59 protein-coding genes and 1 riboswitch (2 of these 60 cut by a window edge) are annotated in these 54,130 nt (G+C 71.4%); of the genes, 31 read left to right on the top strand and 28 right to left on the bottom strand.

From position 1 onward, the window contains the following. From AOM46_RS29675 to AOM46_RS29655, 5 genes are all read right to left on the bottom strand, one after another. Window positions 1-1,050, bottom strand: partial view of a hypothetical protein gene (locus tag AOM46_RS29675; protein ID WP_158920765.1) — the 5' portion only. It extends 195 nt beyond the left edge of the window; 1,050 of the gene's 1,245 nt are visible here — the first part of the coding sequence; it begins with the start codon at window positions 1,048-1,050; its stop codon lies off the left edge, out of view. 10 nt (window positions 1,051-1,060) lie between these two features. Continuing rightward, on the bottom strand, window positions 1,061-2,470 hold the full coding sequence (locus AOM46_RS29670; RefSeq protein ID WP_062217374.1) for an ATP-binding protein: 1,410 nt from the start codon (window positions 2,468-2,470) through the stop codon (window positions 1,061-1,063). A gap of 109 nt (window positions 2,471-2,579) precedes the next feature. Then, a complete protein-coding gene (locus AOM46_RS29665; protein ID WP_062217372.1) occupies window positions 2,580-4,133 on the bottom strand; it encodes an SCO6880 family protein in 1,554 nt (517 codons plus the stop codon). Continuing rightward, on the bottom strand, window positions 4,130-5,416 hold the full coding sequence (locus tag AOM46_RS29660; protein ID WP_062217370.1) for a hypothetical protein: 1,287 nt from the start codon (window positions 5,414-5,416) through the stop codon (window positions 4,130-4,132). The genes AOM46_RS29665 and AOM46_RS29660 overlap by 4 nt, the downstream gene beginning before the upstream one ends. Then, complete coding sequence (locus tag AOM46_RS29655) at window positions 5,406-6,230, bottom strand: hypothetical protein (protein WP_062217368.1); 825 nt, start codon at window positions 6,228-6,230, stop codon at window positions 5,406-5,408. The genes AOM46_RS29660 and AOM46_RS29655 overlap by 11 nt, the downstream gene beginning before the upstream one ends. Before the next feature lie 290 nt (window positions 6,231-6,520). On the opposite strand from AOM46_RS29655, the gene AOM46_RS29650 reads away from it, so the two are divergent. Beyond that, window positions 6,521-7,036: a GNAT family N-acetyltransferase gene (locus tag AOM46_RS29650; protein WP_078857331.1), complete on the top strand. Its 516-nt coding sequence runs from the start codon at window positions 6,521-6,523 to the stop codon at window positions 7,034-7,036. A gap of 97 nt (window positions 7,037-7,133) precedes the next feature. Then, window positions 7,134-7,475 carry an STAS domain-containing protein gene (locus AOM46_RS32660; protein ID WP_078857319.1) on the top strand — a complete coding sequence of 114 codons (342 nt, stop codon included), beginning with the start codon at window positions 7,134-7,136 and terminating at the stop codon, window positions 7,473-7,475. Here AOM46_RS32660 and AOM46_RS29645 read toward each other — a convergent pair. Further along, on the bottom strand, window positions 7,362-8,378 hold the full coding sequence (locus tag AOM46_RS29645; protein WP_062217363.1) for a sigma-70 family RNA polymerase sigma factor: 1,017 nt from the start codon (window positions 8,376-8,378) through the stop codon (window positions 7,362-7,364). The genes AOM46_RS32660 and AOM46_RS29645 overlap by 114 nt on opposite strands. A 302-nt stretch (window positions 8,379-8,680) precedes the next feature. On the opposite strand from AOM46_RS29645, the gene AOM46_RS29640 reads away from it, so the two are divergent. Next, window positions 8,681-10,207: a protein kinase gene (locus AOM46_RS29640; RefSeq protein WP_062217360.1), complete on the top strand. Its 1,527-nt coding sequence runs from the start codon at window positions 8,681-8,683 to the stop codon at window positions 10,205-10,207. 20 nt (window positions 10,208-10,227) lie between these two features. Here AOM46_RS29640 and AOM46_RS29635 read toward each other — a convergent pair whose 3' ends face one another. From AOM46_RS29635 to AOM46_RS29625, 3 genes are read right to left on the bottom strand one after another with little or no spacing between them, the layout of a single operon-like run. Beyond that, entirely contained in the window at window positions 10,228-11,091 is an 864-nt protein-coding gene (locus AOM46_RS29635) for an Fpg/Nei family DNA glycosylase (RefSeq protein ID WP_062217356.1), read from the bottom strand. A 48-nt stretch (window positions 11,092-11,139) separates the two neighbouring features. Further along, window positions 11,140-11,793, bottom strand: a complete 654-nt coding sequence (locus AOM46_RS29630; protein ID WP_062217352.1) for an O-methyltransferase — start codon at window positions 11,791-11,793, stop codon at window positions 11,140-11,142. 34 nt (window positions 11,794-11,827) lie between these two features. Beyond that, window positions 11,828-13,075, bottom strand: a complete 1,248-nt coding sequence (locus AOM46_RS29625; protein ID WP_062217349.1) for a hypothetical protein — start codon at window positions 13,073-13,075, stop codon at window positions 11,828-11,830. 181 nt (window positions 13,076-13,256) lie between these two features. On the opposite strand from AOM46_RS29625, the gene AOM46_RS29620 reads away from it, so the two are divergent. The 7 genes from AOM46_RS29620 (at window position 13,257) to AOM46_RS29590 (ending at window position 19,379) form a co-directional block, all read left to right on the top strand. After that, on the top strand, window positions 13,257-13,949 hold the full coding sequence (locus tag AOM46_RS29620) for a UbiX family flavin prenyltransferase (RefSeq protein ID WP_062217346.1): 693 nt from the start codon (window positions 13,257-13,259) through the stop codon (window positions 13,947-13,949). A gap of 68 nt (window positions 13,950-14,017) precedes the next feature. Beyond that, the gene (locus AOM46_RS29615; protein ID WP_062217344.1) at window positions 14,018-14,479 is read left to right on the top strand and encodes an Lrp/AsnC family transcriptional regulator; all 462 of its coding nucleotides are present in this window, start codon (window positions 14,018-14,020) and stop codon (window positions 14,477-14,479) included. Window positions 14,480-14,532: 53 nt separating this feature from the next. Continuing rightward, the gene (gene mqnE, locus AOM46_RS29610; RefSeq protein ID WP_062217341.1) at window positions 14,533-15,699 is read left to right on the top strand and encodes an aminofutalosine synthase MqnE; all 1,167 of its coding nucleotides are present in this window, start codon (window positions 14,533-14,535) and stop codon (window positions 15,697-15,699) included. Window positions 15,700-15,703: 4 nt separating this feature from the next. Next, a complete protein-coding gene (locus tag AOM46_RS29605) occupies window positions 15,704-16,285 on the top strand; it encodes a GNAT family N-acetyltransferase (protein ID WP_078857318.1) in 582 nt (193 codons plus the stop codon). A gap of 53 nt (window positions 16,286-16,338) precedes the next feature. Further along, complete coding sequence (locus AOM46_RS29600; RefSeq protein ID WP_370592777.1) at window positions 16,339-16,725, top strand: DUF4229 domain-containing protein; 387 nt, start codon at window positions 16,339-16,341, stop codon at window positions 16,723-16,725. 420 nt (window positions 16,726-17,145) lie between these two features. Further along, complete coding sequence (locus AOM46_RS29595; protein ID WP_078857317.1) at window positions 17,146-18,525, top strand: dicarboxylate/amino acid:cation symporter; 1,380 nt, start codon at window positions 17,146-17,148, stop codon at window positions 18,523-18,525. A gap of 314 nt (window positions 18,526-18,839) precedes the next feature. Further along, complete coding sequence (locus AOM46_RS29590; protein ID WP_234314111.1) at window positions 18,840-19,379, top strand: ATP-binding protein; 540 nt, start codon at window positions 18,840-18,842, stop codon at window positions 19,377-19,379. A gap of 668 nt (window positions 19,380-20,047) precedes the next feature. Here AOM46_RS29590 and AOM46_RS29585 read toward each other — a convergent pair. Further along, complete coding sequence (locus AOM46_RS29585; RefSeq protein ID WP_062217329.1) at window positions 20,048-20,251, bottom strand: cold-shock protein; 204 nt, start codon at window positions 20,249-20,251, stop codon at window positions 20,048-20,050. A gap of 232 nt (window positions 20,252-20,483) precedes the next feature. Here AOM46_RS29585 and AOM46_RS29580 point away from each other — a divergent pair, with 232 nt between their 5' ends. Genes AOM46_RS29580 through AOM46_RS29570 form a run of 3 tightly spaced genes read left to right on the top strand, consistent with a single transcriptional unit; the run spans window position 20,484 to window position 22,872 of the window. Continuing rightward, complete coding sequence (locus AOM46_RS29580) at window positions 20,484-21,335, top strand: menaquinone biosynthetic enzyme MqnA/MqnD family protein (protein WP_062217326.1); 852 nt, start codon at window positions 20,484-20,486, stop codon at window positions 21,333-21,335. Then, window positions 21,335-22,564 (top strand): serine/threonine-protein kinase, encoded by a 1,230-nt coding sequence (locus AOM46_RS29575; protein ID WP_062217323.1) that lies wholly within the window; start codon window positions 21,335-21,337, stop codon window positions 22,562-22,564. Before AOM46_RS29580 ends, AOM46_RS29575 begins: the two co-directional genes overlap by 1 nt. Next, on the top strand, window positions 22,519-22,872 hold the full coding sequence (locus tag AOM46_RS29570) for a hypothetical protein (RefSeq protein ID WP_062217320.1): 354 nt from the start codon (window positions 22,519-22,521) through the stop codon (window positions 22,870-22,872). Before AOM46_RS29575 ends, AOM46_RS29570 begins: the two co-directional genes overlap by 46 nt. Window positions 22,873-22,890: 18 nt before the next feature. On the opposite strand, the gene AOM46_RS29565 is transcribed toward AOM46_RS29570, so the two are convergent. Beyond that, the gene (locus AOM46_RS29565; RefSeq protein WP_062217317.1) at window positions 22,891-23,568 is read right to left on the bottom strand and encodes a DUF4232 domain-containing protein; all 678 of its coding nucleotides are present in this window, start codon (window positions 23,566-23,568) and stop codon (window positions 22,891-22,893) included. 246 nt (window positions 23,569-23,814) lie between these two features. On the opposite strand from AOM46_RS29565, the gene AOM46_RS29560 reads away from it, so the two are divergent. After that, window positions 23,815-24,939 carry a helix-turn-helix transcriptional regulator gene (locus AOM46_RS29560; RefSeq protein ID WP_062217313.1) on the top strand — a complete coding sequence of 375 codons (1,125 nt, stop codon included), beginning with the start codon at window positions 23,815-23,817 and terminating at the stop codon, window positions 24,937-24,939. 112 nt (window positions 24,940-25,051) lie between these two features. After that, window positions 25,052-26,242: a cyclic dehypoxanthinyl futalosine synthase gene (gene mqnC, locus AOM46_RS29555; RefSeq protein ID WP_062217310.1), complete on the top strand. Its 1,191-nt coding sequence runs from the start codon at window positions 25,052-25,054 to the stop codon at window positions 26,240-26,242. A 24-nt stretch (window positions 26,243-26,266) separates the two neighbouring features. Here mqnC and AOM46_RS29550 read toward each other — a convergent pair whose 3' ends face one another. Next, window positions 26,267-26,785, bottom strand: coding sequence for a hypothetical protein (locus tag AOM46_RS29550; RefSeq protein WP_062217307.1), 519 nt, complete (start codon window positions 26,783-26,785; stop codon window positions 26,267-26,269). A 198-nt stretch (window positions 26,786-26,983) separates the two neighbouring features. Next, the gene (locus tag AOM46_RS29545; protein WP_062217304.1) at window positions 26,984-27,559 is read right to left on the bottom strand and encodes a TerD family protein; all 576 of its coding nucleotides are present in this window, start codon (window positions 27,557-27,559) and stop codon (window positions 26,984-26,986) included. Between the two features lie 172 nt (window positions 27,560-27,731). Here AOM46_RS29545 and arfB point away from each other — a divergent pair, with 172 nt between their 5' ends. Continuing rightward, window positions 27,732-28,166 carry an alternative ribosome rescue aminoacyl-tRNA hydrolase ArfB gene (gene arfB / locus AOM46_RS29540; RefSeq protein WP_199824085.1) on the top strand — a complete coding sequence of 145 codons (435 nt, stop codon included), beginning with the start codon at window positions 27,732-27,734 and terminating at the stop codon, window positions 28,164-28,166. Window positions 28,167-28,177: 11 nt separating this feature from the next. On the opposite strand, the gene AOM46_RS29535 is transcribed toward arfB, so the two are convergent. Next, window positions 28,178-28,678, bottom strand: coding sequence for a flavin reductase family protein (locus tag AOM46_RS29535; protein ID WP_062217299.1), 501 nt, complete (start codon window positions 28,676-28,678; stop codon window positions 28,178-28,180). Between the two features lie 303 nt (window positions 28,679-28,981). On the opposite strand from AOM46_RS29535, the gene cdgB reads away from it, so the two are divergent. Both cdgB and AOM46_RS29525 read left to right on the top strand, forming a co-directional pair. Continuing rightward, window positions 28,982-30,607 (top strand): diguanylate cyclase CdgB, encoded by a 1,626-nt coding sequence (gene cdgB, locus AOM46_RS29530; RefSeq protein WP_062217297.1) that lies wholly within the window; start codon window positions 28,982-28,984, stop codon window positions 30,605-30,607. Between the two features lie 263 nt (window positions 30,608-30,870). Continuing rightward, window positions 30,871-31,776, top strand: coding sequence for a hypothetical protein (locus tag AOM46_RS29525; protein WP_062217295.1), 906 nt, complete (start codon window positions 30,871-30,873; stop codon window positions 31,774-31,776). On the opposite strand, the gene AOM46_RS29520 is transcribed toward AOM46_RS29525, so the two are convergent. Genes AOM46_RS29520 through AOM46_RS29505 form a run of 4 tightly spaced genes read right to left on the bottom strand, consistent with a single transcriptional unit; the run spans window position 31,757 to window position 35,786 of the window. Next, window positions 31,757-32,647, bottom strand: coding sequence for a ketose-bisphosphate aldolase (locus tag AOM46_RS29520; protein WP_062217293.1), 891 nt, complete (start codon window positions 32,645-32,647; stop codon window positions 31,757-31,759). The genes AOM46_RS29525 and AOM46_RS29520 overlap by 20 nt on opposite strands. Continuing rightward, on the bottom strand, window positions 32,644-33,861 hold the full coding sequence (nagA, locus tag AOM46_RS29515; RefSeq protein ID WP_234314110.1) for an N-acetylglucosamine-6-phosphate deacetylase: 1,218 nt from the start codon (window positions 33,859-33,861) through the stop codon (window positions 32,644-32,646). The genes AOM46_RS29520 and nagA overlap by 4 nt, the downstream gene beginning before the upstream one ends. Continuing rightward, window positions 33,858-34,820 carry an ROK family protein gene (locus tag AOM46_RS29510; protein WP_062217290.1) on the bottom strand — a complete coding sequence of 321 codons (963 nt, stop codon included), beginning with the start codon at window positions 34,818-34,820 and terminating at the stop codon, window positions 33,858-33,860. Before AOM46_RS29510 ends, nagA begins: the two co-directional genes overlap by 4 nt. A 42-nt stretch (window positions 34,821-34,862) precedes the next feature. Beyond that, window positions 34,863-35,786, bottom strand: coding sequence for an SIS domain-containing protein (locus tag AOM46_RS29505; RefSeq protein WP_062217287.1), 924 nt, complete (start codon window positions 35,784-35,786; stop codon window positions 34,863-34,865). A gap of 98 nt (window positions 35,787-35,884) precedes the next feature. Here AOM46_RS29505 and AOM46_RS29500 point away from each other — a divergent pair, with 98 nt between their 5' ends. Together AOM46_RS29500 and otsB are read left to right on the top strand one after the other, a co-directional pair. After that, window positions 35,885-36,145 (top strand): DUF3263 domain-containing protein, encoded by a 261-nt coding sequence (locus tag AOM46_RS29500; RefSeq protein ID WP_062217284.1) that lies wholly within the window; start codon window positions 35,885-35,887, stop codon window positions 36,143-36,145. A gap of 10 nt (window positions 36,146-36,155) precedes the next feature. After that, on the top strand, window positions 36,156-36,977 hold the full coding sequence (gene otsB / locus AOM46_RS29495) for a trehalose-phosphatase (RefSeq protein WP_078857329.1): 822 nt from the start codon (window positions 36,156-36,158) through the stop codon (window positions 36,975-36,977). Between the two features lie 848 nt (window positions 36,978-37,825). Here otsB and AOM46_RS29490 read toward each other — a convergent pair. Both AOM46_RS29490 and AOM46_RS29485 read right to left on the bottom strand, forming a co-directional pair. After that, on the bottom strand, window positions 37,826-39,274 hold the full coding sequence (locus AOM46_RS29490) for a trehalose-6-phosphate synthase (protein WP_062217276.1): 1,449 nt from the start codon (window positions 39,272-39,274) through the stop codon (window positions 37,826-37,828). A gap of 126 nt (window positions 39,275-39,400) precedes the next feature. Next, a complete protein-coding gene (locus AOM46_RS29485) occupies window positions 39,401-40,366 on the bottom strand; it encodes a glucosyl-3-phosphoglycerate synthase (RefSeq protein WP_062217273.1) in 966 nt (321 codons plus the stop codon). Window positions 40,367-40,644: 278 nt separating this feature from the next. Beyond that, window positions 40,645-40,785, top strand: a riboswitch (SAM riboswitch). 16 nt (window positions 40,786-40,801) lie between these two features. Here AOM46_RS29485 and thrC point away from each other — a divergent pair. The 4 genes from thrC (at window position 40,802) to groL (ending at window position 44,963) form a co-directional block, all read left to right on the top strand. Next, a complete protein-coding gene (gene thrC, locus AOM46_RS29480) occupies window positions 40,802-42,103 on the top strand; it encodes a threonine synthase (RefSeq protein WP_062217270.1) in 1,302 nt (433 codons plus the stop codon). After that, entirely contained in the window at window positions 42,100-42,375 is a 276-nt protein-coding gene (locus tag AOM46_RS29475) for a MoaD/ThiS family protein (protein WP_062217267.1), read from the top strand. Before thrC ends, AOM46_RS29475 begins: the two co-directional genes overlap by 4 nt. 430 nt (window positions 42,376-42,805) lie before the next feature. Beyond that, window positions 42,806-43,009: a cold-shock protein gene (locus AOM46_RS29470; RefSeq protein WP_004986573.1), complete on the top strand. Its 204-nt coding sequence runs from the start codon at window positions 42,806-42,808 to the stop codon at window positions 43,007-43,009. A 325-nt stretch (window positions 43,010-43,334) separates the two neighbouring features. After that, window positions 43,335-44,963, top strand: coding sequence for a chaperonin GroEL (groL, locus tag AOM46_RS29465; RefSeq protein WP_062217263.1), 1,629 nt, complete (start codon window positions 43,335-43,337; stop codon window positions 44,961-44,963). Window positions 44,964-45,112: 149 nt separating this feature from the next. Here groL and AOM46_RS29460 read toward each other — a convergent pair whose 3' ends face one another. The 6 genes from AOM46_RS29460 to AOM46_RS34310 form a co-directional block, all read right to left on the bottom strand. Continuing rightward, window positions 45,113-45,829, bottom strand: a complete 717-nt coding sequence (locus tag AOM46_RS29460; RefSeq protein ID WP_062217260.1) for a hypothetical protein — start codon at window positions 45,827-45,829, stop codon at window positions 45,113-45,115. Between the two features lie 149 nt (window positions 45,830-45,978). Continuing rightward, window positions 45,979-46,440 carry an NUDIX domain-containing protein gene (locus AOM46_RS29455; RefSeq protein ID WP_062217257.1) on the bottom strand — a complete coding sequence of 154 codons (462 nt, stop codon included), beginning with the start codon at window positions 46,438-46,440 and terminating at the stop codon, window positions 45,979-45,981. 37 nt (window positions 46,441-46,477) lie between these two features. Continuing rightward, window positions 46,478-46,888, bottom strand: a complete 411-nt coding sequence (locus tag AOM46_RS29450) for a hypothetical protein (RefSeq protein ID WP_234314109.1) — start codon at window positions 46,886-46,888, stop codon at window positions 46,478-46,480. Further along, window positions 46,879-47,121 (bottom strand): hypothetical protein, encoded by a 243-nt coding sequence (locus AOM46_RS29445; protein ID WP_234314108.1) that lies wholly within the window; start codon window positions 47,119-47,121, stop codon window positions 46,879-46,881. The genes AOM46_RS29450 and AOM46_RS29445 overlap by 10 nt, the downstream gene beginning before the upstream one ends. Then, on the bottom strand, window positions 47,115-47,279 hold the full coding sequence (locus AOM46_RS34315) for a hypothetical protein (protein ID WP_158920760.1): 165 nt from the start codon (window positions 47,277-47,279) through the stop codon (window positions 47,115-47,117). Before AOM46_RS34315 ends, AOM46_RS29445 begins: the two co-directional genes overlap by 7 nt. A 17-nt stretch (window positions 47,280-47,296) precedes the next feature. After that, window positions 47,297-47,728: an NUDIX hydrolase gene (locus AOM46_RS34310; protein WP_062217250.1), complete on the bottom strand. Its 432-nt coding sequence runs from the start codon at window positions 47,726-47,728 to the stop codon at window positions 47,297-47,299. A gap of 307 nt (window positions 47,729-48,035) precedes the next feature. Between AOM46_RS34310 and AOM46_RS29435 the strand changes: the two genes are divergently transcribed. The 3 genes from AOM46_RS29435 to AOM46_RS29425 all read left to right on the top strand — a co-directional run bounded on the left by AOM46_RS29435 (window position 48,036) and on the right by AOM46_RS29425 (window position 49,394). Then, entirely contained in the window at window positions 48,036-48,899 is an 864-nt protein-coding gene (locus AOM46_RS29435; protein WP_062217246.1) for a helix-turn-helix transcriptional regulator, read from the top strand. An 11-nt stretch (window positions 48,900-48,910) separates the two neighbouring features. Continuing rightward, on the top strand, window positions 48,911-49,111 hold the full coding sequence (locus tag AOM46_RS29430) for a DUF397 domain-containing protein (RefSeq protein WP_062217243.1): 201 nt from the start codon (window positions 48,911-48,913) through the stop codon (window positions 49,109-49,111). An 82-nt stretch (window positions 49,112-49,193) separates the two neighbouring features. Further along, entirely contained in the window at window positions 49,194-49,394 is a 201-nt protein-coding gene (locus tag AOM46_RS29425) for a DUF397 domain-containing protein (RefSeq protein WP_062217239.1), read from the top strand. Here AOM46_RS29425 and AOM46_RS29420 read toward each other — a convergent pair. Further along, complete coding sequence (locus AOM46_RS29420) at window positions 49,375-50,667, bottom strand: helix-turn-helix transcriptional regulator (protein WP_062217235.1); 1,293 nt, start codon at window positions 50,665-50,667, stop codon at window positions 49,375-49,377. The genes AOM46_RS29425 and AOM46_RS29420 overlap by 20 nt on opposite strands. 187 nt (window positions 50,668-50,854) lie before the next feature. Here AOM46_RS29420 and AOM46_RS29415 point away from each other — a divergent pair, with 187 nt between their 5' ends. The 4 genes from AOM46_RS29415 to AOM46_RS29400 all read left to right on the top strand — a co-directional run bounded on the left by AOM46_RS29415 (window position 50,855) and on the right by AOM46_RS29400 (window position 53,963). Next, entirely contained in the window at window positions 50,855-51,316 is a 462-nt protein-coding gene (locus AOM46_RS29415) for a hypothetical protein (protein ID WP_062217232.1), read from the top strand. 106 nt (window positions 51,317-51,422) lie between these two features. Further along, window positions 51,423-52,202, top strand: a complete 780-nt coding sequence (locus AOM46_RS29410) for a class I SAM-dependent methyltransferase (protein ID WP_078857313.1) — start codon at window positions 51,423-51,425, stop codon at window positions 52,200-52,202. 153 nt (window positions 52,203-52,355) lie between these two features. Further along, the gene (locus AOM46_RS29405) at window positions 52,356-53,012 is read left to right on the top strand and encodes a protein kinase (RefSeq protein ID WP_234314107.1); all 657 of its coding nucleotides are present in this window, start codon (window positions 52,356-52,358) and stop codon (window positions 53,010-53,012) included. 204 nt (window positions 53,013-53,216) lie between these two features. Beyond that, window positions 53,217-53,963 carry a methyltransferase domain-containing protein gene (locus tag AOM46_RS29400; RefSeq protein WP_062217229.1) on the top strand — a complete coding sequence of 249 codons (747 nt, stop codon included), beginning with the start codon at window positions 53,217-53,219 and terminating at the stop codon, window positions 53,961-53,963. A gap of 61 nt (window positions 53,964-54,024) precedes the next feature. Here the strand turns inward: AOM46_RS29400 and AOM46_RS29395 are convergent, their stop codons facing one another. Beyond that, window positions 54,025-54,130, bottom strand: partial view of a phosphotransferase family protein gene (locus AOM46_RS29395; RefSeq protein ID WP_062217226.1) — the 3' end only. The gene runs 866 nt beyond the window's last position; 106 of the gene's 972 nt are visible here — the last part of the coding sequence; the start codon falls outside the window, past its right edge — the gene reads right to left on this strand; the stop codon is at window positions 54,025-54,027.

The raw sequence follows: 54,130 nt of genomic DNA, 5'->3' as shown, positions 1-54,130 counted from the left end.
GCGGATATGCACCTGGTCCAGCGGGCGCAGCGCCTCGCTGATCAGCCGGAGAGCCGCGTCGCGGCGACCCGGATGGACGGTGAGGGCGCTCTCCAGCTCCATGGCCGCGCCGCCGGCGGCGCCGGGATGGGTGCGCAGGATCTTGCCCGGCTCCCCCGCCGAGCGGCCGCTCGCCCAGCGTGGGATCTGCTGGAAGGACTCGCCGGCCAGCGCGGCGGCGTGCAGAAAGCAGCGCAGCAGCGTCTCGGCGGTGTCCGCGTCCAGTTGGAAGACGGGCTCCCGGGGGCGGACCGGGGCGAGCAGCCGGGTCGCTCGTTCCCTGGCGTGCGACATCTCGGCGCAGTCCCGCTGCGGTGCCCAGCGCAGGCGGACGGGGGCCTCCGTGAGATGCCCCGGGTCGTAGACATGCACCGGGCCGCGTCGGCCGCGCTGCTTCGCGGTCTTCGCCCAGAGCGTGCCCTCGGGATCGACCACGACCAGGCCCTCGGGGGCGTCCAGCACCGCGCCCACCGGATCGACCATGGGCGGCGGCGTCGACCGGGCACGCGGGACCTGGGGCCGGCTGAACTCCCCGACCGCCGGGGGCTGTTCGGTTGACGAGGTCGGCGCGGTCGGCCGGTCCGCCGGCTCCGGCTCGGGTGGGAAGGTCCGGACGATCCTGCGCGCGTCGCGCCGGGCACGCCAGCGGGCCCAGCGCACGGAGAACCAGAGCACCAGCGAGAAGAGCAGCACCACCTGGGCGAAGAAGAGCAGCCAGAGCAGGCGCGCGCTGGGCAGGGCGGCGGGTTCGGCCGCGGGCCAGGCGCCGGGGATGTCACCTGGCGCGGTGAGAAAGCTTTTCAACGCCTGACCGGTGCGGAGGAAGGAGACGCCGTCGGGCCAACCGCCGTGGCGCAGCCAGCCGCCGATGCCCGTCGCCGACCAGGTGAGCGCGGCAAGGCTGACCAGCAGGCCGAGCCCGGCGAGCAGCAGGGTGTCGGGCACCCCGCCCCCGCGCCGCTGCGGGCCCGAAGGCGGCGGGGGAGCGGACGACTGCTCGTGCTGGGACATGGCGGCCGCCCTACCCCACGCCCTGGCGCTTCTCGAAGGACATCACCCGGGCCTCCGTCTCGGCCTCGAAGGGGTCGTCGTCCTCGGCGATCTCCGCGACCTCCAGCGCGGAGGAGGACTCCGTCATGGCCCGGTCGGTGAAGACCAGCGGCCGTTCCGCCTCTGTGACCAGGTGTTTCACCACCTGGACATTGCCGTTGACGTCCCAGACGGCCATGCCGGGGGTGAGGGTGGGGATGATCTCGACGGCCCAACGGGGGAGGCCGAGGACCTGGCCCGTGGCTCTCGCCTCGTCGGACTTCTGGGCGTAGACGGTGCGGGTGGAGGCCATCTTGAGGATGGCCGCGGCCTCCTTGGCGGCGGCGCCGTCCACCACGTCGGAGAGATGGTGGACCACCGCGACAAAGGAAAGGCCGAGCCGGCGGCCGAACTTGAGCAGCCGTTGGAAGAGCTGCGCGACCGACGGCGAGTTGATGATGTGCCACGCCTCCTCGACCAGGAAGATGCGCTTTCTGCGGTCGGGCCTGATCCAGGTGTGCTCCAGCCAGATGCCGACGATCGCCATCAGGATCGGCATCGCGATGGAGTTGCGGTCGATATGGGAGAGGTCGAAGACGATCAGCGGCGCGTCGAGATCGATGCCGACCGTGGTGGGGCCGTCGAACATGCCGCGCAGGTCGCCGTCGACCAGTCGGTCGAGCACCAGGGCGACATCGAGCCCCCAGGCCCGGACGTCTTCGAGGGCCACGTTCATCGCGTCCGCGGCTTCGGGCAGCGGGTGGCGGAGGCGTTCGACGATATCGGTCAGGATGGGTTGGCGGTCCACCATGGTCTGGTTGACATAGGCGTGGGCCACCTTGAGGGCGAAGCCGGCGCGTTCGTCGAGGGAGCGGCCGAGGGCCACCTCGATGATGGTGCGGAGCAGGGCGAGTTGGCCGGTGGTGGTGATCGCGGGGTCGAGCGGGTTGAGCCGGATATCGCCGTCGAGGGCGGCCATCGGGTCCAGCCGGATGGGGGTGATGCCCAACTCCTGGGCGATCAGGTTCCATTCGCCGACGCCGTCCTCGCCCTGTGCGTCGAGGACCACCACCTGTCGGTCGCGGAAGCGGAGTTGGCGCAGCACATAGGTCTTCTCCAGCGCCGACTTGCCGTTGCCCGACTCGCCGAGCACCAGCCAGTGCGGGGCGGGGAGCTGCTGGCCGTAGAGCTGGAAGGGGTCGTAGATATAGCCCTTGCCGGAGTACACCTCGCGGCCGATGATCACGCCGGAGTCGCCGAGACCGGGGGCGGCGGTGGGGAGATAGACGGCCTGGGCCTGTCCGGTGGAGGTGCGTACCGGTAGCCGGGTGCTTTCGGTCCTGCCGAAGAGCAGGCTGGTGAATGCCTCGGTGATGGCGTTCAGTGGGTCGCGGGGCGGCATGGCGGCACCTCCTTCACCGTGCGGACCGGCCGTGGTCGGGCGGCGGGTTCGTCGGGTCCAACGGGTGGGTCGGGGACTGGGGTGAGGCGTTCGGGGACTCGGCCATGGGTCACCGTCTGATGCCGGTGGCGAAGGGCAGGGTGTTGACGAAGGCGCGGTGGTGCTCGCGGTCGCACCACTCCAGCTTGAGATAGGACTTGCCGGCCGAGGCACGGATGGTCCGCTTGTCGCGGGCCAGCGACTCGGGGTTGGGGGAGGAGACCGTCAGATAGCCGACGAGGTTGACGCCGGCGGCGCCGGAGGCGAGGTCGTCGCCGCGCTGGTCGACCCGGTTGTGTGCCGCGACATCGCGGGGGTCGACCGTGCGGTTCATCTTGGCGGCGCGGGACGCCTCGGCCTCGTCGTTGGTCTTCTCGGTGAGCATCCGCTCGATGGCCAGCTCGGTCGGTTCCAGATCCATGCAGACGGCGACCGTGCGGATGACATCGGGGGTGTGGACCAGCAGCGGGGCGAGGAAGTTGACGCCGACGGGGGTCAGTGGCCACTCCTTGACCCAGGCCGTGGCGTGGCACCAGGGCTCGCGGGTGCCGGACTCGCGGGTCTTCGCCTGGAGGAAGGTGGGCTCGCGGGCGTCCAACTCGGCGGGCCAGGCGTTGCGCTTGGACATCGCCTGGAGATGGTCGATGGGGTGGTCGGGGTCGTACATCGAGTGGATCAGGGAGGCGAGCCTGGCCTCGCCGAGCGGCTGCCGTACCCGGATGTCGGCCTCGGTCAACCGTGCGCAGATATCGGTCAGTTCGCGGGCCATGACGATCGCCAGGGCCTCATCCCTGGAGAGGCGGCGCTGTCCGCGTTGCGCCCTGGACGCCTTGGCGATGGTGCTGGCCTCGTTGCTCAGCTCGCGCGAGTGGTTCATACAGGCGACCAGATAGGCGCGGTGCTGCTCGCTCGAAGTGGACACCATGGACTGGAGCTGGTCGTAGGAGTCCTGGATCCAGGCCGGCGCGGCCTGGTCGCCGCGCTCCCGCACGTCGTTGGCGTGGGCGTCGGGGTCGGCGGGCAGGGTGCGGGCGAGCATCTGCAGCCGGGTGACATGGCCGTCGCCGTTGGCCACATGCTTCAGCAGCGTGCCGAAACGTTCGACCAGGGCCTCCTGGTCCTCGCTGTCCCTGAGGCCGACGCCCGGGCCCTCGATCTCGATCGCCGTGGTGATGGTGCGGCGGTCGGTGTGGAGCAGCACGGCCAGCTCGTCGGGGCCGAACGGGGCGGCCACCCACTGGATCCGGCCCACGCCGGGCGGCGTGCCGATCTCGATCTCGCGACCGTTGATGAGGGTGCCCGCCTCGGGGGCGGCGGACCGGTATGTGGCGCCGCGCCGCAGGAGGCGGCGGAAGGAGCGGTTGATCTCGAACCACCTGTAGAACGTGCGGCCGTTGTAGGGGACGTAGACGGCCGCCAGGGCGAGCATGGGGAAGCCGACCAGGCCGACGATCCTGGCGGTGAGGGCAGGGATGAGGATGCCGCTCATCATCCCGAAGAACGCGCCCACGACGATCAGCGCGATCTCGCCGGTCTCGCGGTTGCGGCCGACGATGGCCTGCGGGCGGGCGCGCCCGATGAGATAGGTGCGGCGACGGGTCAACGTCTGCGGTGGGGCGGTCACCGGCTATCCCTTCGATTCCCCGGATTTCCCCGGCGGTTGCCTGCTTCCGAGGACGATGACGAACCGCTCTGGCCCGAACGGGTACTGTGCGCCGCGACTCCACCGGCCACCGGGTTGGTGGGGCGGGCGCCGCCTCCGCCTCCGCCGCCCCCGGAGGCGCCTCCTCCACCGCCGCCCTCCCGGGTGCCATGGGTGCTCATGCCCTGGCGGAGCATGGTGGCGGGGCTGGAGATGGCGGCCTTCGCGGCGCGGCTTGAGGTGTCCTGACGCATCTGGCGGTGGTTCACGATCTCGTCGCCGAAGCCGGGGACGAAGCGGTAGATCATGGCGGAGGCGAAGATGGCCAGCAGGATGATGGCCAGCCCGGAGATGATCGACGAGGTGGCGGTGGGGCCTTCGGCGGTGGTGAGGGCCGCGGCCAGGCCGAGGACGATCACGATGACCGGTTTGATCATGATGATCGCGATCATGATGCCGGCCCAACGTCGGACATGGCTCCAGAGGTTCTTGTCGACCAGGCCCGCGTAGACGGCGGTGCCCAGCAGTGCGCCGACGTACAACATGGCGGCTCTGATGACCAGTTCGAGCGCGAGCACGCCGGCGGCCAGGATGGAGATCAGCGAGACCACGATCAGCATGATGGGGCCGCCGCCGATGCTCTCCCCGGACTCCAGGGCGGCGGCGAAGTCGCCGAAGAAGGCGTCGGAGTTGTCCCCGGTGCCGGCGACGATGGCGTCGGTGACGCCGTCCGTGGCGGAGACCACGGCGTAGAGGATCAACGGGGTGAAGGCGGAGGCCATCACGGTGAGCCAGAGGAATCCGATGGCCTCGGAGACGGCGGTGGTCAGGGGGACGCCGCGGATGGCGCGTTTGACGATGGCCAGCAGCCAGAGGATCAGGGTCAGGACGGTGGAGGCGGCGAAGACCACGGCGTACTGGCGGAGGAACGACGCGTTGGTGAAGTCGACGTTGGTGGTGGCGGCGACCAGATCGGAGAGCTCGTTGACGATCCAGGCGGCGGCGTCGGCGCAGCCGCGCGCCAGGGAGGACAGCGGGTCGAGCGAGTCGTTGAGCGACGCCCCCCCTCCACCGCCCTCACCACCGCCGCCACCACCGTCACCATCCCCCTCGCAGTAGTCCCTGGCGGGGCCGGGGATCCGCGCGCACTCGGGGTTCTCCTCCTCGTCGGCGTGCGCGGCCGGGGCGGTGGCGACGCCGGCGGCGAGCAGGCCCACCGGGGCGAGGGTGAGGGCGGTGAGTCGCCTCCGGGTCTCAGCGCGCATAGGTGAACCCCCCGTATTCCTCTACCGCTTCGGCGATTTCCTCCGCGCCGGAGACGCGGTTGTCCCCGTTGACGGGGGTGGGGCCCTCGGTCTGTTCGGTGTCGACGACCTTCCAGTCGGAGCCCTCCCAGACCAGTGTGAAGTGCATGGTGAACCAGCTGGTGCGGACCGGGTTGAGCGAGTCGAGACCGGCCACGCCGAAGAGGCCGGAGCACCAGACGGAGACCTCGGCGGTGGTCGTGCTGTAGGTCTCGACGCTGCTGCCGATGGGCAGCGTGCGGTTGACGAAGGTGCTGCCCTCGGGGGCGATGCCCTCGCTGTCCAGGCCGATATCGGTGTTCAGGGCCTCGCTGTAGTCCGCGCCATAGGAGGCGAGGAGCTGCTCCACCGTCTCAGCGGAGCTGATCGTGCCGACGATCGCCTCGCGTTCCGTCGGGTTGAACATGCCGGTGCCGCCGAGGGCTACGGCGTAGTTGGCGGCTGCGCTCTGGGCGCCCTGTTCTGTTTGGGGGAAGCCGGAGGGGATGCCGTTGGTGCTGCCTTCGACGGGGAGTTCGCCGGTGGGGGAGGTGGGTTGGGACCGGCTGCCCTGGTCGTTGTCGGCGGACTGGCCGTCGTTGTCGTCTCTGGCCTGGTTGGCGAAGACGATCGCGGCGACGAGGAGGACGATCACTCCCACGATGGTGACCGTGTTCCGGCCCGGGGACGAGGAGGTCCGGCGGATGGAGGGTTCCGGCTGGTCGGGGAGGCGTGTTCTGGTCTGGGCGGGGGTGCGGCGGGCGTGTGTGTCCTCGTAGTCGTCGCCGTAACTCATGTTCGCGCCCCCTCAACAGCAGCGAGTCTATTACCTCCTCACATGACGTTAGCGCCCTCCACTGACGTTCCGCCCCTCCACAGCGGAGTTGATCTCCGCTGGTTCGGCCGTGCTTCGTGTGCCGGCGTGCCGGGGGGCGCCCGGCGGCTGGTGGTTGCTGACGGCGTGGCCTGCTCGGACGTGATCCTCCGTTGGTCTTCCGGGAGTTGGGAATCGTCCCCGGGCCCGCCGGTGGTCTCGGGGTGATATCCGTTGGCCGCCGGCGCGGACCCGGTGCTGGGATGGCGACCATGGCTGAGAGCAACGGGACCGGTGGGACCAGCGAGAGCAGTGAGAGAAAGGAGACCGGTGGGGCGAGCGCGGCTCCGGGCGTCGGCGCGGCCGGCGGGGTGGGGATTCGTGCGGCCGGGGTGGCGGAGGTGGAGCGGGTGCTGGAGTTCTGGCGCACGGCGGCCGAGGGCACCAGCGTCAGTGATGACGTGGCCGGGGTGGCCGGGTTGGTGGCGCGGGATCCGGAGGCGTTGTTGCTGGCGGAGTGCGGTGGCGAGTTGGTGGGTACGGTGATCGCCGGGTTCGACGGGTGGCGCTGTCATCTCTATCGGCTGGCGGTGGCTCCCGGCTGGCGCCGGCGTGGGGTGGCCTCGGCGTTGTTGGCGGCTGCCGAGGCGCGGTTCGCCGCCCTGGGGGGTCGGCGGGCGGACGCGATGGTGCTGCTCCGGAACGAGTCGGCGCGGGCCGCCTGGTCGGCCAACGGGTATGGCCCCGAGGCTCATTGGCAGCGGTGGGTGAAGCCGTTGCCGCGCTGAGCCGGGGGGCGGGCTGCGTCCGTTGCCGGGCGGCGCGCCGGGGCGCGATGAGTTCCGCCCGTCGGGCCGGTCTGTGTCTGCGGAAGGGAGACCGGCGATGGGCGAAGTGGTGTTCGTGGTGCGGGGGCCCGTGCGGGGCGCGGATGTGCCGGGGTTGTGCGATCGGCTGGCGGCGGTGGTGCGTGCCAGTGGTGCGCTCCGGGTCACGGTGGACGCCTCGGCGCTGGGCGGTGTCGGGCCCGAAGCGGTGGGCGCGCTGGCGCGGTTGCGGTTGACCGCGAAGCGGCTCGGCTGCGGGGTGCGGTTTGTCGGGGTTGACGAGCGGTTAGTCGGCCTCCTGGGTTGGCTCGGTCTGGGGCAGGTGGTCGGGGAGCCCGAAGAGGGGGAAGAGGCGCGCGGTGTCGAGGAAGCTGTTGATGCCCGTGATCCGCCCGGCTGACGTCTCGATGACCTGGAGCGCCCAGGGGCGGTAGCCGCCGTCGGGGTCGGTGCGGTACTGGCCGAAGGCGCCGCAGCCGTTGGCCTGGGTGGGGATCAGACGGGAGTCTCGGCAGTCGGCGCCGTGGCCCAGCATCCAGGCGGATATGTCGGCGGGGCCGCGCATCCACAGGTCGTAGGGCGGCATGGAGAGCGTGGCGTCCTCGTGCAGCAGGCTGGTCAGCGACTCCATGTCGTAGCGCTCGAAGGCGTCGAGGTAGCGGGCGAGCAGCGCGCGGTTCTCCTCGGAGAGCGGTTCGCTGGGCGCGGATTCGGAGACGCCGCTCTTCGCGAGGGTGGCTCGGGCGCGCTGGAGGGCGCTGTTGACGGAGGCGACGGAGGTGTCGAGCAGTTCGGCGACCTCGCTGGCGCGCCAGCTGAGCACCTCGCGCAGGATCAGCACGGCGCGTTGACGGGGTGCCAGGTGTTGGAGCGCGGCGACGAAGGCCAGCCGGATGGACTCCCTGGTCTCGGCGTGTTCGTCGGGGCTCGGCATGGCACGGGCGTCGGGCATGGGTTCGATCCAGGCGGTCTCGGGGAGGGGCGGGCTCAGGGTGGCGGTGGCGGTGGGGGTGGATTCGGTGAGGTCCATGGGGCGGGCCCGGCGGCCGGCGCCGCTGAGCGCGGTGAGGCAGACGTTGGTGGCGATGCGGTAGAGCCAGGAGCGGAGGGAGGAGCGGCCCTCGAAGCGGTCCAGGGAGCGCCAGGCGCGGATCATGGTGTCCTGGACGGCGTCCTCGGCCTCGAAGGCGGAGCCCAGCATGCGGTAGCAGTAGCCCGTCAACTCCCTGCGGTACTCCTCCAGTTCCTGGGGGGAGGGGGGTTGGGCGGCGGGGTTCGGTGCGGTGGCGGGTGGGGTGCTCATCGGGGGCTCCTGGCCTGTCCTGGGGTGGTTCGCGCAGGTCGGCCGGGGTTCCGGGAGCCGCGCAGGGGGCGGCCCGGGGGCCTCGGCCGGTCCGTCGGTGACGGGGTTGGGTCAAGCTGCGGTCAGCGTAGCCAGGGGCACTGACAACGGCGGTTCGACGTGGCGGTGAGCCCGTCGGGTGGCGGCCGTTGTCTCGGTTCGGGGGCGGGTTCACCGTCCATGGGCTTTGATCGCCGGCGCCGAATAAAGTAGCCGTAGCGGTGTGTGGGCCGGGCCGACCGGGTGAACGGGCAGGGGGGTGCGTGGTGACGCGGGAGCGGATCATCGACGGGCGGTATCGGCTGGGCCGGCAGCTGGGCGAGGGCGCCATGGGGACGGTCTGGGAGGCGCTGGATCTGCGGCTTGAGCGGCATGTCGCGATCAAGCTGGTGGGGTCGATCGCGGTGGGGCGTGATCCTCGGGCGAGGGAGCGGTTCGAGCGCGAGGCGAAGCTGCTGGCCGGCCTCTCAAGTCCGTTTATCGTCACGGTGCACGATGTGGGGGAGACGGTCTTCGAGGGCGATCAACTGGGCCAGTCGGTGCTCTATCTGGTGATGGAGCGGTTGCACGGCCGGTCGTTGGACGAGGTGTTGGCGCAGGAGCTGCCGCCGCTCGCCGAGGTGGCGCGGTGGGGGGAGCAGATCTGTCGGGCGCTCGCGGTGGCCCATGAGTCGGGGGTGGTGCACCGCGATCTCAAGCCCGCCAATGTGATGGTCGGTCCTGACGGGCTGGCGCGGGTGTTGGACTTCGGGATCGCCGCCGTGTTGGCGGAGTCGACGGATCATGCGCGGTTGACGTCGACGGGTGTGGTAGTGGGCACGCCCTCGTATATGTCGCCCGAGCAGATCGAGGGCGGCACCGTGGAGTTCCGCAGCGATCTGTACTCGACGGGCTGTGTGCTCTACGCGCTGGTCACCGGCCGGGCGCCGTTCGGGGGTCCGTCGTTGTACCAGCTGTTGCGGCAGCAGATGGAGAGCGATCCGCTGCCGCCGAGCGAGCGGCGGGCCGGGGTGTCGGCGGAGTGGGATCGGCTGATCCTGTCGCTGTTGGCGAAGCGTCCCGAGGAGCGGCCTGCCAGTGCGACGGAGGTGGCGGAGCGGCTGCGGGCGCTGTCGTTGACGGCCGTCGCCTCGGTCGCGGTGCCGGCGTCCCCGGTGGCGGGGGCGCTGGGGTACGAGCCGACGCGGGTGGATCCCCGGTCGGTGCTGTTGGCGAGTTGTCCGCATCCGGACGGGGGCCGGCTGCCGTTGGCGACCGGGCAGCGGATGCGGCTGGGCGATGTGCTGCCCGGTGCGGTGGAGTTCACGGTGGGGGTGGACTGGCGGGTGGTGGACGGTCTCGATGTGGATGCCAGCGCGTTGGTGGTGGACGAGGAGGGGCGGGTGTTGTCGGACGATCATTTCGTCTTCTACAACAATCCGGAGCCCTCGGGGGTGGGTGTCAGGTTGGCGGGTGACGGTTCGGAGGCGCTGTTCTCGGTGCGGTTGCCCGAGTTGCCGGAGGGGGCGCGGCGGGTGGTGTTCGCGCTGTCGCTCGACGAGGAGTCGGCCGGCGGCGGGGATCTGTCCCGGGTGGAGCTGCCGCATCTGCGGCTGCTGGACGCCGGCGCCGAGACGGAGCTGCTGTGCTACGGCTTTCCGCGTGGGCCGGTCGGGGTGTTGGGCGCCACGGTGGGCGAGTTGGTGCGGGACGAGGAGGGGTGGCTCTTCTCGGCGAGCAGCGGTGGCTTCCCCGGCGGGCTGGCGGAGATCGCCGAGTCGCACGGGGTGCTGGTGGAGGGCGAGGGCTGAGGCCGGCCGGCCGGGCGGGGCTACTTCAGCAGCCGGGACATGCGCCGGTCGGCCAGTTGCTTGCCGCCGGTCTGGCAGTGCGGGCAGTACTGCGTCGAGGAGTCGTGGTAGGCGACCTCGCGGATGGTGTCGCCGCAGACCGGGCACGGTTCGCCCGTTCTGCCGTGCACCCGCAGGTTGGTCTTCTTCTCGGCCTTCAGCCGACCGGCCGCCACGCCCTCGGCGCGTTCGACGGCGTTGGCCAGGGTGGCGCGCAGCGCCTCGTACAGCCGGGTGACTTCCGCCTCGTCGAGGCGGGCGGCGATCAGGAACGGGGACATGCGGGCGGCGTGCAGGATCTCGTCCGAGTAGGCGTTGCCGATGCCGGCCAGCACGCCCTGGTCGCGCAGCACGCCCTTGATCCGGCGGTTCTCGCCGCGCAGCAGCTCGGCGAGGTCGGCGGCGGTGAACGAGGGCTCGAGCGGGTCGGGGCCGAGGCGGGCGACGCCCGGCACCTCGGCGGGGTCCCTCACGCAGGAGACCGCCAGGCGTTTCTGGGTGCCGGCCTCGGTGAGGTCGAAGCCGGCACCGTCGGTGAGGACGACGCGGAGCGCCAGCGGGCCCTTGCCGCGCTTGGGCGGCGCGGTGGGCTGGACGTCCCGCCAGCGCAGCCAGCCGGCCCTGGCCAGATGGGTCAGCAGATGGTGGCCGTTGTCGAAGGCGAGATCGAGGAACTTGCCATGGCGTTCGACCGCGGTGACGGTCCGCCCCTCGATGCTGGTCAGCGGCGGGTCGTAGGTCTTCAGGCTGTGGAATGCGACGGGGACGGCGCTGGCGACGGTTCGTCCCACGAGGTGCTCGGAGAGGAAGGCGCGCAGTGCCTCGACTTCGGGTAGCTCGGGCATGAACTCCAGGATATGCCCGGTTTGTCGTAACGGTGAGTAAGCATACGATCATTCGGTGCGCTTGCGGATCAGGGTGACGCCGTCCCGCACCGAGAGCAGCACCGAGTCGACCCGCTGGTCGGCGGCGACGGTGTCGTTGATCTCACGGATCGCCCGGTCGGCCGGGTCCTGGGCCTCGGGGTCGACGACGCGGCCGGAGCGGAGCGTGTTGTCCAGCACGATCAGCCCGCCGGGGCGCAGCCGGCGCAGCGTCTCCTCGTAGTAGACGGGGTAGCTCACCTTGTCGGCGTCGATGAAGGCGAAGTCGAAGGTCTCCGTCTCGGGCAGCGCCCGGAGGCTGTCGGCGGCCGGGCCGAGCCGGAGCTCGATGCGGTCGGCGACGCCGGCGCGCTCCCAGTAGCGGCGCGCGACGGAGGTCCACTCGTCGCTGACGTCCAGGGCCAGCAGGGTGCCGCCGGGGGCCAGGCCGCGGGCGATGGAGATCGACGAGTAGCCGGTGAAGGTGCCGATCTCCAGGGCCCTGCGGGTGCCGGTGAGGCGGGTCAGCAGGGTGAGCAGGGTGCCCTCGTCCTGGGTGATCTGCATGCTCAGATGGTCGGGCAGGGCGGCGGCGGTCTCGGCGGCCAGATCGCGCAGCACGTCGTCGGCCGGGGTGGCATGGGCCAACAGGTAGGCGTTCAGGGCTGGGTTGACGATGTCCATGCCGGGCACCCTACGCCGCGCCCCCGGCCGGGTGTCAGGGCTGCATCGGCCCCGGCAGATCGGCGCGGTTCTCGTCCTCGGCGCGCTGCTGCTCGCGAAGCTGCAGGTAGAGCAGGGCGACGGTGAGGTCGTCCGGGGACACGGGGCCCGCGGATTCGGGGGCGGTCAGGGCGAGGGCGGCGCCGCCGGCCAGGGAGAGCCGCAGCGGGAGCGAGCCGGCGTCCGGCCCGCCGAACTGGCCCAGGTCGAAGGTGGCCTCGGCGAGCACCCCGTTGCGGATGGCCAGCGCGGCGGTCACCTCGGCGTCGGGGTCGGTCGGCTCGCCGACCACGGGCGGCAGGCCGAAGCGCCGGGTCTGCTCGTTGAGCAGATCGGTCAGCGGGGCCAGCGCGCGGTGCGCCTGCTCGGCCGACATGTGCAGGGTGACGCGTTCGGCGCCGCGCGCCTCGCCCTCGTGCCGGGTGGTGGCGCCCTCGCTGAGCGCGCTCTCCAGCTGGTCGGCCAGCTCCCACTGGGTCTCGGGCCGGAGCAGGACGCTGCCGTCCTCGATCGATCCGGCGAGGTCGAAGGCGATCTCGGGGGAGACGCCGCCCTGGTCGCCGAGGGTTTCCGCGTAGGCGGGGTACTGGAAGGGGTCGACCTCGACCCAGTCGCCGTGCAGCGCGCGGGCGGCGGCGGCGAGCGGCTCCGGGAGCCGTCGGGCGTCCTGTGCGAAACGTTCCGCCCGGGCGACGGTGGCCTCGTCCCCGCCGTAGACGTCCTCGACCAGGGCCTCGGCGCCGACCCGCAGATAGGTGAGATCCTCGACCCGCTTGAGCCCGACCACGTCCCGGCCGCCGAAGTTGACCGTCAGGGAGCTGTTCAGGGGGTCGCCCGGAGTGAGGTCCCGCATCCGGGTCTCCTCCTCCGGGTCGCCGACCGAGAGGGTCAGCTCCAGATCGGCGAGGAGTCTGGCCTCGTGCTCCGAGGGCTCGCCGCCGCCCGTCTCCTCTGACTCCTCTGTCTCGCCCGTCTCGTCCGCCTCACCCGCCAGCTCCGCCGAGCGGGCCAGATAGGCGCGGACCTCTTCTGGGGTGGCGTCCAGGGAGGCGGTGAGGGTGACGGCCTCGCGGGAGAGGAGTTCGTCCTTGGCGTCGGAGACGGCGAAGCCGGCGCCTGCGCTCTCGGCCACCTGGCAGGCCGCGGTCCCGGTGGCGAGCAGCGCTACGCCGCCCAGGGCGGCCAGTCGCCGCAGGCTGTCACGGGTGCGGGTGCGGGTACTGATGTCGGCACTCCTGTCCACGGGGGCAAGGACGAGACCAACCGGGGTGGCCTTGGGATCCAGTGTCCATGCCGCGTTTCCCGAACGATCAGCGGGGCGCCGTCTGTGGCCGATGCGTCACCGTCTGGTAAGCAGCCCGTTGCCTGTAGGACAAGATGCCCCAACTCGGGCGACTGTCAGAGGGGCCGGTTAGCCTCGGGGCATGAATGAGGGAGAGTCGCCCGACGGCGGGCGTCGGCCCTGGGTCGTGGGGGTGTCGGGAGCCTCGGGCACGCCGTATGCGGCGGCCGTGCTGCGGGGGCTGCTGGCCGCGGGGGAGTCCGTCGATCTGGTGGTCAGCCGTGCGGCGCGGCTGACGCTGCGGGACGAGACGGGCATCTCGTTCCGCGACGGGCACTGGGAGGAGGATCTGGCGGACTGGCTCTCCCGAGGCGCCGGGGGCGAACGCGACCGCTACGCCCCGGAGTTGGGGCGGGTGCGGTACTGGCCGGCCGGGGATCTGGCGGCCGGGCCCTCGTCGGGTTCCTATCCGGCGCGGGGGATGCTGATCGTGCCGGCGTCCACGGCGGCGGTGGCCGGGGTGGCGCTCGGCCTCTCCAAGGACCTGCTGCAGCGTGCCGCCGCGGTGACGCTCAAGGAGCGCCGACCGCTGGTGGTGGTGGTGCGGGAGACGCCGCTGAACGGGCCGACGCTGCGCCAGCTGGTGGCGCTGGACGAGGCGGGCGCGGTGGTCCTGCCCGCGTCGCCGGCTTTCTACGCGGGCGCGGTGGTGCTGCAGGATCTGGTGGACTTTGTCGCCGGGCGGGCGCTGGACGCGGCAGGAGTGGAGCACCGGCTGTATCGGCGCTGGCGGGGCGAGCTGGGCGGCGCGGCCCGCGCAGCCGACCACTCGTAGGTGACGGGGTGCGTATGCCTTAGATTCATCTGTGCAATCGACCAGGGGACGAGGAAGGCTCTGCGACGATGGACGCGGTGGACAGGCAGCTGATTCAGGCGCTGCGCGAGAACGGTCGAGCCTCGTACGCCGAGTTGGGCCGTCTGGTCGGCCTCTCCGGCCCGAGCGTCACCGACCGGATCAACCGGCTGGAGGCGGCCGGGGTGATCACGGGCTATCGGGCCACGGTCGACGCGGCGTCGCTCGGCCTCGGCGTCACGGCGCTGATCGGCATCCAGCTCTCCGACGCGGTCGACCACGAGGAGGTCGCCGGCCGGCTGCGGGAGCTGGCGGAGATCGAGGACTGCTGGTTCATCGCCGGTGACGACTCCTTCATGCTGAAGGTCAGGGCCCCCGACGTGGCCGGTCTCGAACGCACCATCCGGCGGCTCTCCCGCACCAGGGGCCTCTCCCGCACCCGCTCCACCATCGTGCTCTCCACCAAATGGGAGAACAGGGTCGGCGAGCTGCCGCAGGACGGGGAGGCGTAGCCTCTGTAAAACGGGGCAAGCACACACGAGACCGCACCCAGGAGGCGCAGGGCATGGACGTGGGGCTCAAGCGGGAGCTGGAGGAGAAGGTCCGGTCCGGGGAGCGGCTGTCCCGCGAGGACGGCATCGCCCTCTACGAGGCCGACGACCTGGCCTGGCTCGGCGGGCTGGCCCATGAGGTGCGCACCCGGAAGAACGGCGACGTCGTCTACTTCAACGTCAACCGCCATCTGAACATGACCAATGTGTGCACCGCCTCCTGCGCCTACTGCTCGTTCCAGCGCAAGCCGGGCGAGCAGGACGCCTACACCATGCGCATCGAGGAGGCCGTCCGGCTGGCCAAGGAGATGGAGGGCGACGGGCTGACGGAGCTGCATATCGTCAACGGCCTGCACCCCACCCTGCCCTGGCGCTACTACCCGAGGTCGCTGCGCGCGCTGAAGGAGACGCTGCCGGCCGAGGTCTCCCTCAAGGCCTTCACCGCGACCGAGATCCACCACTTCGAGACGATCTCCGGGCTGTCCGCCTCCGAGATCCTCGACGAGCTGATCGATGCCGGCCTTGAGTCGTTGACCGGCGGCGGCGCCGAGATCTTCGACTGGGAGGTCAGACAGCACATCGTCGACCACCGGACGCACTGGGAGGACTGGTCGCGCATCCACCGGCTGGCGCACTCCAAGGGCCTCAAGACCCCGTGCACCATGCTCTACGGGCATATCGAGGAGCCCAGGCACCGCGTCGACCATGTGCTGCGGCTGCGTGAGCTGCAGGACGAGACCGGCGGCTTCCAGGTCTTCATCCCGCTGCGCTACCAGCACGACTTCGTGGACATGAAGGACGGCAAGATCCGCAACCGGCTCCAGGCCAGGACCACCATGGCCTCGGGCGCCGAGGCGCTGCGCACGTTCGCCGTCTCCCGGCTGCTCTTCGACAACGTTCCGCATGTCAAGGTCTTCTGGGTGATGCACGGCGTGCAGACCGCCCAACTCGCCCTGCAGCACGGGGCGGACGACATGGACGGCTCGGTCGTCGAGTACAAGATCACCCATGACGCCGACAACTTCGGCACCCCAGACAAGCTCACCAGGGACGATCTGCTGGAGCTGATCAGGGACGCCGGGTTCCGCCCGCTGGAGCGCAACACCCGCTACGAGGTGGTGCGCGAGTACGACGGGCCCGACCCGGGGCGGCGCGAGGCCCCCCAGCCGATGCGGGTGTGAGGTCATGACCGAGGCAGCTACCCGGCCCCGTCCGCCCGCGCGCGGTGGTCCGCGCGAGGGCTGGCCGCGCTATGTGCTGGATCCGGCCCCCACCGCCGCGCTCTCCGAGGCCATCGCCGTGCTCTGGGCGGACGTGGTCAACGCCGGCGGCGCGGTCGGCTTCGTGCCGACGGTCACCCCGGAGGACGTCCGCCCCGCGCTGCGCCAGCACCTGGTGGGGATGGCCGAGGGCACCACGCGGCTGCTGATCGGCGTCACCGACCGGGGCACCCCCGTCGCCACCGCCTTTCTGCGCCGCAACAGCCACCGGCTGATGGGCCACTGGCAGTGGCTGAGCACCGTGATGGTGCATCCGGACTGGCAGGGCCGGGGCGCCGGGCGGGAGTTGATGGCCGCGGCCGCCTCGGCGGCCAGGGCGATCGACCCCGAGGTCGCCGGGATCCGGCTGACCTGCCGCTCCGGGCTCGGCCTGGAGAAGTTCTACGCCTCCTGCGGCTATCAGGAGGTCGGCCGCGTGCCGGGCGCGATCAGGGTCGGCGAGAACGACTACCGGGACGATGTCACGCTGTGGCTCCCCCTGGGATGACGGCGACGACGACGTGACGGTGACGACGACGTGACGGCGACGGCGGGGGCCCGGTGACCGGGACGGACGGGGCGCGGCTGCCGGCCGCGCGGACGCACAAGGACGACAGGGACAGGGGACAGGACATGACCGGCGACACCACGACGACCAGCGACCACTCCTGGTCGGCGACCCTGCGCTACACCGGGCTGCGGCTGGCCGTCTTCGCCGGCTGCTTCGCGGTGCTCGCGGTGCTCGCCTATGTCGGGGTGGTGCCCGAGTCCATCGGCAAGGCGAACCCGCTGTGGCTGGTGCTGCTCGCGCTGATCGTCTCGGCGCCGCTCAGCCTGGTGCTGCTGCGCGGCCAGCGGGACGAGATGTCGAGCCAGTTGGTGCCCAAGGTGGAGCGGGCCAAGGCCCGGCTCAACGCCAACCGGGACATGGAGGACGACGTCGCCTGACCCGGCGGGCGTGATCCCGCTCACCCGCTCGAACCCCCCTTCTCATGACGCCCGACCAGGGAATTCCCATCCCCGGTTGGGCGTTGCCACATGCCGGCACCGGACGCTCGTCGATCGGGTGAGAAGTCCGGAGTGTGCATGACCATGACGTATGGGGAGAGGGGTGCTACCGTGCTCCGCATGAAGACCGCAGCCGCGCCCGCTCCCCTGGTGAGCGTTCCGCTTGTCGCGCGCCTGCACATCGATCTCTGCCGCTGTCTCACCGCGGCCTGTCGCTGACACCTCGCACCCCCGAACCGTTCGGCGCCTCCGTGCGATCCGACTCCCCGCCTCGGCGCGGGGTGGTGCTTCCGCGCGGCTGACATCCCTGGCCACGATCGTTGCCCGATCCCCGTCTTCACCCCCGACCGGAGTGTTTCTGTGTCCTCCTCCCCTTCCTCCCCCTCCTCTCCCGTGCCCGATTCCCCCGGGTCCACGTCCGACGGTCGACGACGCATAGCCCTGCCTCCGTTCTGGGCACAGATCCTGGCCGGCCTGGTTCTCGGCCTGGTGCTGGGCTGGGTGGCCCGCGAGTGGTCCGTCGACTGGCTCGGCCGGACCCTCGACGAGATCGGCGGCACCTTCGTCCAGCTGCTGCGGCTGGCCGTCGGACCGCTGGTGTTCTTCGCCATCGCGGTGTCCATCACCAATCTGCGGCAGGTCTCCAACGCGGCCCGGCTGGCGGCCCGCACCCTGCTCTGGTTCCTGATCACCTCGCTGATCGCGGTGGCCATCGGCATCGCCATCGGGCTGATCACCAACCCGGGTTCCGGCTCGAAGCTGACCCCGGCCGACGGTGAGCTGCCGCAGAGCGAGGGCTCCTGGCTCGACTTCCTGACCGGCATCATCCCCTCCGACCCGGTCACCCCGTTCGCCGAACTCAACGTGCTGCAGATCGTGTTCATCGCCGCCGTGGTCGGCATCGCCGCGCTGAAGCTCGGTGACCGCGCCACCCCGCTGATCACCTTCGGCGAGACCGCGCTCGAACTGCTCCAGAAGGCGCTCTGGTGGGTCATCCGGCTGGCGCCGCTCGGCACCCTGGGCCTGATCGGCCGCTCCATCAACAACTATGGCTGGGATCTGCTCAGCGACTACGCCACCTTCACCGCCGGCGTCTATGTCGGCTGCCTCCTGGTGATCTTCGTCGTCTACCCGGCGCTGCTCTACCGGGCCGGCGGGCTCAGCCCGTTGCGCTTCTTCCGGGGGGCCTGGCCCGCGCTCCAGCTGGCCTTTGTCTCGCGCTCCTCGGTCGGCACCCTGCCCGTCACCCAGAAGGTCACCGAGCGGCTGGGCGTGCCGAAGGAGTACACCTCCTTCGCGGTGCCGTTCGGCGCCACCACCAAGATGGACGGTTGCGCCGCGATCTACCCGGCGCTGGCGGCGATCTTCGTGGCGGAGATCTTCGGCGTGAGCCTCGATGTGCAGGACTACCTGCTGATCGTCTTCGTCTCCGTGATCGGTTCGGCCGCCACTGCGGGCCTCACCGGCGCGACCGTGATGACCACGCTCACCCTCTCGACGCTGGGCCTGCCGCTTGAGGGCGTGGGTCTGCTGCTGGCGATCGACCCGATCCTGGACATGATCAGGACCGCGGCCAACGTCGCGGGCCAGGCCGTGGTCCCGGTGATCGTCGCCTCGCAGGAGGGGATCCTCGACCGGGAGAAGTACAACTCGGCGACCAGCTTCGAGATCAGCGATCTCGACGACACGGCGGCCGACGCGCCCCCCGCGCCCCCCGCCCCGCGTGAGCCGGCGAGCTGACGCGGCACCACCTCCCCCAACGACCCCCAACGGCCCCCACCGGCACATCCGTTGCCGGCCGGGGGCCGTTCGGCGTCCCCGGGGCCGTCCGCGAACGGCGCGGAACGGGGGCCATGGGGGAGCACGCACCCGCATCCCATGCATCACGTGAACCCCCCCGATGTGCGCGTGAACCCCCTTGTGCTCGTTCCCTGAAGGGGTGTGTCGGCTCTTGACTGGTTACCAGCTGATTCCCGCTGGTTCCCCGGAGCCGGTGGGCGACGACTGTTCACCGGGCCGGCCGCTGGAGGGGGACACCAATGACGTCGCCGGACATGAGAGACCTGGGAGGGACCCCCCAACTGGTGGCGCTGTCGATGCCGTTGGAGCCGGTGGCGCCGTCCAGCGGCTACCGGTTCCGCTCGATCGCGCTGATCGCGGACTATCCGGACACCCCCACCGCCGCCCGCCACACCGCGCGCCATGTGCTGGCCGAGTGGGGTCTGGAGCGGCTCGCCGACGATGTGGAGCTGTGCGTCTCCGAACTGGTCGGCAACGCCATCCACCATGCGACGCCCGACGGGCGGCACGTCCAACTGGCCGGCGCGCGGCGGGTGGTGGTGGCCTTCCGCTACTGGCCGCGTTCGCTGTTCGTCGAGGTCTCGGACGAGGACTCGACGCCGCCGACCCTGCCGGCGGGTGATCCGCTCGACCCGTCCAACGGCTCGGGCGACGCGCTGCTCGCCGAGGGCGGGCGCGGGCTGTTCATCGTGCAGAGCCTCGCCGACGCCACCTGGTGGGCACCGGTCGACCAGGGCGGCAAGAGCGTTTTCTGCCGATTCGACCTGGGCGGCGGCCCGACGGGAATCGAGTGAACTCCCGGTGGAAAGCGACCGGTTCCAGCCAGCCGACAGCGGCAGCGACTGGCTTGAAAGCAGCGCTCAGGTGATACGGCACACCCGCCGGAGCGGCTCGACGGCGGGAGTGCCGTGTGCCAAGAACTCTGACGTGAGCACGCCCCGGCCGCAAGAGGACCGGCGAGGATCCGGATGTGAGCCCCGTCGCATAGCAGAGCGTGGCGCCCCAACTCCCCACGGGGCGGGCCCGGTTGACGCGCCGCCGTCCCGTTCGGGGGCCGGGCGGGGCCGGGCCGGGGCAGGGCTTGTCGGCCGCCGGCACCCCGGGTCCGGCTGGCGGGTTGGCGACGGTCACGCCCCGGCGGCGGCTTCGGGTCCGGGGGCCGCCGCCCAGGGGCAGCGCAGCGCGGTCCCGCATTCCCTTCCCGCCGGGAACGCGGCCCTATCGGAAGGCCCCGAATCCGGGAATGTCGACCACCGGCGCGCGCGGAATCCCGGGACTCCGCACCCGTTGATGCCGAACGAACTCCCCCGACACCGAGAGCCTTTCACCGCAAAACGGATACGCGGGACGGGAAAGCGGAGCGCGGCCTTCCCATAAGGCGCCGGACTTCGTCACGTTCGGGAAAACAGAAGCCCCTGTCGGTGAGGACAGGGGCTTCTTGGGTTACGCCGAAGAACTGGCGTCAGACCACATTGACATTCTCTGCCTGGGGGCCCTTCGGACCCTGGGTGACGTCGAAGGTCACGGCCTGGCTCTCCTCAAGAGAACGAAAACCGGTGGCGTTGATTGCGGAGTAGTGAACGAAGACATCAGGGCCGCCGCCATCCTGGGCGATGAAGCCAAAGCCCTTCTCGGCGTTGAACCACTTGACGGTTCCGGTAGCCATAAGCCCTCCCTGGGCCTAAAAGGGTCGCCCTGCTCCAGAACCTGCATGAAGCCTGAAAACGACGAAAGCCCGCGGTCACATGCTCCGCAGGCTCGTACTGCAAGGGAAACCAAACTGCAACTCGGCGCGAGCCTAGCACGGGGTGTGCACGGTCGGAAGAGCAGAGATCACCCGTCGGGTGGACCTGTCCCTGAACGTTGGCTCGCACGACCTGAGGCGTACCCTCCCTTAGGTGACTACACACCACCAGAATCGCCCTCGTGTCGGCCACATCCAGTTCCTCAACTGCCTCCCCCTCTACTGGGGCCTCGCGAGGACCGGCACCCTGCTGGATCTGGAGCTGGCCAAGGACACTCCCGAGCGGCTCGGCGAGCGGCTGGTGGCGGACGAGCTGGACATGGGCCCTGTTTCGCTCATGGACTTCCTCGGCCACACCGACGATCTGGTGGCCCTCTCCGATATCGCCGTGGGCTGCGACGGCCCGGTGATGTCCTGTGTGATCGTCTCCCAGGTGCCCCTGGAGGAGCTGGACGGTGCCCGGGTGGCGCTCGGCTCCACCTCGCGCACCTCGGTGCGGCTGGCCCGGCTGCTGCTGGCCGAGCGCCACGGCGTGAGCCCCGACTACTACACCTGCCCGCCCGATCTCGGCCTGATGATGCGGGAGGCCGAGGCCGCCGTGCTGATCGGCGACGCCGCGCTCCGCGCCTCGCTGCACGACGCGCCCCGACTCGGCCTCGAAGTCCACGATCTGGGCCGCATGTGGCACGAGTGGACGGGACTCCCCTTCGTCTTCGCGCTCTGGTGCGTGCGCCGCGACTATCTGGAGCGGCATCCGGAGACCGTCCGCGAGGTGCACCGCGCCTTTCTCGCCTCCCGGGACCTCTCCCTGGCCGAGGTCGGCAAGGTCGCCGAACAGGCCGCGCGCTGGGAGGACTTCGACGCCGAGGTGCTGGAGCGCTACTTCACCACCCTGGACTTCCGGCTGGGCGAGCGGCAGCTGGCCGGCATGGCCGAGTTCGCCCGCCGGATGAACCTGGGCGGCAACCACCGGGTGGAGCTGTTGGACGCGCCGGAGCCGCGTTGATGGACCCGCTGACCGAGGAGGATCCGGCCGTCGTCGGCGCCTACCGGCTGCTCGGCCGGCTGGGCCGGGGCGGCATGGGCCGGGTCTATCTGGGGCGCAGCGCCGGCGGCCGCACCGTCGCCGTCAAACTGGTGCATCCGCATATCGCGGCCGACGAGCGGTTCCGGGCCCGGTTCGCCAGGGAGGTGGCCGCCGCCCAGCTGGTCGGCGGCGACTGGACGGCGCCGGTGCTGGACGCCGATCCGCAGGCCGAGGTGCCCTGGGTGGCCACCGGCTATGTCGCCGGCCCCGATCTGGAACGGGCGGTGGCCGCGTATGGCGCGCTCCCGCCGCACACGGTCCGGGCGTTGGGCGCCGGCCTCGGCGAGGGGCTGGCCGCGGTGCACCGCCACGGGCTGGTGCACCGCGACGTCAAACCGTCCAATGTGCTGCTGGCGCTGGACGGCCCCCGGCTGATCGACTTCGGCATAGCCAGGGCGACGGAGGAGACGACGGCCCGGCTGACCACCACCGGGGTCTCCGTCGGCTCGCCCGGCTATATGTCGCCCGAGCAGGTGCTGGGCCGGGAGCTGACCCCGGCCACCGACGTGTTCTCCTTCGGCGCCGTGCTGGCCTTCGCCGCCGGTGGCCGGCCGCCGTTCCCCGGGGACAGCGCGGCCCAGCTGCTCTACCGGGTGGTGCACGAACCGCCCGAGCTCGACGCGGTGCCCGCCGCATCGCGGGAGCTGATCGCCGCCTGCCTGGACAAGGACCCGACCCGTCGGCCCACGCCCCTTGAGGTCGCCGGGGCGTGCGCCGGGGCGCCCGGCGCCGCGGGGCTGGTCGGCCCCGGCTGGCTGCCGCAGCCGGTGGTCGAGGAGGCCAGCCGGCACGCGGTGCGGCTGCTGGATCTGGACACCGGCCAGGCCCCCGCCCGGACCGGGCCGGTCGGCGGCCCCCCGCCGGTGCCCCCCGCCCTCGCCCCCGTCTACTCGCACACCGTCGCCGCGCCCACGCCCGGCACCCCGTACCCGCCCACCGCCCCGCCGCCCGCCGGCTCGTACGGGCCGGCCACCCCGCCGGCGGCCGGGCCGCGTCGGCGCGGCCGGCTGGTCCTGGCGCTGCTCCTGGGCCTCGCCCTGGTGGCCGCCGCCGTGGTCGGCGGCACGCTGCTGCTCGCGACGACGAGGAGGACCCGCGCGAGGTGCCCGCGTCCTACCTCGGCGAGTGGACCGGCAACGCGACGATGAACGGGATGCCGATCGGCACGGTCACCGTCGACCTCTCCGAGGGCCGGATCGACGAGGTGGTGGGCACCGTCGCGGCCGCCGACGCCATCGGCCTGTCGCTCTGCGTGGACGAGCTGACCCTGCGGGCGGTGGCCGAAGGACAGCTGACGTTCCAGGCCGAACTCGACGCCAGCCGCTCGAACTTGAGCGCCGCCTGCCACTCCGAGCCCTATGACTTCGTGCTGCGCCCGGTCGCCGACGGCCAGCTGGCCTTCAATGGCTATGCCGAGGACAACTCCTACGAGGGCGTCGCCGACCGCCGGGGCTAGGCGCCAGGCCCTGTCCCGCTACCAGACAAGGGCCTCGTCCAGCGACGGCAGCCAGTAGGTGACGGCCGCCGTTTCGTCGAGGTACAGCTCGTCGCCCGGCAGCGACAGGTGCACCGTCCCGCCCGTCGATCCGCCGTTCGCGGCCGCGAACGAGAGGGTGAGCGATGTCACGGTGAATCCGTCCGTCGCCTCGGCGGACGAGGTGATCACGCCGGCGTAGGCCGACTCGCCCGGACCCAGCGCGGTCACGCTCCCCGGCCGGCTGTCCTCGACGAACGGCAGCGGGGCCTGCGCGTTCTCGAAGCCCAGGAACGGCCCGTGGTAGGCGAAGCAGTCCGCTTCGCCGGTGTTGGTGACGGTCAGCAGCAGATGGTTGATGGGCCGTTCCACCGGGGAGACGGTCACCTCGGTGTTCGCATCCGTGCAGGGCGCGGTGTCAGCCCCGCTCTCGCCAGCGCCGCCCTCCAGGGTGCCCTGCCCCGGCTCCACACCGGTGTCGTCGCTCTCGTCGGGCTCGCCCGGGGGCTCGTCAGAGGGCTCGTCCGACGCGTCGTCCACCACATCGGCGCCCCCGTCGGAGCCGCCGCTGCCCTGGGTGACGTCCTCGTCCTCACAGGCGGTCAGGGCGAGGGCGGCGACGGCGGCCATGGCGGCGACCAGGGTCCGGGTGCGGCGGCGGAGCGGGCTGGCGTTCATGAGGGGCTGCTTCCTTCGAGTGGGATATCGGCTGGGATATCGGCTGGGATATCGGCGCGGCCCGAGGGCCGGTGCGACCGAATCCGGCGAGGTCGTTCGCCGGACGACCACAGGTTGGGCCGGATTCCGTCCCGGCCACCAGCGCCGCCGGCCGGGACGGGAGGCCGGGACATTCGAACCCTCCGTGAGCTGGAAGGATGGCGGGCGCGTCGAATGCCGAGCCGGGACGCGGAACCAGGGGGAGAGATGGCCACGGACGCGGAGATCGCCGATCTCGCGGCGCTGCTCGCGGAGTTGAAGGGCCGCTCCGGGCTGAGCTACGGCACGCTGGCCAAGCGCCTGCATCTGAGCCCGTCGACGCTGCACCGCTACTGCAAGGGGGAGGGACTGCCCCCGGAGTTCGCGACGGTGGAGCGGTTCGCGCGGCAGTGCCGGGCGACGCCGGAGGAGCTGGTGGAGCTGCACCGCCGCTGGATCGCGGCCGACACCGCGCGCGAGCGGCAACGGGAACGCCGCGCCGCCCCGGATCCCGAACCTGAGCCCCCGGCCGCGCCGCCCGCGCCGCCCGCCCGGGCCGAGCAACCGCCCGAGCAACCGGCCGAGCAACCGCCCGAGCGGCCGCGATGGCGCCGCGCGCCGGTCGTCGTCGGCGCCGCCGCCGCGGCCGCCGCCCTGACGCTGACCGCGGGGCTGCTGTTCGCCCTGCGCGAGGACGGGACGGATCCGAAGGATCCGGTGCGGCCGCCTCCGCCGGCCGCCGGCGACGAGCCGGCGCCCGTCTCCGTGGCCGTCCGCCCCCACGCGTTCGAAGGCCCCTGCGGCAACCACTACCTCGTCGACGCCGACCCCGAGTCCGTCCCCCCGCCGCCGCACGAGCCCGAAGCGCCCGGCTGGGCCCGCGCGATGGGCGCCGTCCCGGCCGGGGAGCAGTATGTCGAGCTGACCGTCCAGGGCACCGGCGAGGGGACGGTGGTCCTCCAGGACCTCCATGTCCGCGTCACCAGGGCCGACGAACCGCTGCCCTGGAACCTCTACACCGGCTACAGCGCCTGCGGCGGCGGCCCCGTCGACACCGCCGCCTTCGACGTCGACCTGGACGCGGTGACGCCGGGCCCGACCGCCCGCGCCGGCCAGCCCGAACTGCCGCTGTGGGTGGACGAGTCGGACCCGTTGGTCCTCTATGTCACCGCGCACACCGAGGAGCATGACGTCGACTGGTACCTGGAGCTGGCCTGGTCGAGCGGCGACCGCGAGGGCGTGCTGGTGATCGACGACGAGGGCGAGCCGTTGCGCACCAGCGCCACCAGCGGCCAGACCGGGTGGTCCTTCATGCTGGGCGGCACCGACTGGTACGAGAGCCCCGAGGGCTGACCGGCACGCCCGGCCACACGCCCCGGCCGCACCGGGTCGCCGGAAGTGGCTGGCGTACGCTGGAACGGCCGTGACATGGCCGAACGGCCGTCGAACCGTCGGAGGGAACGTGATGGGCGCCGAGTTCGCCAGCGTGCTGGACCGTGCCGCCGAGGGCGGGCGGATCACCCCCGAGGAGGCGCTGGACCTCTACCGCTCCGCGCCGTTGCACGCGCTGGGGCAGGCGGCCGACGCCGCGCGCCGGCGGCGCTACGCCGGGGTGGAGCACATCGCCACCTACATCATCGAGCGCAACATCAACTACACCAACGCCTGTGTCACGGCCTGCAAGTTCTGCGCCTTCTACGCCCCGCCCAAGAGCGACAAGGTGTGGACCAGGGATCTGGACGACATCCTGCGCCGCTGCGCGGAGACGGTGGCGCTGGGCGGCACCCAGATCATGTTCCAGGGCGGCCACCACCCGGACTTCGGCGTGGAGTACTACGAGGAGCACTTCTCGGCCATCAAGAAGGCGTTCCCCGAGCTGGTGATCCACTCGCTGGGCGCCTCCGAGGTGGCCCATATGGCGCGTATCTCGGGCGTCACCGCGGAGGAGGCGATCCGCCGGCTGAGCACGGCCGGCCTGGACTCGTTCGCCGGCGCCGGGGCCGAGCTGCTGCCCGCGAGGGCGCGCACGGCCATCGCTCCGCTCAAGGAGTCCGGCGAGGAGTGGCTGGAGATCATGGAGACGGCGCACCGCCTGGGCGTCGAGTCCACGGTCACCATGCTGATGGGCACGGGGGAGACCAACGCCGAGCGGATCGAACATCTGCGGATGGTGCGCGAGGTGCAGGACCGCACGGGCGGGTTCCGCGCGTTCATTCCCTATACCTACCAGCCGGAGAACAACAAGCTGCGGGGCCAGACCCAGGCGACGCTCTTCGAGTATCTGCGGATGATCGCGATCGCCCGGATCTTCCTGGACAACGTGGCGCATATCCAGGGCTCCTGGCTGACCACGGGCAAGGAGGTCGGCCAACTCTCCCTGCACTACGGGGCGGACGATCTCGGCTCGGTGATGCTGGAGGAGAACGTGGTCTCCTCGGCGGGCGCCAAGCACCGTTCCAACCGCATGGAGTTGATCCAGCTGATCCGCTCCGCCGGCCGGGTGCCGGCCCAGCGGGCCACCACCTACGAGCATCTGGTGGTGCACGACGATCCGGCGCTCGACCCGGTCGACGACCGGGTGGTGTCACATCTCTCCTCCACCGCCATCGAGGGCGGCACCGCACATCCCGAACTGCGCCTGATCGAGGCGAACTAGCCGGCCGGCCCTGTCCGGCCGGCGTCAGCGGTACCGCCCGGTGAGGTCGGCGGGCACCGTCTCGGCGGTGAGCCGGTCGCGGAGCGCGGTCTGGAAGGCGCGGGCGCTGGACGCGTCCGCCGGATTGTCGAACTCCAGCAGCGGCAGGTTCACTTCGGCGGCCGAGATGGCGTCGTCCTGCGTCTCGTTCCAGCGGACGATCTCGGCGATCGCCTCGGAAGCGGCATAGGAGGCGGGGGTGATCCGGCGGAAGTCCGGGTGGATCCGGGCGACGCCGTCCTCGCCGAGCACCATGGGCCGAGTCGGCGGCACCACCAGGAACTTGGGCCAGGCGTCGTAGTGCGTGTTCTCGATGATCTGGGCGCGATCCCAGCGCGGTCGCCCGCCGAGGCGGGGGAAGGCGTGCACGCCCGCCACCACCATCGCGTCCACCGGCATGGCGGAGCGCCACCCCAGATGGAACGTCACCTCGGGGCCGGCCACGCGCGCCCGTCGCCAGGTGTCGAGCGTCGCCGCCTTCCGCGAGGTGATGACGATCTGCATGGGCCCATACCCTTCAGTACGGGAATGGGGAAGGCAAGTACCCATGCCGCACGGGGGAATTCTCGCCGCGATTGCCCCCGGGCCCGGCGGGCGCCCCGGCCTTGGGCGTGCCAGGGCGCGTCGGGCCGGACGCGTCCCGGCGCTGGGGCGGGGACGCGTCCGGCCGGTCGACGGGCGATCAGCCGGAGACCGGGGGACTCAGACGTTGACGCCGAAGTCCTGGGCGATACCGGCCAGGCCGGAGGCGTAGCCCTGGCCGACGGCGCGGAACTTCCACTCGGCGCCGTTGCGGTACAGCTCGCCGAAGACCATGGCGGTCTCGGTGGAGGCGTCCTCGGTGAGGTCGTAACGGGCCAGCTCGACGCCGTCCGCCTGGTTGACCACGCGGATGAAGGCGTTGCGGACCTGGCCGAAGTTCTGACCGCGGTTGTCGGCGTCGTGGATCGACACCGGGAAGACGATCTTGTCGACCTCGGGCGGCAGACCGGCGAGACCGACCTTGATCTGCTCGTCGTCGCCCTCGCCCTCGCCGGTGAGGTTGTCCCCGGTGTGCTGGATGGTGCCATCGGGGGTGGCGAGGTTGTTGTAGAAGATGAAGTGCTGGTCCGACACGATCTTGCCCTCGGCGTTCACGCCCAGGGCGCTGGCGTCGAGGTCGAAGTCGGTACCGGTGGTGGTGCGGACATCCCAGCCCAGGCCGACGGTGACCGCGGTCAGGCCCGGAGCCTCCTTGCTCAGCGAGACGTTGCCACCCTTGGACAGGCTCACACCCATGGAGATATCCCCTTAGTACGGATCGTTCAGGGTCTTCTTTGCGAAGACGTTACCCTCACTGTCCCCAACGATGTCAGCCGAGCGCCGGTTCCACAGCGGCTTGGGTGAAACGTGAGTTGACCGTGGGAAAACCGATATGCGTCCCGGGGGCGGACGCGGGAACATGGAACGTATGTCCGGTCCTTACCTCATCCGTGATGCGGTCAGCCTCCCCGAGTCGGAGTTGCGCTGGCGGTTCTCGCGCGCCTCGGGGCCGGGCGGTCAGCATGTCAACACCTCTGACACCCAGGTCGAGTTGCGCTTCGACGTGGCGGCCTCCCGGGCGCTGCCCGAGGTCTGGAAGGAGCGCGCCCTGGCCCGTCTCGCCGGTCGGTTGACGGAGTCGGGGACGCTGGTGGTGCGCGCCAGCGAGCACCGCTCCCAGTGGCGGAACCGCGAGGCGGCCGCGCAGCGGTTGGTCGGGCTGCTGGCCGAGGCCACCGAGCCGCCGCCACCGGCGCGTCGCGCCAAGAAGAAGCCGCGCTCCCTGGTGGAGCGCCGGCTGCGGGAGAAGCGGCGCCGTGCCGAGCTGAAGAAGGGGCGCACCGGCCGCGCCCAGTGGGACTGACGGTCCGGGCCTTAGCCCAGGCGGCGGTAGGCGCCCCGGTAGTAGAGCAGCGGCTCGCCCGTCTCGACCGGCACCCCGGCGCGCAGCACCCGCGCGATCAGCAGGGTGTGGTCGCCGGCGAGGACGCGGCTCTCGGTGCGGCACTCCAGCGTGGCCAGGGCCCCCTTCACCAGCGGCGCGCCGGTGAACTCGCCGAGCACATGGGGCACCTCCTGGAAGAGCAGCCGGTCGCTGAGCCGGCCGCTCATCGCGAACCGCCCCGCGGTGACGCGCTGCTCCTGGCCCAACAGCGAGGCGGCCCAGAGGGGTTGGGCCTCAAGGATCTCGTCCATCCGGGAGCCGGTGCGCACGCTGGCCAGCACCAGCGGCGGTGCCAGGGAGACGGAGAGAAACGCCGTCGCCGTCATCCCGGCGGGGGCGCCGCGCGGGCCCTCGTCCTCGTCGTGCGCGGTGATCAGCACCACGCCGCCGGCGAGCCTGGCCATCGCTCCTCGGAACTCCTCCTCGCTCACCCCCTCAGCATGCGCGACGGGCCCGGCGGACGCCGTCGGGGGCGGGACGGGGGCGACGGGGGGCGCGGGGCGCCGGGCTGGAAGAGACACCCCGGCACGCTAACGTCCCGACCCCCGGGCCGGCATCGGGCCGGGGAACCAGGGCTTTGTGGGGGCTCGTCCTACATCGCGCGACGGAACCTGCTCGCAGTGTGACATGAGTCACAGTAGGCTACTAATCGCTGACCCTGTGTACCTAGTGGGCAGCTCCCTGTGATTCAGTGGCCTCAGTATCTGCACGTGCATTTCGCGCCCGGGGGAGTGATGGAAACGGAGACGGAGCCCTATGTGCGCCTTGCCTCGCTGCGGGAGTTGCACCAGGTCGTCGCTCAGCTGAACACCGCCCGAAGCATGGCGGACACCCTGCAGACCATCGCCGACGGCACCGTGACCGCGCTCGGCTTCGAGCTGGCCTCGGTCAATGTGGTCAGGCCCGACGGAAACCTCCTGGTCGCCGCCGTGGCCGGCAGCGACCGTGTCGAGACCGACAAGGCCGAGGCGGCCATCGCCGGCCGCACCGGCTCCCGGGAGTCCTGGGACCGCCGGCTCAACATGGGCGAGCGCTGGGGCGAACTCCGCTTCATCCCGTACACCGAGGGCTGGGTGCTGGACCACGACGACGTCCCCCAGTGGCACACCACGGGGCCCGCCCCCCGCTACCCCGACGAGTGGCATCCGATGGACCGCCTCTTCGCGCCGATGTACGCCTCGGACGGAGAGCTGCTCGCCGTCCTTGAGGTCGACAAGCCGCGCAACGGCCGCCGTCCGGGGCCCTGGGGCTGCGAGGCGCTCCAGCTCTACGCCTCCCAGGCCGCCATCGCCATCAGCAACGCCAGGCTGCGCGGCAACATGCAGCGCGCGCTGGTCCGCCTGGAACGCGAACAGCAGGCGCTGCGGGCCAGCGAGGAGAGCTTCCGGCAGGCGTTCGAGTACGCGCCGAGCGGGATGGCGATCGCCGAGGTCGGCGGTGACAGCGACGGCCGGCTGCTCCGGGTGAACGACGCGCTCTGCCGGCTGCTCGGCCGCACCGCCGCCGCGCTGCGCCGCTACAGCTTCCACGATCTGGTGCACCCCGAGGACCGGGCGGTGCTGCTCGCCACCACCAACGACGGCGGCCGCGCCGAGCTGCGGCTGGCCCGCAACGACGGCTCCTATGTGTGGGTCAGCCTGCGCAACTCCGTGGTGGCCGACTCGGCGGCCGGGCCGCAGGTGCAGCTCACCCATGTCGAGGACATCGAGGACCGCAAGCGGCACGAGCTGGCCCTCGCCCATCGCGCCAGCCACGACTCGCTCACCGGGCTGCCCAACAGCGCTGAGCTGCGCGCCCGGCTGAGCAGCCGGATCTGCACCAGCCCGCCGCATCTCCATGTCCCGATGCCGACCGGCCCCGGGGCGGTGACGGCCACGTTCTTCGACGAGTCGGCCTACGCCCGCACCCACGCCTTCGACCACCACGAGCACGTCTGCCAGCCGGACGCCCCCGGCAGCGACGGCAAGGGCCTGGCCGTGCTCTTCTGCGATCTGGACGGCTTCAAGTCGATCAACGACCAGTTCGGCCATGTCTGCGGCGACGCGGTGCTGGTCGAGGTGGCGCGCCGGCTGGAGCAGGGGGTCAGGGACAACGACACGGTGGCCAGGCTCGGCGGCGACGAGTTCGTGGTGCTGGCCGAGGGCCTGCGCCCCTCGGACGCGGCGGATCTGGCCATGCGGCTGCGTGGCTCGATCATGCCCCCGATCCGGGTCGAGGGCCGTGGCGTGCGGGTGGGCGCCAGCTTCGGCATCGGCTGGGCCGCCTGCGGGATGACGACCGAGGAGGTCCTGGAGTCGGCGGACCAGAGGATGTACGTGGAGAAGCGCGCCCGCGCCCAGGGCCGACGCCGGGCCAGCTGACCGGCCGCCCACCCCCGGGGGGCGCGACCCGGGGGGCGCGACCGTTCGCGACCGGAACAGCTTCCGTCCGCGAACGACTCCGAACGTTCTCGCGCGTTCCCCGCACGTTCCTCGCGCGTTTTCGCACGTCCCGCGCGGGTCCCCGCCGGCCCCCGGCGGGGACCTCGCCGTCTGGACCGGGGCTTCGCCCGAACGGGGTAGGCTCGCCCGCAGCAGGATGGGGTGGGGCATGTGGTATCGCAGCAACGAAGGAGCGGCAGTCGATGAGCGCGGGGAACACCGGCCAGGGAACGCCTGACGAGGGCGACGACCCGTTCGCCTACCTCTATCGACCCGAGGGCGGAGCGGCGGGCCAGCAGCCGGTGGCCCCCCGGCAGCCCTCGTACAACCAGGTGCGCCCGGTGGGGGAGCGCACCTTCGGCGGACAGCAGGGCTACCGGCAGCAGCCGTCGCCCGACGCGCGCTATGCCGCGCCCGAGACCCAGGGCGGTGGCGGCTACGGCGGCCCGCCCGACCGGCGCAGGCCGGATCAGGACTCCCGCCGCAACGGGCTGCTGGTCGGCGCCATCGCGGTGGTGCTCGCCGTGGTGCTGGGCGTCGGCGCGGCCATCCTGTTCAGCGGCGACGACGAGGGCGACGACCAGGCGAACGGCGGCGAGACCACCGAGCCGACCGACGACGGCGAGGGCGAGGACGAGGGCTCGACCGAGGGCGAGACGGATCCGGATCCCAGCGAGGATCCGGAGCCCGAGGAGCTGCCCACCGCCGACATCACCCAGCTCGCGCTCGGCGGCGGCGCCGCGCTGGAGGCCACCTTCGACGGGGCCCGCTCGGACTCCGGCTCCTATATCGCGCTGGAGGGCCGCCAGGGCGCCACCATCAACTGGTCCTTCGACTTCGAGGGCGAGCCGGGCATGTACTACCTCTACACCGGCTACTCGGCGATCAGCGACGATCAGACCCTGTCGTTCTCGATCAATGGCACGCCCAGGGAAGACCCGGTCAATCTGCGGGACTACAACACCAACAGCGACGAGTGGGACGACAGCTGGGTGCGCACCTTCAACCAGGTCGAGCTGGTGCGCGGTCAGAACAGCATCCAGTTCACCTGCGACAGCTCCTGCGACGTGGCCATCGACCAGCTCTTTGTCACGGACGAGCAGCTGTAGCCGATCCGGCGGCCGGCGGGGCCTGCCCCAGCACCGTCAGCAGCCGGGCCACCGTCGCCGTCATGGCCTCGCGTCCCTCGGTCAGATAGGGGCGCGGGTCGACCAGCGCGGTGTCGGCCGTCAGTCGTTTTCTGACGGCGGCGGTCAGCGCGATGTTCAGCGCCGTGCCGATGTTGACCTTGGTCATGCCGGCGCCTATCGCCCGCCGCAGTTCGTCGTCCGGCACCCCTGAGGAGCCGTGCAGCACCAGCGGCACCGCCACCGAGCCGCGTAACCTCGCGATCAGCCGATGGTCGAGCCGGGCGTCCCGCTCGGTCATCGCATGACTGCTGCCCACCGCCACCGCCAGCGCGTCCACGCCGGTGGCCCGCACGAACTCCGCCGCCTCGACCGGATCGGTGCGCACCCCGGGGCGGTGCGCGTCGCCCGGCTTGCCGCCGATCCGGCCCAACTCGGCCTCGACCAGCAGCCCGTGCTCCCGCCCGAAACGCACCGTCGCCGCCGTGGCCGCGACGTTCTCCGCCGCCGGCAGCCGCGAGCCGTCGAACATCACCGAGCCGAACCCGGCCTCGGGCGCCGCCCGCAGCAGCGCCCGGCCCAGCGGTCCCTCGTCCAGATGATCCAGATGCAGCGCCAGCGCGGTGGGCGCCTCCGCCGCCACCGCCCGCAGCGCGGCGGCCAGCGGGGCCAGCCGGCCGCCGTGGTGGGCCACGGCGTTCTGCGACAGCTGGAGCACCGCCGGCGCCCCGACCCGCGCCGCCCCGGCCGCCACCGCCTGCGCGTGCTCCAACGTGATCACGTTGAACGCGGCCAGCGCGGCGCCCCGGCGCCGCGCGTCGGCCAACAGCTCCCGGCAGCCGGCGAGCGTCACGGCCGCACCACCCACTCGCCCTTGCGGACCACCCCGACCAGCTCGAAGTCGGCGTCCAGCACCACCAGATCGGCGTCCTTGCCCGCCTTGATCGACCCCACCCGGTCGGCCACCCCGAGCAGCCTCGCCGGCGTGCCGGACAGCGACCGCGACACCTCGGCGACGGGCAGCCCGTCCACCGTCACCGACCGCTGGAAGGCCCGGTCCAGGGTCAGCGTGGAGCCGGCGATGGCGCCGGTGCCCGGCGGCGTGCCGGCGTCCGTGATCCGCGCCACCCCGTCGAGCACCTCCACCCGCAGCGGACCCAACGGGTAACTGCCGTCGCCCATCCCGGCCGCGCCCATCGCGTCGGTGATCAGCGCCACCCGGTCGGCGCCCGCGGAACGGAACGCCAACGCCAGTACGGACGGGTGCAGATGGGTGCCGTCGTTGATCAGCTCGACGGTGACCCGTTCGTCCTCCAGCAGCGCGGCGATCGGCCCCGGCGCCCGATGGGCCAGCTGCGGCATCGCGTTGAACAGATGGGTGGCCACCGTGGCGCCGGCGTCGACGGCCCGCCGCGTCACCTCGTACGAGGCGTCGGTATGGCCGACGGCCGCGATCACCCCGAGGTCGCGCAGCAGCCGCACCGAGTCGAGACCGCCGGGCCGCTCGGGCGCCAGGGTCACCATCCGCGCCGTGCCCCTGGCCGCTTCGACCAGCTTGCGCACATCCGCCGGATCCGGATCCCGCAGCAACGTGGGATCGTGCGCGCCACAGCGGTTCTCGGCGATGAACGGGCCCTCGAAGTGCAGCCCGGCCAGATCGCCCTGCTCCACCAGCTCCGACAACGCCCCCGCCTGCGCCGCCAGATCGTCCAGCGCGCCGGTCACCGTGGAAGCGACCAGGGTGGTGCTGCCGTGCGCCCGATGGGTCGCGACCACCCGCAGCGCCTCCTCCGCCGTGCCGGCCGAGAACGAGGCGCCGCCGCCGCCGTGCACATGGAGATCGACGAACCCGGGCACCAGCCAGTGCCCCGACAGATCGACCGCGCCGTGCTCCTCCGGGGCCCCCGGATCGCCGGGCGCCGGGCGGACCTCGGCGATCCGCCCGCGCTCGACGGTGACCGAGGCCCCGTCCCACACCCCGTCCGGGGTCACCACTCTGGCGCCGGCGAGCACCAGGGCCCTGGTGTCCGAGGTGTTGTCGGCCGGCTGGTCGGCGATACGGGTCACGGGGAAACCTCCGCGGTGTGGGGGAGTTGACTGTGGTCCCAGGCGAGCAGGCCGGCGCCGAGGCGCCCGGCGGCCTCCCCGAGCGCGGCGGGCACCACGGCGGGAAGTCGTTGGAAGGTGGCCTTGGCGGCCAGCGCGGAACGGAGCGGATCGAGCAGGATCTCGCCGGCCTCGCCGAGACCGCCGCCCACGATCACCACCTCCGGGTCCAGCAGGTTGACGGCGACCAGCAGGCCGTCGGCCAACGCCTCCACGGCGTCACGCCAGACGGCCAGGGCCCGCCCGTCCCCTGCGGCCACCGCCCTGGCCGCGTCCGCCGCGCTGGCGCCCGCCGCCCCCGACGCCTCGGCCCAGGCCCGGCCGACGGCCGAGGCGGACGCCAGCGTCTCCAGACAGCCATGGCCACCGCAGCCGCAGCGCGGGCCACCGGGGCGCACGACCACATGCCCGATCTCGCCCGCGCCCCCGTGCGCCCCCGGCTCCATCCGGCCGCCGACGCCGATGGCCCCGGCGATCCCGGTACCGAGCGCCACAAAGAAGAAACGGCCGACGCCGGCCCCGGCGCCCAGCCGTCCCTCGGCCAGGCCACCGGCCCGCACATCGTGGGTCAGCGCCACCGGGACCCCGCCGAGCCGTTCCGACACCAGCCGGGCCAACGGCACATCGCGCCAGCCCAGGTTGGCGCTGTAACTCGCCAGGCCGGCGGCCTCGTCCACCACGCCCGGCACCGCCAGGCCCACGGCCACCGGAGGGCCGCCGCACCGGGCGCGGCCCTCCTCGGCCAACTCGGCGGCGAAGTCCAGGATCCCGGCCACCACCGCCTCAGGCCCGCCGGTCGCCGTGTCGCGGCGCGCGCGGAACAGCGGCTCGTTGTCGGGATCGGTCAACGCGGCCTTGAGCGTGGTGCCCCCGATATCGAGGGCGATCACATAGTTCGCTTGCTGCTCCTGGAGACTCACACGCGCAAGTCTCGCCCGGAAGAGGGGAAGAGGTCTAGTCCACTAACGCAAGATCACCGAACGAGTGAGCCCGCGCGGCCGATCCGGATCGAGCCCACGCGCCTCGGCCACCGCCACCGCGAGCCGCTGCGCCAGCACCAGACCGGCCAACGGATCCCCCTCCGCCGGGCCGAGCAACGAGCCACCCGCGGACCGCACCCGCTCCGACACCCCCTCCGGGGCCGCGTCGAACAGCCACACCACCCGACCCCGCCCGGCGATCGCGATCGGCCCGTGCCGGTACTCCATCGACGGATACGCCTCCGTCCAACCCCCGGCCGCCTCACGCAACTTGAGCGCCGCCTCCAACGCCAGACCATAGGTCCAACCACTGCCGAGAAACGTCCACTGCCCGGCCGCCAGCGCCGAATCGGGCAACGGCCGCCCCAACGCCGACTCGGCGTCCAGCGCCGCGTCGACCACCGGCGGCAGACCGCTGCCGGCCGGCTCCAAAGCGGCCCGCAGAAACGCCAACGCCGTGGTCGCGAACACCGTCTGCACCACCGACCGCTCGTCCGCCCAGTCCAACACCACGGTATGCGTGGCGGCTTGACCGACCGGCGTGGCACCGTCCGCCGTCAACGCCAGCACCGGAACGTCCGGCCGCGCGGCCCGCACCGCCGTCAACAGCCGCGCCACCTCGGTCGTGGTACCGGAACGCGAGATCGCCACCACCCGCTCGTACGTCCGGGACACCGGGAACGCGGACGCCGGGAACGCGTCCGTCTCCCCCTGCCCGGCCGCCTCGCGCAGCGCGGCATAGGCCAACGCCATGAACCACGAAGTGCCGCAGCCCGTCACCGCCACCCGCTCCCCGGGACGCGGCAACGCCCCGTCGGGCGCGGCCAGCGCCGCCTCGGCGGCCCGCCGCCAGGCGTCGGGCTGGGCGGCGATCTCGGCGGCGGTGAGGCTGCTGTCGAACGGCATCCTGACTCCTCCCTTTCATCGGTCTCGTCGGTCTCGTCGGTCTCGTCGTTGTCGTCGACGGGGGCGCCGCTGTCGGTCCCCCTGGTTAACATGCCCGGATGAGTGAGGAATCGGACAGACCGGGAGACGGGGCGGGTGATCTCGCCGAACGGGACCGCGCGGTCCTCGCGGTCGAGCGCGACTCCTGGCCGGGCCCCGGCGCGAAGGAGCGCGCGATACGCGAACGGCTCGGCATCTCGCCGACCCGCTACTACCAGCTGCTGAACGCCCTGTTGGACGATCCCCGGGCGCTGGCCCACGATCCGGTGACGATCAACCGACTGCGACGCCGTCGCGACGCCAAGCGAGCACGACGGTAAGGTCATGTACATGGGCACACTTCCCGTTCCCGCCACGGAATCCGGCCGCGCCGGGCTCGCCGCGCTGCTCGACCGGCCCTCCTCCGCACTGATCGCCTGTGACTTCGACGGCACCCTGGCCCCCATCGTCGCCGACCCCGAACAGGCCAGGGCCCACCCCGACGCCCTCCCCGCGCTCGCCCGGCTCGCCGGCCGGGTCGCCGTCCTCGCCGTGGTCACGGGGCGGCCCGCCGAGGTGGCCGTCCGCCTCGGCGGCTTCGCCGACCACCCCGAGCTGAGCGGACTGATCGTCCTCGGCGCGTACGGCGCGGAACGCTGGGACGCGGCCACCGGCCGGCTGCACACCCCACCACCGCACCCCGGCGTCGCCGCCGCCCGCGCCGAACTGCCGCAACTGGTCGCCGCGAGCGGCGCGTTCATCGAGGACAAGGGCAACGCGCTCGCCGTCCACACCCGGCGCGCCGCCGACCCCCCGGGCGCGTACGAGGCGCTGCGCGCCCCCCTGGACGAGCTGGCCGCCCGCCATGAGCTGACCGTCGAACCGGGCCGCCTCGTCCTTGAACTGCGCCCCGGCGGCATGGACAAGGGCGCCGCGCTCACCGCGCTGGCGCGCGAGACCAAGGCCGGATCGCTGCTCTACGCCGGCGACGACCTCGGCGACCTCCCGGCCTTCGCCGCCGTCGCGGCCCTCGCCGCGGAGGGGGTGCCGGGGCTGCGCGTCTGCAGCGGGAGTGCGGAGGTCTCCGCCCTGACCGAGGCGACGGACCTCACGGTCCCAGGACCGGCAGGCGTCGCCGCCCTCCTCACCACCCTCGCCGACCACCTCCCCTGACCCGGCCGGTTTTCCCCACCCACCCGCCCTCTTTCCGGGGCGGGTGGCCCACCCCCTGGCCCGGCCCTCAGGGCCGGGCTGCCCCTGTTCTTCCCCCGCCCACCCCTTTGCGGCGCGGTGCGCTACGGGCGGGGCGTCGCCGGGCCGTTGGTCGGGTCTGCGGCCTGTGCCGTGCCCCTGCGGGGCCGGTTCTCCCCACCCGCCTGCCCTTTCTGGGCCGGTGCGCCCAGTCATCGGCCCTGCGGGCCGGGGTTTCCCCCGCCCGCCCTCTCGGGGCGGTGCGCCTTGGGCGGGCGGCGCCCGGGCCGGGGGGTGTGCTGCCGCCGGGCCGCTGGTCGGGTCTGCGGCCTGTGCCGTGCCCCTGCGGGGCCGGTTCTCCCCACCCGCCCGCCCTTCTTGGGCGCGGTGCGCCCAGTCATCGGCCCTGCGGGCGGGGCTGTCTCTTGCTTTCTCCGCCCGCCCCTTTGCTGCGCGGTGCGCTACGGGCGGGGCGTCGCCCGGCCGCTGCTCGGGCCTGCGCCCGCGCCGTGCCCCTGCGGGCCGGGGTTTCGCCCGCCCGCCCACTCGGGGCGGTGCGCCTCGGGCGGGCCGGCGTCCGGCCGGAGGGTGTGCTGCCGCCGGGCCGCTGGTCGGGCCTGTGGCCCGCGCCGTGGCGCCTGCGGGGCCGGTTTCCCCCGGGCCTGCGCGGCCCGGCTGGGCCTTGCGGCCCCGGGCCGACGAAGGTCGGCCAGTGGCTGGCCCACGGGGCCCTGGAAAGGGTGGGTGGGTGGGGAAAAACCGCCCCGGCCGGGGTGGTGTCGGCGTAGCCGGAAGAAGGGGCGGGTGGGCGGGGGAAAAACCCCAGCCCGTCAGCGCTCGCGGAGCGCCGTGAGCTGGGCCAGGAACCACGCCGTGGGCGGCAGCGCCGTGGCCGTTTTCGCGAGGCGCGCGGACTGCGCGGCCCGCGTGGCCGCGTCCAGCGACAGCGCCCGGTGCAACGCCTCGGCCGTGCCCGCGATGTCGTACGGGTTCACCAACAGCGCGTCGGCGCCCAGCTCTTCGGCCGCGCCCGCCTCTCGGGAGAGGACCAGCGCACAGCCGTTCTCGGAGACCACCGGGACCTCCTTGGCGACCAGGTTCATCCCGTCCCTGATCGGGTTGACCAGCGCCACGTCCGCCAACCGGTACGCCGCCAGGGAACGCGCGAAATCGTCCTTCACATGAAGGATCACCGGCTCCCAACCGTCCGCCCCGAACTCCTCGTTGATCGCCTCGGCGACCCGGGAGACCTCGGCGGTGTACGCGCGGTAGAGGGCGAGATCCTGGCGCGACGGATAGGCGAACGCGATATGCGTGACCCGGCCACGCCACTCCGGGTGGTCGACCAGCAGCCGCCGGTACGCCAGCAGGCCGCGCACGATGTTCTTGGACAGCTCCGTGCGGTCCACCCGGACGATCGTCGACCGCCCTGGGCCGACCCGCTCCCGCAGTTCGGCCAGCCGCTCGTCCACATCCGGGCGGGAGGCCCGTTCGCGCAGGAACGCGGCGTCGGCGCCCAGACCGTGCACGCCGATCCGGGTGGTGCGCCCCTCATGGGTGACGGAGTCAGCCGTGACGTCCGCCCCCAGCAGCGCCGCGCAGCACGCGATGAAGCCGTCCGCCCAGCGGCGGGTGAGAAAGGCGGCACGATCGGCGCCCAGGATGCCCAGCAGCACCTCGCGGGCCACCTCGTCGGGCAGCACCCGGAACAACTCCGGCGGCGCCCACGGGGTGTGCGAGAAATGGCCGATCCGCAGATCCGGCCGCCGCTCGGCGAGCAGCCCGGGGACCAGCGCCAGATGGTAGTCCTGCACCAGCACGGCCGCGCCCTCGGCGGCCTCCTCGGCCAGCGCGTCGGCGAACGCGCGGTTGTACGCGCGGTAGTGCTCCCACTGCGCCTCGAACTCGGCGTCGAAGATCGGCTCAAGCGGCGTCTGGTACAGCAGGTGATGGGTGAACCACAGCACGGAGTTGGCGATGCCGTTGTAGGCGGCCTCGAAGGTCTCGCCCGGAATATCCAGCATCCGCACCGACTGGCCGCCGGTGTCGGCGGCGGGCGGCCGGCCGGCGAAGGCGCGCGCCGCGGCCCTGTCGTCCTCGCTCAGCGCCGCGCAGACCCAGGTGCCCGCCTCGGCGCCCAGCGCGGAGAGGCCGGACACCAGGCCACCGCCGCCGCGTTTCGCCGTCAGCGAGCCGTCCGCCGAGCGCGTATAGCTCACCGGGCCTCGGTTGGAGGCCACCAGCACCTGGCCGGCTGACTCGGGAAGCTCGACGGTCATGGGGGGTTCCGTCCTCGTCTCACGATGGGGGCGCGCCCTGGGCTCTCGCGGAGGCTAGCCAGCTGTGACGGACGGGAAACGTGTGCCACGTCACAGCCGGCCGGACTCGGGCGGCCGCGCCCGTTCCTACGCCGCCTGTCGGGCCGTGTACTCGGGGATGGTGGCCATCGGCGGGCGTTCGTCGGCCAGGATCGGATGGGTCTCGGGCGCGAACCCGCCGTCCTCGGTCCGCTGGAACTGGGTCAGCCCGATCCGGCTGGGCAGCATCGTGCCCGGCAGCCGGCACTGCGCGGTGCGCATGATCGCCGCCGACATCCGGCCCAGCGCCTGCCCGTCCTGATGCCGGTGCTTGCGCTCCCCGACATCGACCTGGCCCACCGCGTCGAGCCCCGCCACATTCAGCGTGTCGATCAGCAGCCCCAGCTCCACGCCGTAGCCGACGGGGAACGGAAGCCGTTCGAGCAGCGATCTGCGGGCCGCGTACTCGCCGCCCAGCGGCTGGACCACGCCGGCCAGCTGCGGCCAGTGCAGGTTCAGCAGCGGTCGGGCGACCAGCTCGGTGACCCTGCCGCCCTGCCGGGCGCCGGACGGCTGGTCGCCGAGCGGACGGTCGTACATGGCCTTGACCAGCTGCACGCCGGGCTCGGTGAGCAACGGCCCGAGGGTGCCCGAGACGAAACGGGAGTCGAAGTCCCGCAGGTCGGCGTCGACGAAACAGATGATCTCGCCGGTGGTCGCCAGCAGCGACCGCCACAGGACCTCGCCCTTGCCCGGGAGGGTCGGCACGCGGGGCAGTATCTCGTCCCGGTGGACGACCTTGGCGCCCGCCGCGGCGGCCACCTCCGAGGTGCGGTCGGTGGACCCGGAGTCCACCACGAGTAGCTCGTCGATCAGTGGCACGTCCTCCATCAGGTCGCGCCGTAGCGCTTCCACGATGGCACCCACCGTGGCCTCCTCGTTGAGCGCGGGGAGAACCACGCTGATGCTGCCGGCCGCACCCGCCGCACGCTTGGCGTGCAGCAGTTGCGCCATCGAGCGGTCAGTGACGCCCCAGGACCGGCGGCTCAGCCACTTCTCTGCCTCTTCCAGCACGAATGTCGCTCCTGTTCGATTCAGCCACATTTACATCTGCATGGCCGCGTCTGCCCCGTCTGCCCCTTCCTGAGGTGACCCAACCCGCTGCCGCCGGGTTTTCTGGCCACCTGCTCGGGTCGTCTCGCGGAGCGGACGGCCCGAGCCATTGTGCGGGCTGTCCGTTACAGTCTCGAACAGTGCAGGTGTCCTCCGCATATCGGGATCGCGCTGACAGCGATATATCGACAACCGTATGGCAGGCGCATACTGACAACCGCACATCGACAACCGAATACCGCTCATCCAGAGGGGCAGAGGGAACGGCCCGTTGAAGCCCCGGCAACCCTTCCACCGGATCTCGTGACGGCACGAGGCTCTCCGGTGGGGCAGGTGCCAATTCCGTCCTGTGGCGAGAGCCGCCACGGGGAAGATGAGGAGAAGGGCCTCGTACCCATGTCTGTGCTCACCTCGGCCAACGCCGACGAGTCCGCCGAAACCCCCGCCGCCGTCGACCTCGGTCCGGCCTCCGCGCTCTCCTGTCGCGAGTGCGGCGAACGCTTCCCGCTCGGCCCGATCTTCGCCTGTGCCTCCTGTTTCGGGCCGCTGGAGGTCGCCTACGACCTGCCCGGCGGCGATCCCGAGGCGCTGCGCCGCACCATCGAGGCCGGCCCCAACAGCATCTGGCGCTATGCGCCGCTCCTTCCGGTGCCGGCCGATGTGGCCGAGAAGCCCAACCTCAACCCGGGCTGCACCCCGCTGGTCCGCGCCGACCGGCTGGCCGCCGAGCTGGGCGTCACCGGTGGTCTCCACATCAAGGACGACTCCGGCAACCCCACGCACTCGTTCAAGGACCGGGTGGTGGCGAACGCCGTCGAGGCGGCGCGCGCCTTCGGGTTCACCACCCTCTCCTGCTCGTCCACCGGCAACCTCGCCGGCGCCGTGGGCGCGGCGGCCGCCAGGGCCGGCCTGCGGTCCTGCGTGTTCATCCCGCACGACCTGGAACAGGGCAAGGTCGTGATGGCCGCCGTCTACGGCGGCGAACTGGTCGCCATCGAGGGCACCTACGACGACGTCAACCGGTTCTGCAGCGAGCTGATCGGCGATCCGATCGGCGAGGGCTGGGGCTTTGTCAACGTGAACCTGCGGCCCTACTACGCCGAGGGTTCCAAGACGCTCGCCTACGAGATCTGTGAACAGCTGGGTTGGAAACTGCCCGACCAGCTGGTGATCCCGATCGCTTCCGGTTCACAACTGACCAAGATCGACAAGGGGTTGAAGGAGCTGATCAAGCTCGGCCTGGTCGAGGACCGCCCCTACAAGATCTTCGGCGCCCAGGCCGAGGGCTGCTCCCCGGTCGCCCGCGCCTTCAAGGACGGCCATGACGTGGTCCGCCCCGTGAAGCCGGACACCATCGCCAAGTCCCTGGCCATCGGCAACCCGGCGGACGGCCCCTATGTGCTGGACATCGCCAGGCGCACCGGCGGCGCGGTCGAGGACGTGGACGACGAGCAGATCGTCGCCGCCATCAAGCTGCTGGCCAGGACCGAGGGCATCTTCGCCGAGACCGCGGGCGGCGTCACGGTCGGCGTGACCCGCAAGCTGCTCGCCGCGGGACTGCTCGACCCGGCGGCCACCACCGTCGTCCTGAACACCGGCGACGGCCTGAAGACCCTGGACGCGGTGGCATCGACCACCGGCCCGTCCGCGACCATCCGTCCGAACCTGGACTCGTTCCGAGAGGCTGGCCTGGCGTGAGCGTCACCGTTCGCATCCCCACCATTCTGCGCACCTACACCGATGGCCGATCCGAGGTCACCGCCGAGGGCGGCACGCTCAGCGAGGTGCTGGCCGACCTGGACCGCAACCACCAGGGCATCGCCGGCCGGGTCCTGGACGACGAGGGCAAGCTGCGGCGCTTCGTGAACGTCTATGTGAACGATGACGACGTCCGCTTCACCGAGGGCCTGGCCACGCCGACCCCGGACGGCGCCGGCGTCTCCATCATCCCGGCGGTGGCCGGCGGCTGACGGCCGGCCGCGCCAGGGTCCCTTTTCCGCCCCGCGACCTGCAGGTCGCGGGGCGGAGGCGTGCGCGCTGGCGCTAAAGTGGCAGGGGCCCGCGCCCCTTCCGATGGCGAAAACGTGCCACTCGCATATGAATGCGCGACCCGCGCGCAAATTATGTGCCGGAAATTCATGCACCAATTGTCTGGTTGGCCAGAAAAACCCCCTCCGAAATGCTCAACTACCTGCGCTTTCGCGGTATTTGCCCGTTCTGGTGGCGCGAGAAATCTCTGTCGAATGGCCTGTTGCACTGGGCGTCCGTCCAGATACATTCAGCGGCGGTCGAACGTTCCGGCGCACACCCCCACACCGCCCGGGGGTGGAGTCTGAGAGGTCTGACCCGGGTCCGCGAGGTGTGGGCTCGTGAAAAGGCCGGCAAAATGGGGAGTAAGGAATGGCTCAGGGCACCGTCAAGTGGTTCAACGCGGAGAAGGGCTACGGCTTCATCGCGGTAGACGGTGGTGCGGATGTGTTCGTCCACTACAGCGCGATTCAGATGGACGGCTACCGCACCCTGGAAGAGGGGCAGCGGGTCGAGTTCGAGATCTCTCAGGGGCAGAAGGGTCCACAGGCCGACATGGTCCGGGTGACTGCCTGAACCGCCGAACGTTTCCGCAGCCTTACCGCAGGCCCGCACCCGTCCAGGGTGCGGGCCTCATCATGTGCGGGGCCTCGTCGTCACGTCGTCCGGGAGGTGCCCCCAAATCGTGCGCGCGGGCCGGCCTAGCGGCCGACCCGCTTGCACTCTCCCCCTCCGAGTGCTAATCATGGCGTTAGCACTCTACGGGTGAGAGTGACAGCAAGGACCGGTTCGGTGAGGTCTTCGGGTGGGTGGGGTAAGGAACCATCCCCCAGGGGCCGTCCGTCGCGGGCGCCAGCGCGGTCCGGAGTAATCCACCCCTGTTCTGGGAGGACCCCTTCACATGGCCAAGATCATCGCGTTCGACGAGGAGGCGCGGCGCGGCCTTGAGCGCGGGATGAACCAGCTCGCCGACGCCGTCAAGGTCACGCTGGGCCCCAAGGGCCGCAACGTTGTCCTGGAGAAGAAGTGGGGCGCCCCGACGATCACCAACGATGGTGTGTCCATCGCCAAGGAGATCGAGCTGGAGGACTCCTACGAGAAGATCGGCGCCGAGCTGGTCAAGGAGGTCGCCAAGAAGACGGACGACGTGGCCGGCGACGGTACGACCACGGCGACCGTTCTGGCCCAGGCGCTGGTCCGTGAGGGCCTGCGCAACGTGGCCGCCGGTGCGAACCCGATGGCGCTGAAGCGCGGTATCGAGGCCGCCGTGGAGGAGGTCTCCGAGGCCCTGCTGAGCCAGGCCAAGGAGGTTGAGACCAAGGAGCAGATCGCCTCCACCGCGTCCATCTCCGCCGGCGACCCGCAGATCGGTGAGCTGATCGCCGAGGCCATGGACAAGGTCGGCAAGGAAGGCGTCATCACGGTCGAGGAGTCGCAGACCTTCGGCCTTGAGCTTGAGCTGACCGAGGGTATGCGCTTCGACAAGGGCTACATCTCGGCCTACTTCGCCACCGACATGGAGCGGATGGAGGCGGAGCTGGAAGACCCCTACATCCTGATCGTCAACTCCAAGATCAGCAACGTGAAGGACCTCCTTCCGCTGCTGGAGAAGGTCATGCAGTCCGGCAAGCCGCTGCTGATCATCGCGGAGGACGTCGAGGGCGAGGCGCTGTCCACCCTGGTCGTCAACAAGATCCGGGGCACCTTCAAGTCGGTCGCCGTCAAGGCCCCCGGCTTCGGTGACCGCCGCAAGGCCATGCTCGGTGACATCGCCATCCTCACCGGTGGCCAGGTCATCTCCGAGGAGGTCGGCCTCAAGCTGGAGTCCGCCACCCTCGACCTGCTGGGCCGCGCCCGCAAGGTGGTCATCACCAAGGACGAGACCACCATCGTCGACGGCTCGGGCGACAGCGACCAGGTGCAGGGTCGGGTCAACCAGATCCGCGCCGAGATCGAGAACTCCGACTCGGACTACGACCGCGAGAAGCTCCAGGAGCGCCTTGCGAAGCTGGCCGGCGGCGTGGCCGTCATCAAGGCCGGTGCCGCCACCGAGGTGGAGCTGAAGGAGCGCAAGCACCGCATCGAGGACGCGGTGCGCAACGCGAAGGCCGCCGTGGAGGAGGGCATCGTCGCCGGTGGTGGCGTGGCCCTGCTGCAGGCCGCCTCGGCGCTGGAGAAGCTGGAGCTGGAGGGCGACGAGGCCACGGGTGCCGCCGCCGTCAAGCTGGCTCTGGAGGCCCCGCTGAAGCAGATCGCCGTCAACGCCGGCCTTGAGGGCGGCGTCGTGGTGGAGAAGGTCCGCAACCTGACCCCGGGTTGGGGCCTGAACGCCGCCACCGGCGAGTACGTCGACCTGCTGGCGGCCGGTATCCCGGACCCGACCAAGGTCACGCGCTCGGCGCTGCAGAACGCCGCCTCCATCGCGGCGCTCTTCCTCACCACCGAGGCCGTCATCGCCGACAAGCCGGAGAAGGCCGCCGCCGGCGCCGACCCGGCCGCCGGCGGCATGGGCGGCGGCATGGACTTCTGAGTCCTGCCGACTCCTCACCGCGTCAACGCGAGGGCGGTGCTCCCCGACTCAAGGGGAGCACTGCCCTCGCGGCGTTGCCGCTGGCGGCGTCCCCGTCAGGTGATCGGGGGGCGCCGCCCGTGTGGTGTGGGGTCTTGTGCCGTGGTGGGTCAGCAGGCCTGCTGGGGGCCGGAGTTCTGGGTGCCGGTGCGGCCGATGACGGTCAGGTCGGTCAGTGCGGAGTTGGCCCCGCGGCTGATGTAGCAGGAGTAGCGGGTCCGGTTGATGACCTCCAGGTGGATATGCGCGCCACTGTCACCGTTGACCTGGTAGCAGGAGGAGTAGCGGAACCGTCCGGTCTCGCCGAGCTTGGTCCAGGGGCCGACGGTGGCGCCGACGGTGATGTTGGACGGCTTGTTGGCGACATGCATCACATCGGCGCGCGCGATGACCTCGCCGGTGTTGGCGTTGGTGGCCTCAAGGCCGATCCGGTAGCCGCCGTCGGCCAGGTTCCCCGTGGCGCAGCCGGCCGCGACGGTCACGACGCGGACGTTCACCGGCTGGCCGGTGGACGTGGTGGTGCCGAACGGGGAGACGACGGTGCCGCCCGGGTTGCGGTAGATGTCGACCGACCAGTCGTTCAGATAGCCCCAGTTGTAGAACACCCGGTGGTGCGAGGACGGCGGGGTCAGACCGAACCGGTCCCAGGTCGAGGCCCCCTGGATCGGCGGGTACATGTTGATGGTGCCGCTGGCGAGCGGCTGGACGGTCGACTCCGACGGCGCTGCGGGCTGCTGCGCCTGGCTGGCGGGCGCGAGCAGGAAGGCCAGCACGGTGGCCAGCATGATGCCGAGCGATATGCGGACGGGAGAGAGGAGTCTCACCATGCCTCCGAGGCGGTGTGGGGTGGTGAACGGGGACGCGGCGGACCCGGCAGTGCGCGAGCGATACGCGCGTAGAACGGTCAACGCCGGTTCCGCCGGCCCGAGTTAAGCACCACCCCCACCTCCGTCGCCAGAGCCCGAGGTCCCGCTTGTCAGCTGAACGCGGCGTTCGGACGGGTGGCGTTGACCAGCAGCGGCAGCCTGCGCCCCTGGGCGCTGGCGACGATGGCCTGCTGGACGAGGGCCGGCGGCTCGCCCAACTCCCGTAACGGAAGCCAGGCCGCGCCCTCCGGCAGCCGCCTCGGATAGCGCGGCAGTTCGGGGGTGGACCCGCCGTCCAACACATAGGAGAACGAGGTGAGTGTGCCGCTGTCGTCGGTGTCCATGCTGACGGCCAGCGTCTCGCTGACCGCACGGTCATAGCCGGTGCCGCGCAGCAGGGTCTCGCGGGCGGTCAGGATCAGGCAGCGCCCGGGAAGGACCCTCCCCGCCGGGAGGGTCCACCCGTCCCGCCCCTGGCGCCGCACCATCAGCACCTGCCCGCTCCGGGGGACGAGGGCGAGGACGGCGAACGTTATCGGCAGCGGCGAACTGACGATGGTGGTGTGGGGCATGAACTCCGTGTCCTAGGTGGTGGGGGGGATGGGGGGGTCAGTTGAGGGCCAGGAGATAGCCGGAGAGCGCGGTGAGCAGGCACATCAGCCCGACGAAGGACGGGCCGAAGGCCCGGTCGAAGAAGGCCACGATCGGATGCGACGCCGGCCTGCCGCCCTCGCCGTCCTCGGTCTCGTCCTCGTGCTCGCGCGGGTGCACCCGCCAGTGCTTCTCGGCCCGGACGAGGAACAGGTCGTGATGCGGGTCCTGTTGGGTGTGGAAGATGCACCAGACGGCCACCGGCTGCGCGTCGTCGTCGGCGAGCGTCGAACGGTCGCCGCAGGTCATGCACTCCGCGCCATAGATCGCCCGCGGCGCGCCCGCCCCGCGTTCCTCGCTCAGCACCCAGTCCGCGCTCCGTATGATCGGCGACCTCGCCGGCGGCCGCTCCCACTCGTTCACTGCCACTCACCCGGCTCGAACTGGTAGGAGCGGGTGATGTGTTCGCGGTAGGAGAGATGGTCCGGGTGGTGCTTGACATGTGCGACGGCCCATTCGCTGCCGTCCTCCGCGTCCTCACCCTTCGCCCCCGAGAACCCGCAGCTGACGCACTCCATGACGAACAACGTCGGCTCGGCGTCCGCCCGTTCGTCGGGCTTCAACGTGTACTGCCGGAACCGGTAGCTTCGCCGCGTCACCACAACTGGCCTCCCCTCATCTGGAAGTTGCGCTCGCTCCGCGCGTTGACCTCGCGGAGCCGCCGCCGCAACGTGTCGTGTCCGTCGTCCTGTTCGGCCTCGTCCGGCTCCGCCGGCTCCGGGCTCTCGGTCTCGTCGTCCTGCTCCTGCGATTCGGACATCTCCGGTCACCGTCCGTTCAGTCGGCGACGGTCGGCTGCTCGCCGTTGACCAACACCGGAACGCGCTCCCCGCGCGCCAGCGCCAGCAACGCGTGCTGCACCGCCGGCCGCGACTCCAGCAGCTCGTCCATCGGCCGCCACCGCGCGGACTCGCGAAGCGCACCCGGCTCGGTGGGCACGGTCCCCGTCTGCCCGCCGTCGAGCAGATACTCCACGCCGGTCAACTCGCCGTCGGCGTCGGTCTCCAGGCTCACGGCGAGCGCGTGGTCGAGCCGCTGGAAGTACCCCGTCCGCTCGAGGGCGATCCGCTGCGCGGCCCGCACCGGGCACTCCCCGGCAGGCACGGTGCCTCCCGGCAGGGCCCAGGCGTCGCCGTCGCGCACCATCAGAACGTGGTTGTCGTAGGTGGTGGCCAGCAGGGTGACCCGCAGGGCCAGGTTCGAAGACATAGGGCAACTCCGTGCAGGTGGAGGGTTGTTGAGGCGCGCAACGCAGAGCGCGCGGCAGGTGCCGAACGGCACGACAACGGCTCCCCCCGGGGCCATGACTGGGCAGACTCGGCCCCGGGGACAGACGACTCCGCGTAGTGCGCCATGCGCAACGCGTCGTGGACTCAGCATGGGGGTTGCCTGCGGGTTGCCGCAAGGTCGAGTTGCAAGAATCTCACCCCCATTCACTCTTGGGGGTGACAAGGCTTGCCTTCCTTCAACTGGCCTAGGCCAGACTGTGCTTCGAGCGAATCGCGAAGGAGGGGTCATGGCGAAGCGACCGTTGACGCTGCGGCGGTATCTGGTGGGGCTGGAGTTGCGGCGCCTGCGCGCGGCGGCCGGGGTGAAGCAGGAGGCAGCCGCCGAGCATGTGGATATGGACGACTCCCGCCTGAGCCGCATCGAGAACGGCGTCAGCCCCATCAGCCGCCCCGAACTCTTCGAGCTGCTGCGGCTGTACGGTGTGGAGGACGGCGAGGGCAGCCTCTTCGAGACCCTGGATCAGCTCAACCGCCAGTCGCGCAAGCGAGGTTGGTGGCAGCAGGAACGCGGCACGATCCCGCCATCCGTACAGCAGGTCATCGAGTTGGAGTCCGCCGCATCCAGCATGATGCAGTTCTCGCCGACCCTCGTGCCCGGCATTCTCCAGACCGAGGCCTACGCGCGGGCGCTGATCAGCAGCTTCCCAGTGCCGACGATCGGTGGTGTGGAGAAGGCTGTTGAGGTCCGCTTGACCCGACAGAGGCTTCTGGACGAACCCAATGCCCCTCAACTGATCATTGTGCTGGACGAGGCCGCGCTCCGTCGGCAGGTGGGAGGCCCGAAGGTGCAGGCCGAGCAGTTGCGCAAACTCATCGAGATCAGCAATCCGCCCACGCTCACCGTGCAGGTTCTCCCTTACGCTTGCGGTGTCCACGCCAGTGTGGAGGGTGGCTTCAAGCTCTTCTCGTACCCGACTCCGATCAGCATGGAGTTCGCCTTCGTCGAGTATCTGGGCGGGCGCATCTTCATCGAGGAGGAAGAGGAGGTCCGGGCCTTCCGCCGCACCAGCGACCACCTCAGGGCTCAGGCGCTATCGTCGGATGAGTCCAAGGAGTTGATCTCCCGGGTTGCGAGAGATCTTGAAGGCTAGTTGAGGCACAGATGCGTTATGACCTGCCCGAGCGCGGTTGGCGGAAGTCCAGCTACAGCACCAGTGATGCTGGCGCGTGCGTGGAGGTCCAGCTGACCCATGATGGCCTGCTGGCGGTCGGCGACAGCAAGGATCGCGGCCGGGGTGCGTTCACCTTCGCGCCTGCTGCCTGGTCCTCGTTCCTCGACACGGTTGTGGTTGACGCCGACTGACAGGATTGTCATATGCGGCTGCCCAGCCTCCTGGGCAGCCGCATTTGCAGGAGTCCTCTGACGAGAGAAGCGAGGTGCGCGGATGCGTTATGACCTGCCCGAGCGAGGTTGGCGGAAGTCCAGCTACAGCAGTGGTGATGCCGGCGAGTGCGTGGAGGTCCAGCTGACTCATGATGGCCTGTTGGCGGTCGGCGACAGTAAGGATCGCGGCTTGGGCGCGTTCACCTTCGCCCCGGCGGCCTGGTCCTCGTTCGTCGGCTCGGTTAGGCGCGACCGGGGCTGACGACGGTGCGCAGTTCGCGGACGCCCGTGACATGGGGGTGGCGTTCGGCCAGGTCGTGGACGATGTCGCGGATGGCTGGGCGGTCGTGGACCTCGGCGGGGCTGGTGCGGTAGGCCGACAGCAGCTCGCGTGCCGCCTGTTCGGGGCGTTGCCATGCCCACCAGGCGCGGGCCAGGTCGGTGCTCATGCGCGCGCGGCGCTCGGCCGTCGGGAACTGCTCGGGGCGCAGGTGTCGGCCGGCTTCCAGGGCCGCGCCGGCGTCGCCCAGGGCCCAGTGGATGCCGACGGCATAGAGGTCGACGGAGGCGGGGGTGACGACAAACAGGCGCCCCGGTGGGGCGGTGCTCGGCAGCCGACGGGCGGCGTTGTGGGCCTCCTCGGTCATGGCCAGTGCGCCGGCGCGTTGGCCGCCCCGGGCGGCGGTGTAGGCGAGGGTGCAGAGCAGTTGGGCGTAGGCGGAGGCGTGGGCGTCGGTGCGCAGGCCCGTGGCTTCGACGTCGGCGGCGGCCGTGGTCAACAGGCGTTGGGCCGCGAGCGCTTGGTCCTGGTGGCGCAGGACGATGGCCAACTCCCGGGCCGCTGCTGCCGCCGCGAGCGGGGAGCCGGACACCTCGGCCCAGGTGCGGGCCCGGTCGGCGGTCAGTCGGGCGCGGTCGTAGCGGCCCAGCTTGACCAGCAGGGCGGAGGTCAGGCTGTAGACGGTGGAGAGTCGGGCCCGGTCAAAGTCGCCGCGTGTCCCTGCGGCAGCGTGCGCGTCGGCGATGAGCCCGGGGAGTGCGGCGAGCAGCCGATGGTGGGCTCCCGAGTCGTACAGACCTCTGGCTCTGACCAGCCGCGCGTCGAGCGCTGCCGCGCCGGGGGTCGCGGGCGGGGGCTCGGCCAGTGCCTCGTCCAGTCCGGCCATCAGGGCGATCGGACCGGCTGCCACCGTAGCGGTGATCAGCGAGCGGCGGCGCATGGGGTCCTCCTCGACGGCATGATGATGGGTCGTCACCATAGCCGCCACCGGGATGGCAGAGAGGGGCGGTGCGAGAGAAGTCGCGAGGATGTGTCGGGGCATTCCGACCTCCAGTGCGGCGCGCTGGACCAGGGTCAGATCCGTAATTCGGGTCCGACGCTCCAGACGGGACATCGTGGCCGCCGAGCAGCCCAGCCGGGCGCCAAGCGCAGCCAGAGTCCATCCGCGATGTTCGCGGCCGAGCCTGATCAGCGCCCCAGGGGTGCGTTGTTCGGCTAACGCACGCACCTTCGGGGTGCTCCAGAAAGGGTCCATGGGCAGAGGCCTCCCATGCCACACGACCGGGGTTCCACGGTAGGCGCTCGGAACTGGTCCGTCGAGCGGCGTTGCAGGACATGCAAACGCCTTGCAGAGTCGGAGAGTTGACTGCCGTTTGGGCGGCCGAAGCGGTGTCCTGGACGCGTCGCCCCGATGCGCGGGGCGTTCACCCATCGGAGGCAGCATGTCAACCGTAGTCAGTGTGCAGCCGACCAGTTCGGGGACGGTTCCACCGCGCCCCGCTCGCGAGGTCGTTCCGGACCCGCTGTGGGACAAGCAGGTGGCGCTTCTCCAGCGCGACTATCCCTACGACTCGGTGATGGCGACCCGTGTTCTGGGCCAGGGCTATGCCTATCTGTTGACCGCGATGGCCCACCGGGGCGAGCGGCTGGGGCTGGCACCCAGCAGCCTCGTCGACATCGGTGTGCACACGATCATCCTCGACACCGTGGCCTATGCGGAACTGTGTAATCGGTTCAACGAGGGCCACTTCCTGCACCATGTGCCGCTGGTGGAGTTCAAGGACGACGGGTCCGTCGCGCGAACCGCACGACGCGTCGCCGCCGACGGCTGGGAAGTCGACCTCCCGCTGTGGGTTGACGCCGCGAAGTGTGGGCCGTGCCGCCCCGGTAATGACTCGCACTGACCGAACGGTCTGATGGTGCTCCGGCCCCTGGCCGGCCAACCAGGGGCTAGGCATCCTCTGGCGAGTTTCTGGCGAACTCGCCCCTCGTCGCGTCGAACCGGCGAGGATGGGGCGGGTGACCACCACCTCCGCCACTCTCGATCTCTGGTATCACTACGGCCGCAGGCGGGCTGCCGTCGAGCGTGGTGTGCCGGAGGACTTCCGTTGGGCTTGGGTGCAGGATGTGCAGGATGCCGGGCCGGGGGCGGAGGTGTTGGGGGATCTGACCGGCTTGTGCGTCGCCGACCTGGGCGCCGGGGCCGGGCGTCATGCCGCGTACCTGGCCGTCCGGCACCGACCGGGGAGGGTCGACGCGGTTGACGCCTCGGCCGCGCAGCATGCGATGGCGCGTGATCTGTTCGCTGACCGCGTGCCGTGTCTGCGGCTGGTTCACGCGGACGTGGTGGCCCATCTGCGGACCGCACCCGGGGCCTACGACGTGTTGTTCAGCGTGTTCGGGGCCCTGGACTTCACCGACCCGCGTGACCTGCTGCCCTTGGCGGCGGCCGCCTTGCGGCCCGGGGGGCGGCTGGTGTTCTCCACCCTCGCGCACTATCCGAGCGGTGAGCGGGCCGAGGCCGACGTCACGCATGCGGACGTTTCGGCCAGGGGGCCGAACGGCGAGCCCGCCACGATGCGCCGCTGGGTGCTGCGGGAACACGTGTGGGTCGGACTCCTCGAAGAGGCTGGCTTCGCCGACATCGACGTCGAGGTGCTGCCCGCATCGGCCGAGAGCGCGCCATGCGCGCAGGGGGTGGCGACGCTGCTGCTGTGCGCTCGTTCGGCGCCGCATGATGGTGAATGCTGGCCCGGTCACCCGAGTACCGAGTGCTCTCCGAGGACCTGAGTGACGACCAGGCCCGATCCCGGCCCGGGGTTCCGGGAGGTGATTCGCCTCTATACGGGGCCCGTCTCGCGTGTGGAACCCACGGAGCGGGGTTTTAGCGCCGATGTGACAGCGGTGGTTTCCGGGGGAGCCGGGCGGTTCTTTGTCAAGGCGATGCGGAAGCGGTCCGATGGGTGGCACGAGCAGCTTCTCCGGGAGAAGGTGATCAACCCGTTTGTCCGGACTCTGGCCCCGGAATTGCTGTGGACGGCCGAGGACTCGGAATGGGTCGCTCTCGGCTTCGAGTCTGTGGAAGGTCGCAGGACGGACTTCCGCTTGGGCTCGGGAGATCTGTCGACGGTCGTCGAACTCGTCAACCGGATCGGCGAGTTGCCGTTGCCGGAGGTCGCCCGGGATTGGCGGGAGACCCGTTGGGACTGGTGGGCGGATCGGGGGGCGCCGGAGCTGTTTGTGGGGGACACCCTTCTGCACGCGGACATCAACCCGAGCAACCTGCTGATCGGGCCCGACCGCTGTTGGGTGGTGGACTGGGCCTGGCCGACGCGGGGGGCCGCCTTTATCGATCCGGCGATGATGGTTCTCCAGTTCATCGGTGCGCGGCATCCACCGGCCGTGGCCGAGTCCTGGGCGAAGGGCTGCCCGGCGTGGACGGAGGCCGATCCCGAGGCGATCGACGCCTTCGTCGTCGCCTACGCTCGCCTGAACCGGGACCGGGCGCTGCGCCGCCCGGAGGAGCCCTGGCTCGAAGCCATGGCCGTCGCCGCCGAATCCTGGGCCGCCCACCGGGGGCTGACCATCCACTACTACTGAGCGGAGTGTTACTCTCGACCGCGCGGTGGTCGATTGGGCTGCCGTGGAGATCGTTTCTGAGGTGAGCTGATGACTGTCCTGGAGGCCGCTGCCGTAGGCAGCGCTCGGGTCGTCCTCATTTCTCTGGCCTCGTCCTGACGCGTATCCGCCGTCTGCTTCCCTCGTGCGTGGCGTTTGGGAGGGGCCCTGTCTCAAGGATCTCCCATGGATCTTCCTCGCATTTTCACCATTCGTGAGAGCGGTCACCGCATTCACAATCCGCTGACCGACGAAAAGCTCGCCACTCTGGGGCGGGCGCTGCGACTGCCCCCGGGGGCGCGGGTGTTGGACCTGGCCAGTGGGTCGGGCGAGATGTTGTGCACCTGGGCGCGTGAGCTGGGCTTCACCGGGACCGGTGTGGACATCAGCACGGCCTTCACCGAGCAGGCGCGGGCCCGGGCCGTCGCGTTGGGGGTCGCCGACCGGGTGGAGTTCGTCCACGGGGACGCCGCCGGGCATGTCGCCGACCGGCCGGTCGATCTCGCCGCCTGTGTGGGGGCCACCTGGATCGGGAACGGCGTCCCCGGGACGGTCGAACTGCTCAGCCGCAGTCTCCTTCCCAGTGGGCTGATGCTGATCGGCGAGCCCTACTGGCGTCGGACGCCGCCGGACGAGGAGGCCGCCCGGGCCTGCCATGCCGGCCGGCTGAGCGATTTCCTCGTGCTGCCCGAGCTGATCGGGCGGTTCGGCGACCTCGGCTATGACGTCGTGGAGATGGTGCTGGCCGACCAGGACAGCTGGGACCGCTATGCCGCGGCCCAGTGGCTCAACCTCCGGCGTTGGCTCGACCGGAACCCGGACGACGAACTGGCGCCCGAGGTGCGGGAGGAGCTGACCACCGAGCCGGCGCGGTACGCGCGCTATACGCGGGAGTATCTCGGCTGGGGGGTCTTCGCCCTGATGAGGCGCTGACCCCGGGCTTCGCGCGGGGGCGGGCGGCGTGCCGTCGTCCGTTCCCGCGCGGGTCGGTCGGTCAGGAGGTCAGCTCGGCCAGGGTGGTGAGGGCCGCGTCGAGTTGGGGGGCCACCGTGTCCTGGGCCCACTCCAGTTGGCGTCGGGGGTAGGCGCGGGGGGCGCCC

This window comes from Streptomyces sp. NBRC 109706 (genome assembly GCF_000974485.1).
Lineage (GTDB): Bacteria > Actinomycetota > Actinomycetes > Streptomycetales > Streptomycetaceae > Streptomyces.
This window is presented reverse-complemented; position numbering and strand designations above follow the sequence as displayed.

Excerpts from the sequence above, each read along its gene's own strand:
- AOM46_RS29670 (WP_062217374.1), bottom strand. The coding sequence starts at position 2,470 with ATGCCGCCCCGCGACCCACTGAACGCCATCACCGAGGCATTCACCAGC.
- AOM46_RS29660 (WP_062217370.1), bottom strand. The coding sequence starts at position 5,416 with ATGCGCGCTGAGACCCGGAGGCGACTCACCGCCCTCACCCTCGCCCCG.
- AOM46_RS29655 (WP_062217368.1), bottom strand. The coding sequence starts at position 6,230 with ATGAGTTACGGCGACGACTACGAGGACACACACGCCCGCCGCACCCCC.
- AOM46_RS29650 (WP_078857331.1), top strand. The coding sequence starts at position 6,521 with ATGGCTGAGAGCAACGGGACCGGTGGGACCAGCGAGAGCAGTGAGAGA.
- AOM46_RS32660 (WP_078857319.1), top strand. The coding sequence starts at position 7,134 with ATGGGCGAAGTGGTGTTCGTGGTGCGGGGGCCCGTGCGGGGCGCGGAT.
- AOM46_RS29645 (WP_062217363.1), bottom strand. The coding sequence starts at position 8,378 with ATGAGCACCCCACCCGCCACCGCACCGAACCCCGCCGCCCAACCCCCC.
- AOM46_RS29635 (WP_062217356.1), bottom strand. The coding sequence starts at position 11,091 with ATGCCCGAGCTACCCGAAGTCGAGGCACTGCGCGCCTTCCTCTCCGAG.
- AOM46_RS29630 (WP_062217352.1), bottom strand. The coding sequence starts at position 11,793 with ATGGACATCGTCAACCCAGCCCTGAACGCCTACCTGTTGGCCCATGCC.
- AOM46_RS29620 (WP_062217346.1), top strand. The coding sequence starts at position 13,257 with ATGAATGAGGGAGAGTCGCCCGACGGCGGGCGTCGGCCCTGGGTCGTG.
- AOM46_RS29615 (WP_062217344.1), top strand. The coding sequence starts at position 14,018 with ATGGACGCGGTGGACAGGCAGCTGATTCAGGCGCTGCGCGAGAACGGT.
- mqnE (WP_062217341.1), top strand. The coding sequence starts at position 14,533 with ATGGACGTGGGGCTCAAGCGGGAGCTGGAGGAGAAGGTCCGGTCCGGG.
- AOM46_RS29605 (WP_078857318.1), top strand. The coding sequence starts at position 15,704 with ATGACCGAGGCAGCTACCCGGCCCCGTCCGCCCGCGCGCGGTGGTCCG.
- AOM46_RS29590 (WP_234314111.1), top strand. The coding sequence starts at position 18,840 with ATGAGAGACCTGGGAGGGACCCCCCAACTGGTGGCGCTGTCGATGCCG.
- AOM46_RS29585 (WP_062217329.1), bottom strand. The coding sequence starts at position 20,251 with ATGGCTACCGGAACCGTCAAGTGGTTCAACGCCGAGAAGGGCTTTGGC.
- AOM46_RS29575 (WP_062217323.1), top strand. The coding sequence starts at position 21,335 with ATGGACCCGCTGACCGAGGAGGATCCGGCCGTCGTCGGCGCCTACCGG.
- AOM46_RS29565 (WP_062217317.1), bottom strand. The coding sequence starts at position 23,568 with ATGAACGCCAGCCCGCTCCGCCGCCGCACCCGGACCCTGGTCGCCGCC.
- AOM46_RS29560 (WP_062217313.1), top strand. The coding sequence starts at position 23,815 with ATGGCCACGGACGCGGAGATCGCCGATCTCGCGGCGCTGCTCGCGGAG.
- mqnC (WP_062217310.1), top strand. The coding sequence starts at position 25,052 with ATGGGCGCCGAGTTCGCCAGCGTGCTGGACCGTGCCGCCGAGGGCGGG.
- AOM46_RS29550 (WP_062217307.1), bottom strand. The coding sequence starts at position 26,785 with ATGCAGATCGTCATCACCTCGCGGAAGGCGGCGACGCTCGACACCTGG.
- AOM46_RS29545 (WP_062217304.1), bottom strand. The coding sequence starts at position 27,559 with ATGGGTGTGAGCCTGTCCAAGGGTGGCAACGTCTCGCTGAGCAAGGAG.
- arfB (WP_199824085.1), top strand. The coding sequence starts at position 27,732 with ATGTCCGGTCCTTACCTCATCCGTGATGCGGTCAGCCTCCCCGAGTCG.
- cdgB (WP_062217297.1), top strand. The coding sequence starts at position 28,982 with ATGGAAACGGAGACGGAGCCCTATGTGCGCCTTGCCTCGCTGCGGGAG.
- AOM46_RS29525 (WP_062217295.1), top strand. The coding sequence starts at position 30,871 with ATGAGCGCGGGGAACACCGGCCAGGGAACGCCTGACGAGGGCGACGAC.
- AOM46_RS29505 (WP_062217287.1), bottom strand. The coding sequence starts at position 35,786 with ATGCCGTTCGACAGCAGCCTCACCGCCGCCGAGATCGCCGCCCAGCCC.
- AOM46_RS29500 (WP_062217284.1), top strand. The coding sequence starts at position 35,885 with ATGAGTGAGGAATCGGACAGACCGGGAGACGGGGCGGGTGATCTCGCC.
- otsB (WP_078857329.1), top strand. The coding sequence starts at position 36,156 with ATGGGCACACTTCCCGTTCCCGCCACGGAATCCGGCCGCGCCGGGCTC.
- AOM46_RS29490 (WP_062217276.1), bottom strand. The coding sequence starts at position 39,274 with ATGACCGTCGAGCTTCCCGAGTCAGCCGGCCAGGTGCTGGTGGCCTCC.
- thrC (WP_062217270.1), top strand. The coding sequence starts at position 40,802 with ATGTCTGTGCTCACCTCGGCCAACGCCGACGAGTCCGCCGAAACCCCC.
- AOM46_RS29470 (WP_004986573.1), top strand. The coding sequence starts at position 42,806 with ATGGCTCAGGGCACCGTCAAGTGGTTCAACGCGGAGAAGGGCTACGGC.
- groL (WP_062217263.1), top strand. The coding sequence starts at position 43,335 with ATGGCCAAGATCATCGCGTTCGACGAGGAGGCGCGGCGCGGCCTTGAG.
- AOM46_RS29460 (WP_062217260.1), bottom strand. The coding sequence starts at position 45,829 with ATGGTGAGACTCCTCTCTCCCGTCCGCATATCGCTCGGCATCATGCTG.
- AOM46_RS29455 (WP_062217257.1), bottom strand. The coding sequence starts at position 46,440 with ATGCCCCACACCACCATCGTCAGTTCGCCGCTGCCGATAACGTTCGCC.
- AOM46_RS34315 (WP_158920760.1), bottom strand. The coding sequence starts at position 47,279 with ATGTCCGAATCGCAGGAGCAGGACGACGAGACCGAGAGCCCGGAGCCG.
- AOM46_RS34310 (WP_062217250.1), bottom strand. The coding sequence starts at position 47,728 with ATGTCTTCGAACCTGGCCCTGCGGGTCACCCTGCTGGCCACCACCTAC.
- AOM46_RS29435 (WP_062217246.1), top strand. The coding sequence starts at position 48,036 with ATGGCGAAGCGACCGTTGACGCTGCGGCGGTATCTGGTGGGGCTGGAG.
- AOM46_RS29430 (WP_062217243.1), top strand. The coding sequence starts at position 48,911 with ATGCGTTATGACCTGCCCGAGCGCGGTTGGCGGAAGTCCAGCTACAGC.
- AOM46_RS29425 (WP_062217239.1), top strand. The coding sequence starts at position 49,194 with ATGCGTTATGACCTGCCCGAGCGAGGTTGGCGGAAGTCCAGCTACAGC.
- AOM46_RS29420 (WP_062217235.1), bottom strand. The coding sequence starts at position 50,667 with ATGGACCCTTTCTGGAGCACCCCGAAGGTGCGTGCGTTAGCCGAACAA.
- AOM46_RS29415 (WP_062217232.1), top strand. The coding sequence starts at position 50,855 with ATGTCAACCGTAGTCAGTGTGCAGCCGACCAGTTCGGGGACGGTTCCA.
- AOM46_RS29410 (WP_078857313.1), top strand. The coding sequence starts at position 51,423 with ATGGGGCGGGTGACCACCACCTCCGCCACTCTCGATCTCTGGTATCAC.
- AOM46_RS29405 (WP_234314107.1), top strand. The coding sequence starts at position 52,356 with ATGCGGAAGCGGTCCGATGGGTGGCACGAGCAGCTTCTCCGGGAGAAG.
- AOM46_RS29400 (WP_062217229.1), top strand. The coding sequence starts at position 53,217 with ATGGATCTTCCTCGCATTTTCACCATTCGTGAGAGCGGTCACCGCATT.